This is a genomic window from Actinomadura chibensis NBRC 106107 (assembly GCF_001552135.1).
Classification (GTDB): domain Bacteria; phylum Actinomycetota; class Actinomycetes; order Streptosporangiales; family Streptosporangiaceae; genus Spirillospora; species Spirillospora chibensis.
Genome location: NZ_BCQP01000084.1, coordinates 1 through 42,030, shown reverse-complemented (window position 1 = coordinate 42,030; position 42,030 = coordinate 1). Strand labels below are relative to the sequence as shown.

Here is a 42,030-nt window from a genome sequence, read left to right as displayed (position 1 = left end):
CCCCCCGCCGCTGGCTCGCCGCGGTGGCCCCGCGGCTGGACGCGCCCGTCGCCGCCGCGGCCGACCGGGTGACCGGGGACGACCTCGCCCGGCTCCGCCGCCTCCGCGACGCGCTGCGCCGGCTCGCGGCCGAGCTGACGGGCGACCCGCGCGCGGCGGCCGCGTCCGCGATCGGGGAGCTGGAGACGGCCGTCCGGACGGTCAACGAGCACGTGTACTCGGCGCGGTCCACCCCCATCCTCGAACTGACCGGGGACGGCGGCGTCGTCGAGGAATTCCGGACGACGGGCCCGCCGGGCGAGCTGGTCATCGGCGCGATGGCCGCCGAGGCCGTCCATTTCTTCGGCCGGTGGCGGGACCTCGACCTGCGCGCCTGCCTCGCCCCCGGCTGCGTGCTGTACTTCATCAAGAACCATCCGCGCAGGGAATGGTGCTCGACGGCCTGCGGCAACCGCGCCCGCGCCGCGCGCCATTACGCCCGCCACGGCAAACCGCCCACCACGAGGTAGACGCCCCCGATAAAGGCTCCACCCCGCGTGGGCGGTGGCTTCCCGTGACTACTCGGTGGGGGTGAGCAGGACGGGATAACGCGTGCCGGTGCCATTGGCGGTCTTAGTGGCGAGGCCGACGATGTCGCCGTGGTTGTTGATCCCGGTGGCCGTGAGGATGTGGAAACCGGTGCCCGCCGGGATGAGCGTGCTGAGGTCGGTCGCGACGCCGTTCTGGTAGACGAATCCGGTGGCGACGGCTTGGCCGACGATCGTCCCGTCGTCGTTGACGGCATTGGCGACGGTGTCGCCGCGTCCGGTGCCGGGGACGTTCAGGTCGGTCACGTCGCCGCCGCTGAAGACGACGGCATGAGAAAGGCCGAGTTCCTTGCCGGTCGTGACCGTGGACTGGCCGACCGCCACGCCGGAGGAATTGACGGCCCTCGCCTCGGCGTAGGTGCCGCCGGGCAATATCCCGAGGCTCCGGATCTGGCCGTTCACCCACTCGACGGCGGGAATGGTGGCCTTGTCGGCGGCGATGGCCGCCCCCACGACCACTCCATTGTCGTTGACGCCGTTCGCGCGGGCCTCCGTCCCGCCGGGCAGGGGCGGCAGGCGGGTGATCGTCGTCCCGTTCACCGTCCAGGCGTCGGTGTGATCGTCCGCCTGGAGGGTCTTGCCGACGATCAGGCCGCTGTCGTTGATGCCGGTAGCCCTGACGTCGAAGAACGACCTGTCCGGATCGACGCCGAGGTCCACGCCGGTCGCGCCGGGCCCGTCCCAGCGGGTCGGGCGGTGGACGTTGAGGACCGGCCCCGTGGTGGGCGTCAGATAGGTGTCCCCGACCGTGACGCCGTTGTTGTTGATGGCCAGCGGCTCCGTGTATTGCCGGGTATTGCCGGGGTCGCTCGGCGTGGACAGGAATTGCGGCGTGCTCGTCCCCGCCTTGATGACGAACGCCTGCCCGTTCTGCGCGCCCGGCTGCTGGCCGACGCCGATGATGTCGCCCCGGTCGTTGATATCGGTGTAGCGCTGCGCCGCGGCGGGGCCGACCGTCAGCGTGTAATGCGGAACCGCCGCACGCGCCGGGGCCACCGCGCCCGTCCCGGCGACGGCGAGCGCCGCCGTTCCGGCGACGACGGCCGCCCGGGCCCTGAACGTCTTGCGAGTCATCAGCCACCTCGTGATCACGGCCGTCGTACCGGCCGCCCGATGAAATGGAGGACCTCGACGCCTCCCCATTGAGATAGGCGACGAGGTTTCACCGCATCGGCCGACCGGCTCAGGCGCGCGGGGCGTACATGATGACCGCGACGCCGACGAGGCAGATCAGGGCCCCGGCGATATCCCAGCGGTCGGGACGGAACCCGTCCGCGACCATTCCCCAGGCCAGCGAACCCGCGACGAAGACACCGCCATAGGCGGCCAGGATGCGGCCGAAATTCGCGTCGGGCTGCAGGGTGGCCACGAACCCGTAGAGGCCGAGCGCGATGACGCCCGCCCCTGCCCACACCCACCCGCGATGCTCGCGAACACCCTGCCAGACCAGCCAGGCCCCACCGATCTCAGCGAACGCGGCCAGCACGAACAGGGCGATGGACCGGACGACGGCCGTCATGAGCCCGGCCCCTTCACGGTCGGCACCCGCACCCCGCGCCGGTGGCCGCCAGGTCGGCGAAGGGAAGCGGGCAGTTCTCCTCGGCGGCGCAGGCGACCAGGTCGTCGCATCCGGCGTCCACCGCCCGGCGGAGCGTGTCCGCGATGACCTGGAGGTCGGTGATCTTGGCTTCGACCTCGGCGAGCTTGGCGCGGGCGCCGTCCCGCAGCCCGGCGTCCGCGCGACGGCGGGTACCGGCCTCCAGCAGTTCGGCGACCTCGTCCAGGGTGAAGCCCAGCCGCTGCGCGGTCTTGATCACCCGCAGCAGCGTCACGGCCTCGGCCGGGTACAGGCGGTGCCCGCCCGGCGTCCGGTCGGGCTCGTGCAGCAGGCCGCGCCGCTCGTAGTAGCGGAGCGTCTGCTGGTTCACCCCGGCGGCGGCCGCGACCTGGCCGCTGCGCAACCGGCCGTCCGCGCCGCCGGTCACGGCCGCGTCCCCGGATCCCCGCCGCTCAGCTCGCGTGCGCGGGCGGCCAGCGCGTCCAGCACCCCGGTGTGCCGTTCGTCGACACCGGCCTGGAGGGCGAGCGCGCCTCCGGTGGCGGTCAGCGTGAAGGTGAAGAACGAGCAGCACCCGGTCTCACGCGCCGCGAGCTCGGCGGCGCGTCCGGCCACCTCCGGGTCGGGACGCAGCACCAGCCGCACCCGGCCCGGCCCGGCGGGCTCCACGGCGGTCACCGCCTCGGCGAACAGCGCGTCGAACTCGGCCACCCGCAGCGGCCGCTCGACGGTCGGCAGCGCGCACCCCTCCGGCGCCCACCCGAGGTCGCCCCGCACTTGCTGTAGTTCCATACCTCGAAGGTAAGCCTGTACCCCGGTACCAATTGCAACCCCTACCCGAAGGCACCTCACCCGAGCCCCAGGTCGCGCTGGACGGACGGCAGCGCGACGTTCACCACCGACACGTCCAGAACCACCATGAACTGCGCCGCGCACGCCAGCGCGAGCACTGCCCGCGCGTCCTGAACGCCGCACGCGTCCCGCCTGCCACCGATGCCGAGGAGACGGCCGTGGCGCTCGTCGCGCTCGCGGAGGGCCTCGCCTACCACGTGCTCATCGGCGTCCACCCGGCCGAGTCGGCCCGCCCCCCGTACTCCGCGCCATCGCGGCCATCTACACGTGACGCCGCGCCGCGAAAGGCGCCGGGAAATCGTCGCGGTCAGGTGTCGTATCGGGGACGCGGCCGTTCAACGCCAACGCCGCGGCGGGTGGGTTCAGAGGTGGGTGGGGAGGTCGCGTTTTGAGGTTATGCCTAGTTTGGCGTAGGTGTTGCGCAGGTGGTATTCGACGGCCTTTTCGCTGACGAAGAGTTCGGCGGCGATCTCCTTGTTCGAGCGGCCGCGGACGGCGAGGGTGACGACGTCCTGTTCGCGGGGCGTGAGGTCGAGGGGCGAGCGGCGGCGGGACGGGCGTGACAGGCCCGCGTCGGTCAGTTCGGCGTCGACGCGGTCCAGGTAGGGGCGGGCGCCGAGGTTCTCGTAGATCGTGCGGGCCTCGGCGAGCGCGGTGATCGCGTCGTGGCGGCGGCCGCGGGCCCGCAGGAGCCGTCCGCGGGCCAGGTGGATCCCGGCGGCGATGAGGACGGGCGTGTCCGCGGTGATCGCGTCGGCGGCGGCGGCGAGGTGCCGGTCGGCCGCCGCCGGGTCGCCGCGCCGGGCGGCGGCGCGGCCGCGCAGGTCCGCCACCTGGGCGGACACGTCGACGCGGCGGCGCTCGGCGGCGGCGGCGAGGCGGTCGGCCAGCCGGACGGCGACGTCGAGATCGCCCGCCTCGATGTGCGCGGACGCGCCGGGGTGGTACACCGACAGCGTCGACAGGACGGGCGGCGCCACGGCGTCGGCCGTCGAGACCAGCGCCGCGATCTCGGCGTGCGCTCCGCGCGCCCGCGCGACGGCGAAGGCGGCGAGGCGGGCGGCGAGGGCGAGTTCCGGGGTGCCGAACGTCGCGGCGAGCCGCCGTGCCGCGGCGAGGTGGACGGCCGCCGCGTGCCAGTCGCCCCGTCCGGCTGCGATCCCGGCCAGCACCTGGTGGGCGACGCCCGCGTCGCGCTCGCCGTCGGACAGTTCCAGGACGAGCCGCGCGTGCACCGTCGCCTCGTCCCAGCGGCCGAGGACGTACTGGCACTGCGCCACGTCGAGCTGCGCGCGGCCGCGCCGTTCCAGCGTGGTCGCCGGTCGCGCCAGGACGGCGGCGAGGTCGTCGAGGGCGGCCGTGGGACGCAGGGCGAACCAGCCGAGGAGCCCGCGGAGGGCGAGGAGCCCGCTCTCCGCCGGTGCGCACTCGTCCGGGCGGGACGGCAGAAGGTCGCGCAGGACCTCCAGCCCCGCGACCGCCCCGTCGCGGGAGGCGACGCCGAGGGCGCGGCTCGCCCAGGCCCGCAGCCGCGTCCGCTCGTCGGACGGCCCGCGGTCCAGCGCGTCGGACGCCGCGTCGACCGCCGCCTGCCCGTGGCCGAGGACGACGAACGCGTCCGCCAGCCGGACCAGCGCCTCGACGGCGACGTCGGCGCCGGTCGCGGCGCGCCGCAGCCGGTCGATCGCCTCGCCCGAGTCGCCGGCCCGCCAGGCGGCCGTGCCGAGGACGAGGTCGCGCGCCGGGCCGTCCGCGCAGGCGGCGACGGCCGGGACCAGGTCGTCCAGCGCCGGGTCGGCGGCGTCGGCGGCCAGCCGGGCGGCGGCGAGGAGGCGCCGCTCGCGGGCCGCGCGCTCCGGCGTCAGGTCGGCGGCCCAGCGCAGCATCCGCGCGGCGGCTCCGGCGTCGGCGGGTGCGGACGCCGAACCGGCCTCCGCTTCGAGTTCGGCGGCCAGCGCCTCGTCGACGCGGTCGGCCGCCGCGACGCGGTGGGCGAGTTCGCCGCGCCGGTCGCTGACGCGCGCCGCGGCGAGGTGCAGGCGGCGGCGGACGTCCAACGGCAGGGTGTCGTAGACGGCCTGGCGGATCAGCGGGTGGACGAACGCGAGCCGCACCGGGCCCGTCCCGCCCGGTAGCCAGTCCACCCAGCGCGTCGCGAGCAGGCGGTCGACGGCCGCCGCCGGGTCCGCGCGGTCGGCCACCTCCGCGACCTGCGGCAGCGGCGCCGGACGGGCCAGCACGGCGAGCGCGCCCAGCAGCGCCGCCGGGGCGGCGTCCAGCCCGGCGAACCTCGCGGCGACCACCGCCGACAGGCCGGCCGGTACGGGCAGCTCCTCGCCCGGACGATTGAGCGCCTCCGCCGGCACGTCGGCCAGGAGCGTCGTGACGTAGAGGGCGTTCCCGCCGGTGTGCTCGGTGAGCCGCCGCGCCGCGACGGAGGTCAGCGGCGTGCCGCGCCGGGCGGCGAGCGCGGCGACGTCGGCGGCGGTGAGCCCGCCGACGCGGCACCGGACGCAGCGGCCCGCGTCGTCGCGCAGCCGCGCCCAGCCGTCGTCGGCGCCGCCGTGCTCCGGACGCGCCGTGGCGACGATCGCCACCGTCTCGTGTTCGAGCCGTCGGGCGGCGATGGCCAGCGCCCGGCGGGACGCCGGGTCGACCCAGTGGAGGTCGTCGACGAGCACCACCAGGAGTCCGGCGTCGGCCAGCTCCGCCAGGCGGCCGATCACCAGGCGGGCCGCCTCGACCGCCGTCGTCCCGGACGGGACGTCGACCAGCGGCCCGAGCGCGCCGAACGGGACCGCCGCGGTCAGCTCGTCCCCGGTCAGGACGACGGCGCGGTGTGCGACGTCGAGGTCGGCGAGCGACCGTCTGGCCAGGGCCGTCTTGCCCGCGCCGCCGTCCCCCTCGATCGACACGACCCGCGGACGGCCGTCCGCCGCGTCCGCGAACGCCGCCGCGACGGCGCTCAGTTCGCGCCGCCGACCGACCAGCTCGGCGTCCACCCCGGCTCTCTCCCCCGACCGCGTGCGCTGCCGCCGATACTACGAGGGACACCGCCCGGCGCGGGGTCAGGAGCCGGTGAGTCCGACGTGACCGTCGAGGAAGTCGAAGAAGCGCTGCGCGGCGAGGGCCCGTGCCATCGGCTCGCAGTGCCCGGCCGCCCCTTCGGCCTCGGTGAAGCGGACGAGCGCCTTCTCACCGCGCACCATCTCGTACAGGCGTTCGGGCTGACCGGTGAAGTACCGCTCGTCGTCGGGGTCGGCGATCAGCATCGGCGTGGTGATCCGCGCGGCGAGCTCCGGCGTGATCCGGTAGCGCTCGACCTCGCGGTAGGTGTCGTAGACGGTCGGACAGCCGTACGGCTTGGCGCGCCAGGCGATGACCCGCTTGAGGTCGGCCGGGACGAGGTCGATCGCCGCGTTGAACTTGTCGCGCTCCCCGTTGTCGAGCATCGCTTTCAGCTCGGGCGACAGGAGGGCGCCCCACGCCGCGGACACGTCGACCACCCCGCCGTCTATGACCGCCGCCGCGAACCGGTGCTCGAACGCCAGCGCGCGCGGGCCCCAGTAGCCGCCCTGGCTGACGGCATAGAGGACGAGTCGGCCCGGGTCGACGTCCGGGCGGCGCAGCGCCTCGTCGACGACCGGCCGGACGACGTGCTCCCAGTCGGGACGGAACGGGATGCCCCGTTCGAACAGCATGCGCTGCTGGCCCGGACCGTCGAACAGCAGGACGTTGTAGCCGCGCACCGCCGCCTGGGAGCCGTGGCCGGGCCACAGGAAGCTGAGCGCGCCGTCCGCGCCGTTGACCGCGACCAGCGTCGGCTTCGGGCCGTCGCCGGGCGCGGCGAAGAACCAGCCGGGCATCGTCGTGCCCTCGTACGGGACGTCGAGGCGCTCGGGCGGGTCGGCCAGCAGGCCGAGGTACCGCTCCCAGCACCGGCGGTGGGCGGCGAACGTCCGCGCCCTGACGGTCTCGGGCTCCGCGCACCCGTCGGCCGTCACCACGCACGCCGTGTAGTACGTCGCGGCGCGCAGCAGGGCGTCGCGGCCGCTGACCGGGTGGCCGCGGCGCAGGCAGTCGGCGCCGATCGCGGCGACGCGGTCGGCCGTCGCCTCCCATTCGCGCGCCCACGACGCGGCGTCGCCGTCAGTGACGCGGTCGAACGTCGCCAGCGCCTCGCCGGCGTCCGCCGCGCCGGTATGGACGCGTCCGAGCATCGCCCGCGCCATCGAGTTCATCCCCGGATCGGTGAAGAAGTCAGATCGCCTGGTATTCACGGAAACCCTTTCGCTCGAAGGACTCCCATCGTCGGTCCGCGGCTCCGCGATGTCCCTAGGGCCGACCCCTAGGCGAACCCCGAGGAACCGCCCGCGTCCTTTTCCGAGCAATCGCACGGATGGGGATCTATGGCGAGATCAAGCGCCCGTGCGGACGTGGTGGACATATGGCATTGTGCTGCTCATGTCGTTTCCCTGGACGAACCTCATCACGGCCGGGTCGACGCTGCTCGGCGCGTTCGGGGGCGCTTCGCTCACCGCGTTCACGGCAAGCCGGGCGGATAGGCGGAAGCTCGCTCACGAGCGCGGCATGAGCCGGATGCGAGAGCGCACGGACGCCTACTCCCATTTCCTGGACATCGCCTATTCCGACGCCCGCTTCCTGGCGATATCGGCCATCCGGTTCTCGCACGGCATTCCGGCGGGAGACGAGGCGGTCAACATGATCAATGAGGCCAACGAGCTGGTCACGGCGTTCAACCAGGCGCACGCGAGGGTCGAGATCGTCGGCTCGGAGGAGGCCATCGCGGCCGCGAAACAGGTCTCGGAGCTGACCCGGCGGATCAGCGCCCGGCTGCGGGAGGCGTTCCTCGCTGGCGTTCCGCTGAGCCCCGCGCCCGCGGCGGAGCAGGAGCCGCTGAATCGCGCCATCGACGCCTTCGCCGCCCACTCCCGCCGTGAACTCGCCCCGGACTGATCGAGCGGCGTCCGTTCAGAGGACGCGCTCCAGCCAGTCGCCGATGTCGTGGTGGACGACGGACAGCGCGTCCACCTGGCAATGCGTGCACCCCGGTTGGCCCGAGGGGTAGATGATGAGCCGCTTGTCGTCGTGGGGGACCTCGCGGTGCAGGCGGCGGGCGTCCTCCAGCGGGATGAGCGTGTCGGACTCGCCGTGCAGGATGAGGATCGGGCAGCCGATGCGCTCGGCCACCCCTTCCAGGGTGAACGGCGCGACCCGTTTTTTGACCTCTTCCAGGGTCTCCCCGCCGAAGATGGCCTTTTCGTGTTCGAGGCGGTGGGTGAACGTCGGGTCGTCCGGCGGGACCGCGTCCGGCATCGGGACGGCATAGCACGCGCCCCAGACGACGCACGCCTTCAACCGGGGGTCGAAGGCGGCGGCGCGCGGCGCGTAGTAGCCGCCGAGGCTCTGCCCGACCACACCGATCCGCTCCGGGTCGACGCCCGGACGCGCTTGCAGCCAGTCCACGGCGGCGCCCACCGGGACCTCGGTGTCGTGCCGGGCGAGCATGCCGCGCCGCAGCGCCTCGCCCTGGCCCGGCCCGTCGATCGCGAGGACGGTGAACCCCCGCTCGGTCAGCGCCCTGCCGAGGAAGATGTACATCTCCTCGGCCACCGCGTCCGCGCCGCCGAAGATCACCAGCGCGGGCGTCGGGCGCGGCACGTCGGCGGACGGCGCGAACCGGTAGCCCGGCAGGGTCTCGTCGCCGTACGGCACTTCGACCCGCTCGATCTCGTGGTCGGCGTGTTCCGCGTACGCGAGGAAACAGCGCCGCCGGGCCTCGATCGCCGCCGCGTGCCGCGGGTCGGGGACGGGATAGAAGAACGCGCCCGCGCGGTAGTAATTGCTCGCGCGCAGCCAACTGTCCCGGGCCGACACCGGATGGCCTTCGGCCGCCTCGCGCTCCGCCCGCCGCTCAAGGTCGGTGGCCAGCGCGGTGAAACGTGCGTGCCAGGTGTCCACATCACCGGCTTGGACGTCCCGGACGGCGAGATAGCACTCGGTGAAGTCCGCGCCTCCCGCATACGCCTGGCCCGCGAGGCGGAGGAACTGGAAAGACCAGAAAACGTTGTCCGGCCACAGGGCGAATCCGCCGAGGTCCTTCGACAGTTCGGCGGTCGTCGGCTGTCCCATCCGTCCTCCCCTTTTTCGCCGAAGTCTAGGGCCTGCGCGGATTGAGTACCCGCCCGTCCTCGACGGCCCGTGCGGGGTGTCCGCGGGTTTCGTGAACATTCATGGGGCGATCACGCTGCGTCAACTATGGGCCGTGGTGATCGTTCTAGCGTCGTGGGGCTGATCGGGAAATATGGAGGTTCCGATGTCCGTGCGCCATGCGCTGACGAGACTGACGTGTGTGTCCGCTCTGGCCCTTGGGGCGACGGCGGTCGCGCCGGTCGCCGCCTTCGCGGCGGGGCCCGGGGGTGCCGGGGTGCCGCCGCAGAAGACCCATTTCGACCTGCAAGCCCACCGTGGCGGGCTCGGGCTGACCACCGAGGAATCGCTGGAGGGGTTCGGGAAGGCCATGCGCCTGGGCGTCACCACCCTGGAGCTGGACACGCACGTCACCAAGGACCAGAAGGTCGTCGTCAACCACGACCGGCAGATAAGCGCGCAGAAATGCCGCGACACCGGGCCGGTCAAGGCCGGTGACCCTCTGTATGACATATGTCGGGAAGTACATCAAGGACCTGACGCTGGCCCAGATCAAGACCATGGACTGCGGTTATCAGCAACTGCCCGGTTTCCCCGAGCAGGAAGTCGTCCACGGTTTCCGGATGGTCGAGCTCAAGGACGTCCTGAATCTCGTCAAGCGCTACCGCGCCAAGCAGATCAAGCTGAATATCGAGACCAAGGTCGAGGCGGGCGCGCCCGAGCAGACCGCGCCGCGCGAACTGTTCGTCCGCCGGGTGTTCGAGGAGATCCGCGCGTCCGGCATCGAGCGCCAGGTCACCATCCAGTCGTTCGACTGGGGCGCGCTGAAGGCCATGCACCGGCTCGCGCCGCGTTGGCCGCTGGTGGCGCTGACGAACTACGACTTCCTCCAGGTCGGCAAGCCCGGCGCGTCGCTGTGGCTCGGCGGTCTGGACGCCGACGACTTCGGCGGCGACTTCGTGCGGACGGCCGCCGCCGTTCCGGGCGTCACCGCGCTCTCCCCCAACTACGGCTTCCCGCAGAACGGGAAGATCGGCGACCCGGGATTCCGCTTCTACCCCGACCGGACCATGGTGGCCGAGGCGCACCGCCGGGGCCTGAAGGTCATTCCCTGGACCTGCGACGACCCCGCCACCGTCGAGGCCCTCATGGACCTCGGCGTGGACGGCGTCATCACCGACTATCCGGACCGCGTGCGCCGGATCATGGCCGAGCGCGGCATGCGGCTGCCGAAGGCGTACCGGCTCCGGTCGGAGTGAGGGCGGGGTGTCGCCGGGCAGACTGGCACGCATGACTCTGACTGTGAACCTGCCCGGCGGCACCGCGCTCCCGTCGATCGGTTTCGGGACGTGGCAACTGAGTTCCAAGGCGGCGTACGAATCGGTGCGAGCGGCCCTGGACATCGGTTACCGGCATATCGACACGGCGACGCTCTACCGGAACGAGGCGGACGTCGGCAGGGCCGTGAAGGACAGCGGCCTGGGCCGCGAGCAGGTCTTCGTCACCACGAAACTGCGCCCGCAGGACGCGCGGCACGCCCGCCGCACCCTGGAGTCGAGCCTTCGCCTGCTCGACACCGAATACGTCGACCTGTGGCTGATCCATTGGCCGACCGGGCGGGACGAGCTCGTTCCGACCTGGCGGGAACTGCTGGCGGCGAAGGACGCGGGACTGGTCCGCAATGTGGGGGTGAGCAATTACAGCCCCGAGTTGATCGACCGGTTGACCGAGGAGACCGGACGGCAGCCCGCGGTCAACCAGATCCCGTGGAGCCCGGCGCAGCACGATCCGGCACTGCTGGACGAGCACCGGCGCCGGGGAATCGCCGTCGAGGGCTACAGCGGCCTGAAGAACACCGATCTGCGCGATCCCGCCATCACCGGGATCGCCCGGCGGCACGGCGTCACTCCCGCCCAGGTCGTCCTCCGCTGGCATCTCGAACACGACATCGTGATCCTGCCCCGGTCGTCGCGCCGGGAGCACATCGCGAGCAATTTCGACCTCGCGGGCTTCGATCTCACGAAGGAGGACGTCGCCGCGATCGACGCCCTCTCCCGGGTCGGCTGACGCCGTTCAGCGCGCCTTCCGGCCCTCACGCTCCCCGGCGGGGCCGCTCTCGTCGGCCGGGGCGAGGAGGTCCCAGATCTCGGCGAGGCAGCGCAGGTGGTCGTCGTCGAGCCGGGCGAAGAAGAGTTCCCGCAGGTCGTTGTGGTGCTGGCGGCGTGCGCGGCGGATCAGCGTGCGGCCGTCGGCGGTCAGGGTCGCCTCGAAGCCGCGGCCGTCGGCGGCCGACCGCCGCCGCTCGATCAGCCCGCGGTTCTGGAGGCGGTCGGCGAGCCGGGTGAAGCCGCCGGTCGACATGAGGCGGCGCCGCGCGAGGTCGGACATGCGCATGCCGTCCGGGCCCGCCTCGTAGAGCAGGGACAGCACGCTGTACTCGGCCATGCTCACGTTCAGCGGCGCGAGCCCCGCCTCCAGCGCGCGCCAGAGCCGGTCGTGCGCCAGCAGGAACCCGCGCCACGCGTCCTGTTCGAGGTCCCGCAGACCTTCGGTCGCCATGGCCGCACGGTATCCGGACGCCACCTCGCCGAACAACCCGGAATATCTGCCTGCGCAGGCAAGTTGTTCGGGTCGGGACGGCGGCCCCGCCGAGGCGCCGCCGGCGGTTGAGAGGACCGGGAAATGGCATTCGAGATCGGCGTCATGACATTCGGGGAGATCACCGAGGATCCCGTGACGGGAGCGGCGCCGTCGCCGCGGCGGCGCGTCCGCGAAACGATCGAACAGGCGAAGGTCGCCGACGAGGTCGGCCTCGACGTGTTCGGCGTCGGCGAGCACCACCGCGGCGACTTCGTCGGTTCGGCGCCGTCCGTTCTGCTGGCGGCGGCGGCCGAGCGCACCGAGCGCATCCGGCTGACGAGTTCGGTCACCGTCCTCAGTTCGGAGGACCCGGTGCGCGTCTGGGAGCAGTTCGCGACGATCGACCTGCTGTCGGGCGGCCGGGCCGAGATCATCGCGGGCCGCGGCTCCTACACCGAGTCGTTCCCGCTCTTCGGCTACGACCTGCGCGACTACGGCGACCTTTTCCGCGAGAAGCTCGACCTGCTGCTCAGAATTCGCGAGCGGAACCCGGTCAGTTGGCAGGGGCGTTTCCGCGCGCCCCTGGTCGACGCCGATATCGCGCCGCGCGCCGACGGCGGCACGCTGCCGATCTGGGTCGGGGTCGGCGGGTCGCCCGCGTCCGCCGTCAGCACCGGACGGCTCGGCCTGCCCATGGCGCTCGCCCTGCTCCTCGGGCCGCTGTCGTCGCACGAGCAGACCGTCGACCTGTACCGGCGGTCGGCCGCGGACGCCGGACACGACGCCGGCGCGCTGCCGATCAGCATCAACACGCACGGATACGTCGGACGCACCAGCCAGGAGGCGAGGGACGTCATGTATCCCTATTTCGCGAAAGGCATGGCGGAGAACAACCACCAGCGCGGGAAGGGTCTCCTCCTGCCCCGGGCGGCGTTCGACGCGCAGTCGTCGCCGCGCTCGGGACTTCTGGTGGGCAGCCCGCAGGAGGTCATCGACAAACTGCTCGCCTATCACGAGCTGTACGGGGTGAACCGCGCCATCATCCAGATGGGATTCGGCGGGATGCCGCAGAAAGAGCACCTTGAGGCGATCGAGCGGCTCGGCACGGAGGTGGCTCCGGTGGTGCGCCGCGAGGTCGCCGCGCTCGAGAAGAGGGCGGCATGACCGGCGCGCCGCCCGTTCTCCGGGTCGTGGTCGTCAATGGCAGCCCGAGTCAGCCGTCCAAGACGATGGGCCTCGTGGACGTCGTGCTCGACACGTTGAAAGAAGTGCTGCCCATCGAGACGTCCCGGATCGACGTGTACCGGCTCGGGCCGGGATTCACCGGGGCGATCGAGCGCGACGGCGTCCCGCCCGAGGTCGAGGCCGCGCTGCGGCTCGCCGAGCGGGCCGATCTGCTGATCGCGGCGGTTCCCGTGTTTCGCGGCTCCTATCCCGGCATGTTCAAGCATTTCTTCGACCTGATCGAGCAGTACGCGCTCGCGAACAAGCCCGTCCTGCTCGCCGCGACGGGCGGGGGCGACCACCACGCGCTCGTCCTGGAGCACGCGCTACGGCCGCTGTTCGGGTTCTTCCAGGCGCTGACCGTGCCGGTCGCGGTGTTCGCGTCCGCCGGGGACTTCGACGGCACGGTGCTGCTCAACCCCCGCGTCTACGGCCGCATCGAGACGGGCCTCGCCGACGTGGCGGACCTTCTCCGGGCCCGCGCGACCGGGATCCCCGCCGCCGCGCACGCCTGACGGCCCGCGGCCGCGGGCCAGCGCGCCCGCGGCCGCACGGGGCACCCCGACGATTTTCTCACAATCCTACATGTAATAATCGTGCTCCACCGAGAGGAGAGCACCATGGCGGCTTCGGAGATCTACATCGCCTCGACCGACACCGATCCGGCGGTCCGGGCGCGGGCGGCGCTCGCGCGCGTCCAGCAGGGGCTGCTCGACCGGCTGGCCGAGTCGGCCGCGCCCCGCCCCGACGCGGACACCGCGCGCGGCGAACTGATCGACCTCTGCACCGGCGAGCTGCGCGGCTATCTGGCCGCCTCCTACCAGACCCTCTACGCGGCGGCGTCGGGCGCGGCCGAGACCAGGCTGCTCGTCCGCGCGCTGCGGGAGACCGCCAGTGCGATCACCGCGCGCATCGACGCGCTGGCCGCCGGGAACCCGTCCCCGGCGGCCGTCGAGGCGCTGTTCGCCGCCCATGTCGACGTGGAGCGGAACGTCCTGCTGCCCGCGCTCGGCGAGCTGCCCGGCGCCGACCTGCCCGCCCTCGTCGCCGACTTCGAGACGCTGCTCGGCGGCGGCCGGCTGGACGCGCCCGACGTCATCGACGTCCGCGAGATCCCGCACGGCCGGCGGCATCCGCAGATCTTCACCCGGTTCTCCCGGCTGGCGCCCGGCGAGGCGTTCATCCTGGTCAACAACCACGACCCGAAGCCGCTGCGCCGCGAGTTCCAGGCCACCCACCCCGACGCGTTCACCTGGGACTACGTGGAGTCGGGGCCCGAGCAGTGGCAGGTCCGCATCGGACGGCCGGACCGGGCCGATGGCTGAGGCGGTCCTCCCGCGCGTCCTGTGCGACGTCCGGGAACTGATCGCGACGCCGCCCGAACCCGCGCGGGTGTCGTGGAAACTGGCGGAGGCCGGACGCCAGCTCGACGCGAATCTGGTGCAACTGCCGCCGGACGAGCGAATCGACCCGCACGCCGAAGCCAATCTGGACGTCATGCTGCTCGTCGTCGCCGGGAACGGCACCGCCGGTCTCGGCGTCGCGGACGAATCCGAACCCCTGACCGAGGGGACGCTTCTCTGGCTGCCGCACGGATCGACCCGCAGCATCACCGCCGGACCGGAGGGGCTGTCCTATCTGACCGTTCACCGCCGCCGTCCCGGAATGCAGATCCGCGGGACGAAGAATCCCTCACCCGGCGGCCCGGTCGAATAGGCGGGAGATGCGGTGCTCGGCCGTTCTGGCGGTCGGCGCGCCGGGACGGCCGGAAAGGACGGCGAGCTGGGCCCGGGCGAGGATCCGCCAGATCGGCTCCATCTGCGGAATGGTCGGCATCGGGACGCCGAGGACGCAGAGCCGCTGGTACTCCTCGATTCCCGGGTCCTCAAGCGTCATCTTCGCCTGGACGGCGACCGGGCACGCGATGGTCTTCGACAGCGCCTCGGCCACGCGCGGCTGGGTGAGGTAGTCGGCGAACAGGTCGTGGGCGATGACCTTGTTCTTGCCCTGCCTCGCCATGAGGAGCCCGTGGACGAGCGTGAAAGAGGTCGCGGGCCTCCCGCCCGCGAAAGGCGGGACGGGAGAGACCGCGTAGGGGATTCCCGAATCCCGGACGTGCAGCATTCCGTCCGTGGTGGTGACGAAGAAGGGCGACCTCCGGGACGTGAAGGCGGCGACCGCCTCGGTGAATCCGACCGACCGCCGGATCAGTCCGGCGCCGCCTTCGCCGAGCGACCGGAGCAGTTCGAAGGCGGCGATGGAGTCGTCCGTGGCGATCCTGATACGGCCCGGGTCCCAGCCGCCCTCCCGGGTCCAGGGGAAAAGCTCGCCTCCCGCGCTGGTGAAGAGCGGCCAGAGCTGGAAGGGATCGCCCTGCTCCCCGACGCGGACCGAGAACACCTCGGAGACGAGCCCGTCGCGGCGCAGTTTCTCGCCGGTCTCGATCAGTTCGTCAAAGGTCGAGGGCGCGTCGGGAACCAGGTCGGTATTGCGGATCAACGCCATGGTGTCGATCGTCATCGGAATGCCGTGCAGCCGCCCGTCGAGCGTGAGCGCGTCCAGCGCCCATTTGGGGAACGCCTGCCGGTACTGCGCGGGCAGCACGGTCGGTTCGATGATGCCGCGCCGCGCCAGGTCGCCGATCCAGTCGTGCGGCGCGATCAGGGCGTCGGTGACGTCGGCCCCGGCCGCCTCCTCGGTGAATTCGACCTGGGAGATGTAGTCCGGATACACCGCGTAGGAGATGTGGACGCCGTAGGTCGCGAGGAAGTCGTCGCCGAACTGCGAGAAAGTGTCGGCGCGCAACTGCTCGGTCTTGATACGGAGGGTGGTTCCGAGTTCGGTCAACTGGCCGTAGGCGTTGCGCATCCAGCGGACGCCGCCCGCGTCGGTGAAGCAGAACTGGACGCGGCGCGGGCCGCCCGCCTCGGTCGAGACGGGAAAGAACCTGGCCTTGTCACCGGGCGGCAGGACCTGCGTCTGGATCTTCGCGCTGGGCGTCCGTCCGTCGATGCCGAGGACCGTCAGATGCGCCTGATACACCGGGGCGTTGGAGGCGTTGCGGATGAACGCGCCCGCCCCGCGCGGGGATTCCGCGGAGTTCCACCAGGCGGAGACCAGGGCCGCCTGGGCGCGGCGGGCGAACTTCTCCTGCTCGCGGCGGGCGGCCTCGTTGACCTGGTCCCGGGCGGATTCGATGAGGAAGCTGCGGCGCGACACCACCAGCGCGGCAGCCGCGAACACGAGCGCGAAGAGCGTCGAGACGGCCGAGACCCACGCGGGGACATTGCCCCAGTCGACCTTTGCCGCGAGTACTAATGGAACCGCGAGCGCTAATGGAACAGGGCCACCCATGGCTTCAGCCTAAAACGGCGCTTTCCGCGCGATGTGCCGCCTGACACAAACGGACGATCAGCCGGTTCGGAGCCACACCGCGGAATCGGCCGGTAGCCGTCCGTCGACCAGTTCACCGCTGGCCAGCAGGACCTTTCGATGGGACGGCAGCGCCACCGGCTCGGACGAGAAATTGACCGCGCAGGCGAAGCCCGGTCCGCGGGCGAAGGCGAGCACTCCGTCCGGGGCGGGAAGCCAGGTCAGCTCGTCCCCGAGCAGTGCCGTCTCCGCGCGCCGGATCCGGAGGGCGTCCCGGTAGAGGGACAGATGCGAGCCGGGGTCGGCGGCCTGTTCCGCGACGGCGAGGGACGCCCATTCGGCGGGCTGCGGCAGCCATGGCGTATCGGCCGACGAGAATCCGAGGGACGGTTCGCCGGCCGTCCACGGCAGCGGAACGCGGGAGCCGTCCCGGCCCAGGTCCGTGCCGCCGGAACGGGTCAGGGTCGGGTCCTGGCGGAGGTCGTCGGGAATGTCCTCGACCTCCCAGAGGCCAAGCTCGTCCCCCTGGTAGATGTAGACGCTTCCCGGAAGCGCACAGGTCAGCATCGCGGCGGCCCGCGCCCGGCGCCTGCCGAGTTCCAGGTCGACGGGAAGGCCGAAATGGCGTTCGTCGGGATAGGCCGTCATGCTGCGGCCGTACCGCGTCACATGGCGGGTGACGTCGTGATTGGACAGCACCCATGAGGCCGGGGCCCCGATTTCTCCGTGGGCGGCGAGCGACCCGTCGATGACCGAGCGCATGTCCGCCGCGTCCCAGGCCGCCCGGAGCATGTCGAAATTGAAGGCCATGTGCAGCTCGTCGGAACGCACGTATCGCGCGAACCGCTCGCGGTCCTTCACCCAGACCTCGCCGACGAACGCCCGGTCGCCGGGATAGGAGTCGAGGATCCGCCGCCAGGAACGGTAGATCTCGTGCACTCCCGGCTGGTCCCGGTCGGGCGGGTGGTCGGAGTCGTCCCAGGTGGCGAGGTCGGGGAGGGCGGGATCCTTCATGAGCAGGTCGGCGACGTCGACGCGGAATCCGTCCGTCCCGCGATCGAGCCAGAACCGCAGAATGGACTCGAATTCCGCCCGGACATCGGAGTGGTCCCAGTTGAAGTCCGGCTGGGACGGGTCGAACAGATGGAGGTACCACTCGTCGGCGCCGCCGTCCGGCCGCCGCAGCCGCGTCCACGCGCTTCCGCCGAACGTCGACCGCCAGTCGTTCGGCGGCAACTCGCCCTCGGGGCCCCGCCCCGGACGGAACCAGAACCGCTCCCGTTCCGGCGACCCGGGAGGCGCCGCGACGGCGGCCCGGAACCACGGGTGCAGCGTCGAGCAATGGTTAGGAACCAGATCGACGATCACTTTCAGGCCCGTCGCATGCGCCGCCTCGATGACGTCCTCGGCCTCCTTGAGAGTGCCGAACAGCGGGTCGATATCGCGGTAGTCGGCGATGTCGTAACCGCCGTCCACCATGGGCGACACGTACCAGGGAGTGATCCACAGGGCGTCGACATTCAGGTCGCGGAGATAGGGCAGCCGCTCCCGCAAACCGCGCAGGTCGCCGATCCCGTCGCCGTTTCCGTCGGCGAAACTCCGGATGTAGACCTGGTAGACCGACGCGTTCCGCCACCAATGCCCGGCAGGCCCGGCAGCCCCAGCGGCCATGGATCACACCACCCCAATCCGGATGCCTCGGAGAGCTTCCACCGCCCGTGCAGGAGAGCACGAACGCCGAAGCCCGGTCAAGGGCGCGGCGAATCGGCTGGTTACGGCCGTACCAGGGCCTTGAGGGCGGTGCGGTCGTTCATCGCGCGGAAGCCTTCCGAGATGTCGTCGAGGGGAACGGTCAGGTCGAACACGTCGCCCGGCGTGATCGTCCCGTCCAGCACTTCGGACAGCAGTTCCGGAATGTACTGCCGGGCCGGGGCAACGCCGCCGGTAATGGTGATGTTGCGCATGAAGACGTCGAAATCGAGGCGCGCCCGCGCGTACTGCGGGACGCCGACCCGGCTGATCGTCCCGCCGTCGCGGACGCCGCCGAGCGCCGTCTCGAACGCCTCGCCGTTGCCGACGCACTCCAGCACGTGGGGCGCGCCGTCGCCGCCGGTCAGCTCGCGGACGGCGGCGACCGCCTCCGCGCCCCGGGCGGGTACGACGTCGGTCGCGCCGAAGCGGCGGCCGAGGTCGGTGCGGGCCCGGTGGCGGCCGAGCAGCACGATCCGCTCCGCGCCGAGCCGCGCCGCCGACAGCACGGCGCACAGCCCGACCGCGCCGTCCCCGATCACGGCGACGGTGGAGCCCTTGCCGACCCCGGCGGTGAACGCGGCGTGGTGGCCGGTCGGCAGCACGTCCGACAGCGCCATGATCGAGGGGACCAGCGGGTCGTCGGCGCCGACCGGCAGCTTGATCAGGGTGCCGTCCGCCTGCGGGACGCGGGCCGCCTCGCCCTGGCCGCCGTCGAGGCCGTTCACCGCCCACCGGCCGCCGTTGCGGCAGGAGCCGTGCAGGCCGTCCCGGCAGAACTCGCAGGTGTTGTCCGCCCAGAGGAACGGGACGAGCACGACGTCGCCGCGCTTCACCCCCCGGACGTCGGCGCCGGTGTCCTCGACGACGCCCATGAACTCGTGGCCGATGCGCAGCCCCTCCTCCACCGGGTCCATGCCGCGGTACCGGTGCAGGTCGCTGCCGCAGACGCAGGCGCGGGTCACCCGGACGACCGCGTCCGTCGGCTCCACGATGGCGGGGTCGGGGACGTCCTCCACGCGGACGTCGCCCCGGCCGTAGATGAGGGTGGCTCGCATGTGGTGATCACTCCTTCGGACCGACGATCGTGGCGTCGATCAGTTCGCGTACCGGACGGCGGTCGAGGTCGAGCACGACCGCGATGAACCGCTCCAGCCGTCCGGCCGGGAGCGGCAGTTCGGCGGACATGGCGCGCAGCCGGCCCGCGGCCTCCTCGCGGCCCCAGTTGAAGGTGCTCGCGTCGGGGACGAACTCGCTGGTCAGCGTCCCGTTCGAGCGGGTGCGGACGGTGATGCGGCAGCCGCCTGGCAGCCGCGCGTCGGGGGCGACGGTGACGCGGCGGGTCAGGTCCGCCAGGGCGGGGTCCTCGAAGGCGTACAGGTCGTCCAGGTCGATCCCGCCTTTCCGGAGTGCGACCGCGAGGCAGTACGGGAGGCTCATCAGCGTTCCGCCGACGTCGTGGAACGGGCCGTGGGCGTCGATGCCAGGGTAGGCGGCGTCGTCCGGCGGCAGTTCCACGGTGATGGTCTCCACGTCGTCCGCGCTGATGCCCTCCATTCCGGTCAGGACGGTGACCGGAATCTGGTTGATCGCGCAGACCGGATACGGCTTGTAGGTGACGCGGCGGATCCGCCATTCGCCGTCCATTTCCGGGAGTTCCCCGCCGGGCTCCGCTCCGGCGAAGGCGCGGAAATGCCCGGCGGTCCCGTCGAGCGCGTCCGGCGCCCCGGTCGCGCCGCGCGCCGCGAGCAGCGCGGCGACCATTCCGTTCCGGCTCGCCGCGCCCACCTGGTAGCGCCATTCCTGGGTGCCCGCGACCCAGGTCTGGTTGGTGCCGCCGCCGAACGCGGCGGCGAGGCCCAGCGCGGACACGGTCTGCCCGGCCGTCAGCCCGAGCAGCCGCGCCGACGCGGCGGCCGCGGCGAACGGCCCGTAGACGCTCGACGCGCGGAACCCCCGCGCGGTGGAGCGCGCCGCGTGCCGCTCCGCGATCGCGGACGCCGCCTCGTACCCGGCGATCATCGCGGTGAGGACGTCGCGGCCGGACGCGTCCGCCCGGTCGGCGAGGGCGAGGAGCGCGGGCAGGGTCGTCGCGCCGAGGTGGGTGGACACGGCGATCTGCGTGTCGTCCTGCGTCCGCGCGTGCACGAGCGCGCCCGTGGCCAGCGCGAACGCCTCGACCGTCACCGGCGTCCCGTCGACCAGGAGGCGGGCGCCGCGCGCCGGGTCGCAGCCGCCGTGCTCCTTCGCGAACGCGTAGCCGGTCGCGGCGAGGCGGTGCCCGGCGAGCCCGACGCCGAGGTCGTGCAGCAGCGTGACCTTGGCCTTCTCCACGACGTCGGGCGGGACGGCGGCGAGGTCGAGCCCGGCGGTGAACTCGGCCACCCGCTCGGTGAGCGTGCCGACTCCGGCGGTGGTCATGGCGCGCCGCCCCCGTCCGGGTCGATCCGGGCGATGACCTGGCCGACGACGACGTCGGCGTCCTGCGGGACGAGCACCTCGACGACCGTCCCGCCGACCGGGGAGACGATCTCGGCGGTGGCCTTGTCGGTCTCCATCTCCGCGATCGGCTCGTCCTCGGCGACGCGGTCGCCGACGCCCTTCAGCCATTGGACGATCGTCGCCTCGTCCATGGTCGCGCCCCACTTGGGCACCACGACGTCCGTCATGCACGGGTCCTTTCGATCGTGTCGAGCGCCGCCGCCACCACGTCCGCGGCCCGCGGGTAGTAGGCGCGCTCCAGGTCGGGCGCGAACGGCACGGGCGCGAACGGCGGGCGGACCTGCGCGGCGGGGGCGCGCAGGTCCGCGAAGCCGTCGGTGGCGGCGATCCGGACGACCTCCGAGCCGACGCTGCACGGGCCCTGCGCGTCCTGGACGACGACGATCCGCCCCGTCTTGTGCAGCGACCGCAGGATCAGCGCCTCGTCGAGCGGGCTCAGGGTCCGCAGGTCGAGCACCTCGGCGTCGACGTCCCGGGCGGCGAGCGACTCGGCGGCGTCGAGGGCGGCGGGGACGGTGTCGCCCCAGCACACGAGCGTCACGTCCGTGCCGGGACGGCGGATCAGCCCGGCGCCGATCGGCACCGTGTGGTCGGGGTCGTCGGGGACGTCGCCGCGCCGCGTCCACAGGCTCAGGCTCTCGATCACGACGACCGGGTCGTCGTCCCGGATCGCGGCCTTGAGCAGGCCCTTCGCGTCGGACGGCGTGCCGCCCCACACCACCTTCAGGCCTGGGACGGCGGCGAGCCAGCCCTCCAGGCTCTGCGAGTGCTGCGGGCCCGAGCCGCGGTGGCCGCCGCAGAGCGTCCGGATCGTGAGCGGCACCGCGAAGGCGCCGTCCGACATGTAGGACATCTTGGCGGCCTGGTTGACGAGCTGGTCCATGGCGAGCGTGATGAAGTCGAAGTACATGACCTCCGCGACCGGACGCAGCCCGGCCATCGCGGCGCCGACCGCCATTCCGGTGAACGTCGACTCGCTGATCGGGGTGTCCCGGACGCGCCATTCCCCGAACCGCTCGCGCAGCCCGCGCGTCGCGGCGAACGGCCCGCCGGGGGCGCCGACGTCCTCGCCGAAGACATGGACGGTCTCGTCCCGCTCCAGTTCCTCGTGCAGGGCCGAATTGACCGCCTGCCAGTACTTCACCGTGCTCATTCCGGAACACCTCCGCGCACCGGGCGGACCGGACGCCGGTAGACGTGCGCGGTGACCGAATCGGCCGCCGCGAGGGGCTCCGCCTCGGCGGCGGCGACGGCGTCCGCCATCTCCTTGCGCGCCTCGCCGTCGATGTCCGTGGTGTCGAATGCGGTGGCCGTCTCCACGGATTCCGCGAGCCGTTTCAGCGGGTCGGCCGCTTTCCATTCGGCGACCTCGGCGGGGTCGCGGTAGCGCTGCGGGTCGCCCTCGAAATGGCCGTGCCAGCGGTAGGTCTCGCATTCCAGCAGGGTCGGTCCGCCGCCCCCGCGTGCCCGCTCGACGGCCTCACCTGCGGCGCGGCGGACGGCGAACACGTCGTTGCCGTCCACGCGGGCGCTCGGGATTCCATAGGGGGCGGCGTGGTCGGCGACGTGCTTCGCGGCCAGGTGCACCGACACCGGAGTCAACTCGACATAGCGGTTGTTCTCGCAGACGAAGACCATCGGCAACTGCCACAGGGCCGCGATGTTCAGGGACTCGTGGAAGACGCCCTGGGCGACCGCGCCCTCCCCGAAGAAGGCGACCGCGACGCCGCCACGGCCCTGCCGGGCGGCGGCGAACGCGCCGCCGAGCGCGATCGGAATGCCCGCCCCGACGATCGCGTTCGCGCCCAGGATTCCGGCGGACGGGTCGGCGATGTGCATCGAGCCCGACCGTCCGCCGCAGTATCCGGACGCGCGGCCGAGCAGTTCCGCCATCATCGCCTTCGGCTCGCCGCCTTTGGCGAGGCAATGGCCGTGGCCCCGGTGGGTGGTGGTGATGTGGTCGTCACGGCGCAGGACGTCACAAACGCCCGCCGCCACCGCCTCCTGGCCAATGGAGACGTGGAGTGTGCCGGGCAGTTTTCCGGTCGCCATGAGTTTGGAGGCCGCGATCTCGAATTGCCGGATCCGGGCCATCGTCCGGTAGAGCCGCAGCGCCGTGTCCGGCGCGCGTGTGGCCACGGTCATCGTCGGACGTCCTCTCCGTCGCCCTCGGGCGACCGTCTCGGAAGCTCAAGCAGGGCGGTGCCGGGGGCGCACAGCACGCCGTCCGCGTTGTGCTCCTCCAGCGCGCATTCGACGAGTCCGGCGCCGGAGGCGTCCACGCGGCAGCCGGTCACCACGCCGGTGCAGGTGAGGGTGTCGCCGGGGACGGCGATGCCGCGGTTGCGCCAGCCGAACCGGCGGAGCCGCGCCCCCGGCCCCGCCCAGCCGAGCGCCGCGCGCAGCAGGAAGCAGCCGTGCAGATGGGACTGGACGAGCACGCCCGGATATCCCTCGTGCTCGGCGTAGCGGACGTCGTAATGGATGCGGTGCGCGTTCCAGGTCGCCGCGCTGAAACGGAACAACTGCGTCGGCGTGGGCCGGACGGTCAGCGGCTCCAGTTTCGTGCCCGGGGACACGTCCTCGAAGAACCTCATGAGCCCGCCTCCGGTCGTGCGATGAAGTTCTCCCGGCTGGTCAGGAAAGGCGTTCCCGACTCGTCCCGGAATTCGCGCAGGATGGTGACGATGAGGAATGGCCCCGAACGGCCCTCCTTGAGGGTCACGTCCTCGACCGACGTCTCGCGCACGAGCCGGACGCCGTCGTACACGGGGACGTGCACCTCGATGTCCTGACCCGCGCCCATGAGCCGGAGCCCGGCCAGCGGGAGCCCGGCCGCGTCGCCTTCGGCGGCGCCGTCCGGACGCAGGTCGGCGTCCGCGTCCCCGGCGCCCCAGCCGAGGACGCTGCTCAGGAACAATGGCGGCGCGATCGCCCCGGGATATCCGGCGGCCCGCGCTGCGTCGTCATCGAAGTACACCGGGTCGGTCTCTCCGGCGGCGACCGCGAAGCGCTGGAACTCCGTCGCCGAGATCCGGCCGAGGCTTTCGCGGGAGACCGTCCCGACCCTTTCGCGGACGCGCTCGCACACGTCGTCGAGCACGCTCATTCCGCGTCCTCCTGGGAAAGTCGCCGCCTGAGCAGTTTCTTCTCCACCTTCCCGATCGACGTCTTGGGCAGTTCCGGGACGAGGTGAATACGCGTCGGCACCTTGAAACCCGCGAGCCGCGACCGGCAGTGCCCGGCGATGTCGTCGGGCGTCGGCGACGCACCCGGAGCCGGGACGACGAACGCCACGACCTCCTCGTCCCGCACCGGATCGCGTCCGGCGACGACGGCCGCCTCCGCGATTCCCGGATGGGCCAGCAGGGCGAACTCCACCTCGCTCGCGGAGACGTTCTCGCCCGCGCGCTTGATGACGTCCTTCTTCCGGTCGAAGAAGTAGACGTAGCCCTTTTCGTCGAGATAGCCGTTGTCGCCGGTGTGGAGCCAGCCGTCCCGCATGACGGCGGCGGTGGCGTCCGGGTCCTTGAAATAGCCCTTCATCAGCGTCCGGCCGGGGACGCCCGACACGAGGATCTCGCCGACCTCGCCCCGCGGGACGTCACGCCCGTCCCCGTCCACGATCCGGATCCGGCGGTCGTAGTTGGGCAGCCCGATCGACGGCCAGCGGCGGTCGCCGAACACCGGGGACATCGTGACGACCGTCCCGCCCTCCGACAGCCCGTAGCCGTTGATCAGCTCGACGCCGAAGCGGCGCTCGAACTCGTCCTTCTCCCGGTCGGTGACGTTGATCGCGTAGATGACGCGGCGCAGGTTGTGGGCGGTGTCGTCCGGCGCGGGCGGCTGCGCGAGCAGGGTCCTGACCTGCATGGCGACCAGGCTGACGCAGGTCGCGCGGTGGTGCCGAAGCCGCGCCCAGAACCCGCTGGCGTGGTAGTCCTCCAGCAGGACGGCCGCGCCGCCCACGGTCAGCGCCGCGAGGACGGTGATCTCCTGCGCGTTGATGTGGAACAGCGGCAGCGCGGTCAGCAGCCGGTCGCCGCCGTCGAGCGCGGCGCCGCGCGACACCCGCTCGCCGCCCCACAGGCAGTTCGCGTGCGTGATCATCACGGCCTTCGGACGCGCCGTGGTGCCCGAGGTGAACAGCATTTCCACGACGTCCTCGGAATGGACGTCGGCGGGCCCCGCCGCCGCCCCGCCCGCCACGTCGGCGAAGGAGACGAACCCTTCCGGGACTTCGTCCCCACCCCGCGCCAGAATCCGGTGGACGACCTTTCCGGCGTCCTTCAACACCTCGGCGAACAAGGGAAGATGGTCGGGTTCGGTGAGCACCCCCACCGCCTCCGAATGCTCGATGAGGTAACGGACCTCGGCCGCCGAATTCGCGACGTTGGACGGCACCATCACCGCCCCGAGCCAGGCCAGCCCGAACCACGCGAACACGAATTCGGCGCAGTTGCGGAGCTGGAACACGACCGCGTCGCCCCGGCCGATCCCGAGGGCGGCGAACCCCCCGGCCGTGCGGCGGACGGCGTCGAGCACCTCCCGGTAGGTGTACTCGGTGACGGCGCCCGTCCGGTCCTCGACGACGAGGCACGGCCGGTCCGGATGCCGCTCGGACCGCTCGACCAGCAGGTCGGCGAGGGTGCGGTTTCCGATCAGGTCCACGACGGCTCCCCCGCGCTCAGTCCCGCGAGGACAGGCCGAGCATGTTCCGGGCGATCATCCAGCGGTGGATCTCGGACGATCCGTGCCCGATCCGCCACACCCGCACCTGCCGGAAGAAGCTCTGGATCGGCAGTTCCTTGCTGTAGCCGAGGCCGCCGAAGATCTGGAGGCAGCGGTCGGTGACGCGCTGGGCCATCTCCGTCGCGTACAGCTTGGCCATGAACGCCTCGTTGCGGATCGGCTTGCCCTCGTCCGCCATCCACGCGGCCCGGTAGACGAGGAAGCGCGCCGCGTCCAGCTCGACCGCCGAGTCGGCGAGCATCCACTGCACCGCCTGCCGCGTCGCGATCGGCTTGCCCCAGGTCACGCGCTGCTTCGCCCACTCGACCGCCATGTCCAGGCAGCGCTGGGCGATGCCGAGCTGGTAGGCGGCGATCCGCAGCCGGCCGTGCGTGAGCTGGTCGGACGCCAGCTCCCAGCCGCCGCCGACCGGGCCGAGCCGCGCGGAGTCCGGGACGACGCAGTCGGTGAACGACAGCTCGTACGGCTCCCAGTCGTCCCCCATGGTCGGGATCGGGCGGGACGCCTCGAACCCCGGCGTGCCCATGTCGACCAGGAAGCAGGTGATGCCGCGCCCGCCCGCCTCGGGGTCGGTGCTGGCGAACAGGATGCAGAAGTCGGCCCGGTCCACCTCGGAGATGAAGATCTTCGTCCCGTTGATCACCCAGTCGGCGCCGCTGCGCACCGCCGTCGTGGTGATCCGCGCGAAGTCCGAGCCGGTGCCGGGCTCGGTGAAGGCGTAGCAGCTCCGCCGCTCGCCCGCGATCACCGGGTACAGGTAGCGCTTCTTCTGCTCCTCGTCCCCCCGGTAGAGGACGGGCTCCGGGCTGCCGCCGAAGTCGAACATCGCCGGATGCTTGTACAGCTCCTCGGCGACCAGGCAGGCGGCGAGCGTGCCCATGCCCTGGCCGCCGTACTCCTCGGGGACGTCCAGGGCCCAGAGCCCCTGCTCCCTCGCCTTCTCCTGGAGTTCGCGGCGCTCCTGCGGGGAGAGCCTGCCTTCCGCGAGGAACCGCTGCTCAAGCGGCATCAGCTCGCGTTCGCGGAACCGGCGTACCGAGTCGAGGAACATCTCCAGCTCGGCCGGGATGCCGAAGTCCATTCGCCGTCACACCCTTCACTCGACCGACCAGTCGGTCGGCTTCGACTTTTCCATGCCCCCGGCCGGGCGTCAAGGGGGCGGCCCGCGCGGGATCAATGGGCGGGGAGCGCTCCGCACGCGTTATGCCAAGGCGGTATTGAAATGGGTTCGACCACTCGCTCTTTTGGATGGAACAACGGCCTGTGAAGGGTTGTCAATCCCCGCCGAGATGGGGGTTGACGGTCCCGCGGCGGCGGTGTTACTTTGAGGCTCCCGACCGGTCGGTCGGGAGCGACCGCACCGGCCTTGAGCTGCCCTTTCATCCGGTCCTTGATCGAGAAACGCACCCTCCGAGTCCGGCGAGAAATCTGGTCCAACCATTTCCGCCGTCGGCTGCGACGGAATAGATATCCCCACTTCGAATTCTCAGGAGGACGGATGGCCGGCGATCTCGACAATGCGCCGACGGCGGCCGAACTCGTCGCCGCCTACGCCGCCGGGACCCTTTCCCCGGTGGAGGCGACCGCGGCCGCGCTCGGCGCGATCCAGGACCGCGACGCGGACTACAACGCCTTCGTCCTGGTCGATCCGGAGCGCGCCCTCGCCGACGCCCGCGCGGCCGAGCGGCGCTGGCGCGCCGGGGCGCCCGCGGGCCCGCTCGACGGCGTGCCGATGTCGATCAAGGACCTGTTCCTCACCCGGGGCTGGCCGACGCTGCGCGGCTCACGCCGCGTCGACCCCGCGCAGCCCTGGGACGTCGACAGCCCCGTCGCGGCCCGGCTCCGCGAGGGCGGCCTCGTGCCGGTCGGGAAGACGAGCACGCCCGAGATGGGGTGGAAGGGCGTGTGCGACAACCCGCTGACCGGCGTGACGCGCAACCCGTGGGACACCTCCCGCACGTCCGGCGGGTCCAGCGGCGGCAGCGCGGTCGCCGTCGCGGCGGGCATGGGCCCGCTGTCGGTCGGCACCGACGGCGGCGGCTCGATCCGCATCCCGGCGGCGTTCTGCGGCGTCGTCGGGTTCAAGCCGACGCACGGCCGCGTCTCGCAGTACCCGCTCAGCGCGCTCGCGGTGCTGGCGCACGCGGGGCCGATGGCGCGGACCGTCCAGGACGTGGCGCTCCTGCTGGACGCGCTCGCGCCGCCCGACCACCGCGACCCGTACGCGCTCGCCCCGCACGACGGCCCCTACGCGCGGGCGCTCGACCTGGACGTCCGCGGTGTGACCGCCGCCTTCTCCGCGGACTTCGGGTACGTGGACGTCCATCCCGAGGTCGCCGCCGCCGTCGCGGCCGCCGTGGCCGCCCTGGAAGGCGAGGGCGTGCGCGTCGAGGCCGCCGACCCCGGCTTCCCCGACCCGCTGCCCGCGTTCACCGTGCTGTGGTGCACGGGCGCGGCGAAGTGGCGGGACGCGCTCGGCACGCTGGACGGCGTCGACCCCGGCCTGCGCGCCGTGATCGAGCGGGGCCTCGGCCACTCGGCGGGCGACTACCTGGCGGCGGAGGCGGAGCGGCTCGCGCTGAGCGTCCGGATGGGCGAGTTCCACACCCGGCACGACGTGCTGATCACGCCGACCGTCCCGATCCCGGCGTTCGAGGCGGGGCACGACGTGCCGCCGGGCAGCGGCCTGTCCGACTGGGCCGAGTGGACGCCGTTCACCTACCCGTTCAACATGACGCACCAACCGGCGATCAGCGTCCCGGTCGGCTTCACCTCGGACGGCCTGCCGATCGGCCTCCAGATCGTGGGGCCGCGCCATGCGGAGCCGCTCGTCCTGGCCGTGGCCCACGCGGTCGAGCGGACACGTCCGGCGGAGGCGCGGGTCTCCGCCCGGCCGAAGCCGGCCGCCGCCGCCCAGTGACGCGGACTGGCCGGTCCGGCCGGAGGGACTAGCCCAGGGGTTCGATGAATGTGGCGAGGTCGTCGAGGGCGCGGAGCGCGTCCGCCTCCGGGACGGTCGGCAGCGCCAGCCCGACGCGCTCCACCCCGGCGTCGGCCAGCGCCGCGACCGCCCCGGCGTCGGCCTCCAGCCCGCAGAGCGTGATCGGGACGTCCGGCCGCCCCCGGTCGGCGAGCAGCGCGGACACGCGGCGGATCTCCTCCGGCGGGGTCGCGGCGCGCGGCAGCCAGCCGTCCCCGTACCGGACGAGCCGGTCCAGCGCGGCGGGGGACTCGCCGCCGACGTAGATCGGCGGATGCGGCTCGCGCACCGGCTTCGGCCACAGGTGGATCGGGTCGAAGTCGACGTGGTCGCCGTGGAACTCCGGCTCGTCCTCGGTCCAGATGGCCTTGATCGCGGCGAGCTGCTCGTTGAGGCGCGCGCCGCGCGTGCGGGGATCGATGCCGTGGTTGCGCATCTCCTCCCGGTTCCAGCCGGCGCCGACGCCGAGGAGGGCGCGCCCACCGGAGATCACGTCCAGGGTCGCGACCTCCTTGGCGGTGTGGATCGTGTCCCGCTGCGGGATCAGCGCGACCGCCGTGCCGAGCAGCAGGGTCGAGCTCGCCACGGCCGCCGCGGCGAGCGCGGGGAACGGGGCGAGGGTGCGGTAATAGGCGTCCGGCAGTTCGGCGCGGCCCTGCCAGAGGGTCTCGCGCTTCACCGGAATATGCGAGTGCTCGGCGATGAACAGGGAGTCGAAACCGCGTTCCTCCGCCGCTCGGGCCAATACGTCGGGTCGGACGCTGGTCGCGGTCAATAGCGTGTAGATGCCGAACTTCATGCGCTCACCGGCCTTGTCGTCGTCATCCCTTAATTACCCGGAACCGAACCGGATTCGCCCCGGTGCGAGATCACCGATTTCGTCCGATCGGCTCCTGCGAGCCTAGGCGCGCGGACCTCGCGCGGCAACATTGGAAAGGCCCGGAAATCGCGCGGTGAAGGGTTGACACCTCCCCGCTGAGCTGGGATCGTACTCTCACGACCGACCGGTCGGTCGTGAGAGAGTCGAAGTCGAGGTGGCCGCCGCCGATGCCGTCGCGGCCGAACCTCAAAGCGCTGCCCGGGGGCGCCAGCGCGGACCTGCGCCGAGGCGGGAAATCGATCGGCCGGGCCTTTCCGAGTCCCGGGTGACGACGTTTTCCACGCCATGCGGCAAGTGGTCGCGCGACCGTCGGAACGGCGGTCCGCCACGTCGTAGGAAAGGAAACGCGGATGGTCTCGGAAAAGGCACCCGCGAAGGGCGGGCTCAGCAAGGGCACCGCGAAGATCGCCGCCGCAGCGCTGGCGGCGTCCAGCATCGAGAACTACGACTTCTTCATCTACGGGACCGCCGCCGCGCTGGTCTTCCCCGACCTGTTCTTCCCGGGGCAGAGCCCGCTCGCCGGGGCGCTGCTGTCCTTCTCGACGTTCGCGGTCGGGTTCCTCGCGCGGCCGCTCGGCGCGGTGATCTTCGGGCATCTCGGGGACGTCCACGGGCGCAAGCGGTCCCTCGTCATGGTGCTGCTGACGATGGGCCTCGGCACCACGCTCATCGGCGTCCTGCCCACCTACGACGACATCGGCCCGGCGGCGCCGCTGCTGCTCGTGCTGCTGCGGCTCGTCCAGGGGATCGCGCTCGGCGGCCAGACCGGCGGGGTGATCCTGCTCGCGATGGAGAACGCGCCGCCGCGCCGGCGCGGCTTCCTGTCCAGCTTCGCGCTCGCGGGCGGGCCCGCCGGGATCCTCGTCGGCAACCTCGCGTTCCTGCTCACCGACCTCGTCACCACCTCGGACGGGTTCGACTCGTGGGGCTGGCGGCTGCCGTTCCTCGCGAGCGTCGCCCTCCTCGCGCTGACCGTCTACATCCAGCTGCGGATCGAGGAGACGAAGGCGTTCAAGCGCCTCCAGGCGGACGCCGCGCCCGCGGACCGGCCGGTCGAGGCGGCGCCGAGGCGGGGGCGGTCGCCGGTGCTGGAGGCGCTGAGCCGGTACCCGCGGAAGATCGTCCTCATCGGCGGCGCCTACGTCGGCATCAACGTCACCTACTACCTCTTCATGACGTTCGCCGTCGCCTACGGGACGAACGACGACATCCTCGACATGCCGAAGAGCCGGATCCTGCTGGGCGTGCTGGTCGGGGCCGCCGTCCAGCTCGTGATGCTGCCCGTCGCGGGCGCGCTGTCGGACCGGGTCGGCCGCCGGACGATGATGATCGCCGGTTCGCTGCTGCTCGGCGGGTGGGCGTTCGCGTTCTGGCCGCTGCTGAACACCGAGTCGCCCGTCGTCATCGCGTTCGCGTTCATCGTCGGGCTGGGGCTGGTGCACACCACGATGTACGCGCCGCAGGGCGCGTTCTTCGCCGAGACGTTCCCGACCGCGACGCGCTACTCGGCGATGTCGCTCAGCATCCAGGTGGCGTCGGTGATCGGCGGGGCGCTGGCGCCGCTCATCGCGACGTCCCTGTACGCCTGGACGGGGACGTGGCTGTCCATCGCCGCCTACATGGCCGGGGTGTGCCTGGTCACCGTCGTCTCGGTGCTGCTCCTGCCGGAGACCTACCGGAACGACACCGAGTCGCCCGCGCTGGAGCCGACCGAGGAGGACACCCCGCCGCCGCCCGGACCGGGCGACGCGGTCCCCACCGCCTGAGCCGAGACGCGGCCTGATGCCCTCCGATCCGTCAGGGCATCAGGCCGCGGTAGGCGTAGTCCCAGAAGGCGTCGGCGATCTCGTCATGGGTGAATCGGCCGTCCGAGTGGTACCACTGGTAGGCCCAGTTGCTCATCCCGAATATCGCGAGGCTGAACAGCTTGGTGTCGACCTGGCGGAACGTGCCGGCGGCGATGCCGTCGCGGATGACCTCCTCGATCATCGCCTCGTACCGGACGCGTTTCTCGGTCGCGACGGCGAGATCGGCGTCGGGAAGCTCGCGGTGGTTCTCGAAGAAGACCCGGCACTGCCCGCGCCGGGTGGCGATGTTGAGCAGGAAGTCGTGGATCACGCCGCGCAGCAGTTCCTCCGGCGCCACCCCCTGCTCGACGCGGGCCCGATGCGATTCGATCAGGCCGTCGATCAGCTCTTCGTGCATGTACCACAGCAGTTCCGACTTGCTCCGGAAGTAGTGGTACAGAGTCGGCTTTCCGATTCCGACCGCGGCGGCGATGTCGTCCATGGAGGCGCCGGAGTACCCCAATTTCTCGAACAGGTCGGCGGCGGTCTGGATGATCTCCGCCCGCCGCTCGTCCTTTGACATCTGCCGCCGCCTCGACCGGCGCGCCGATTCAGCTTCCGACATCCGCGTACACTCCGCTCACTGGAAAGTATCAAGGGGGTCGGCCGACCTTGTGAGCCGGAGCGGAACTCCCCCATGATCGCTTTGGTCCTGGAGTATACCAGGATGTTCGCAATTACCTCCGCCCAACGCGACCACCCCGGCCGAAAAAGACATCCCGCGTTGCACGGGATCGAGCGCACATTCGCGCGCCCACTTTTAATCGTCTTTCGTGAAGATCCGGGCGCGGATCGAGTTGGCCACCGTCTTCGGCCTTGAGAAATGGCGCCGGACACCGCGTCCGGCGACACCGCATTTCGGCATCGCGGCACAGCTCTTCGCAACGGTCGGCGAGAACGGCGCCCTGGAGCGGAATGGCCGCCGTGGCAGGAGACTTTGACGCCGCGCGCGACCCGCGGGCGGTCCGGGTGGTGCGCGAGTTGCGGGGAGACGGCGGCTCATGGGCGGATCACCGTGATCGGCCGCTTCGCCGCCGTCCGGGCCGACGGGCGCCCCGGGATCGATGACATACCTGGTCGGGGGGCGGGCAGAAGTGATCGGTGACGTCGGCGCGTGGTCCGCGGCCCTGGCGGCGTGCGCCGGCCGGCCGGTCCGGCGGGGACCGCCGGGCCCGCGTCGTCGTGCTCCTCGCCTGCGTGCTCGCGCTCAACGCGGCCGACACCGGGGTGATCGGCGCGATCGTCCACGAGCTGCGGCACTCGCTGCACATCGGCAACACGAAGGTGGGGGTGCTCACCGCGGCTCCGGCGGCGGTCGGCGCGGTCGCGACGCTCCCGGTCGGGTACCTGACGGACCGCGTGCCGCGGGTGCCGCTGCTCGCCGGGAGCGTGGTGCTGTGGAGCCTCGCGATGATCGTCGGCGGGGTGGCCACCTCGTTCGAGTGGCTGCTGTGCTCCAGGATCGCGCTCGGCGCGGTCACCGCCACCGCGGGTCCGACGGTCGCGTCGCTGATCGGCGACTACTTCCCGACCGCGGAGCGGGCCGGGATGTACGGGCGCGTCCTCGCGGGCGAGCTGGTCGGGGTCGGGTTCGGGCTGCTCGTCGGCGGCAACATCGCCGCACTGCTGAGCTGGCGCGTCTCGTTCTGGTTCGTCGCGCTGCTCGGGCTCGGCCTGGCGGCGGGGCTGTGGTGGGGGCTCGCGGAGCCGGCGCGCGGCGCGCAGGGCGGCGGCGGCGCGCGCGGGCCGGACGCGGAGCCCGCGCAGGAGCAGGTGGCGCGGCGGCGGGTCCCGCCGCGGCCGGAGAACGTCCTGCGCACCGACCCGGCGCGGATGACGCTCGCCCAGGCCGCCGCGCACGTCCTCCGGATCCGGACGAACGTGATCATCATCGTCGCGTCCGCGTTCGGCTACTTCTTCTTCGCCGGGCTCCGGACGTTCGCGCTCGTGTTCGTCCAGGAGCGGTACGGGATCGGGCGGGGCGAGCTGTCGGGGTTCCTGCCGGTGATCGGCGCGGCGGCGATGGGCGGCGTGCTCGTCGGCGGGCGGCTCGCGGACCGGCTCGTCCGGCGCGGCCGGGTCAGCGCGCGGGTGACCGTCCCCGGCGCGGCGTTCACGGCGTCGGCGGCGCTGTTCCTGCCCGCCCTGTTCACCCGCGACGCGCTGGTCGCGCTGCCGCTGTTCACGCTGGCCGCGGCCGCGCTCGCGGCCGCGAACCCGCCGCTGGACGCGGTGCGGCTGGACGTCGTCCACTTCCGGCTGTGGGGGCGCGCGGAGAGCATCCGGACGATCGTCCGGATGACCGCCGAGGCGATCGCGCCGGTCCTGTTCGGCTGGATGTCCGGCCTGCTCGACACCGGCGGCGGGACGGCGGTCGGCCTGAACCGCGTGTTCCTGCTGGCCCTGCTGCCGCTGCTCGCCAACGGCCTGCTGCTGACGCGGGCGCGGCGCGACTACCCGCGCGACGTGGCGTCCGCGCTGGAGTCCGAACGCCGCTACCCGGCGAACGGGTAGCCGGTCGCTAGCGGTCGTCGTCCGGCGGGGCGGGCTCGTTCAGGGCGCGGTAGCGGTCGAGGATGCGCTCCAGCTCGCGGCGGTCGCGCTTGGTGGGACGGCCCGCGCCGCGGTCCCGGCGGCCGACCGGGACGAGCGCCTCCGACGGCGGCGGGGGCGGGCTCTTGTCGATCAGGCACTCCTGCGCGACGGGCGCGCCGACCCGCTTGCGGACGATCTTCCGCACCACGACGATCCGCTCGCGCCCGCCGTGCCGGAGCCGGACCTCGTCGCCCGGCTTCACCGTCGTGGACGGCTTCGCGCGCTCGTCGTTCACCCGCACATGGCCCGCGCGGCACGCGGTCGTCGCCATCGAGCGGGTCTTCAGCAGGCGGACGGACCAGATCCACAGATCGACCCGCACCGACCCCTCGTCGCCCATGCGTCCCATGATGGCACCGGCGGGTGACATCCGATCCCCGGCGGGCTCCGGCCCCGGTCAGTCGCGGGCGCCGGTCCGCAGGCCGTGGCCGTAGGGGAACAGCGGCCGGTAGTCCCGGTCGCCGACGTTGACCGGCTCCTGGTCCTCGGTCCGCGGCCACGACACCGGCAGGCGGCCGGTGAACGGGCGCCTGCCGAACAGGACGTCGGCGACGCCCGCGCCCTCGCCGCCCGGCAGCCAGGACATGACGAACGCGTCGGCCTTCGCGAGCCGGTCGGTGACGATCTGCGGGCGTCCCGCGACGTCGAGCACGACGCACGTCCTGACCGCGCCGCACACCGTGTCGATGTTCGCCTTGTCCGCGCCGGACAGGTTCAGGGTGTGGCCGTTGCCGACGTCGCCGACGCCCTCCGCGTACGGCGTTTCACCGACCACGACGATGCCGACGTCGCTGCCGGACGTGGGCGCCGACGCGTCCGCGCTGTAGGTGACGTTGGACGAGTTCTGCCGGATCCCGTCCAGGATGGTCGTGCCGGGGATGATGGGGCCGGACAACCCCTGCCAGGTGACCGTCCAGCCGCCCGCCTGGTTGCCGATGTCGTCGGCGTTCACGCCCGCGACGTAGATTCGCGCGTTGCGTTTCAGCGGCAGCGCGTTCGCGGAGTTCTTCAGCAGCACCTGCGACTCGGCGACGGCCCGGCGGGCGACCGCGCGGTGCTCGGGGGAGCCGATCGTCCCGGCGAGGCGGCGGTCGGTGTAGGGGTGCTCGAACAGCCCCAGCTCGAACTTCGCCGTGAGGATGCGCGCGACGGCGTCGTCGACGCGGGACGCGGCGACCCGTCCGGCCCTGACCTCGGCGAGCAGCGTCTCCACGAACCGGGGCGCGCTGTAGGGCTCCATGAACATGTCCATACCGGCGTTGACGGCTGTCCGGACCTGGGCGGCGTAGTCGCCGGGGAGCTGGTGGACGGCCTCCCAGTCGCTGACGAGGAAGCCGTCGAACCCGATCCTTCGCTTGAGGACGTCGGTCAGCAGCTCCTTGTGCGCGCTCATCTTCAAGGGGTCGCCGACGCCGTCGTCCGTCCAGTCGACGCTGGAGAACGACGGCATGATGCTCCCGACCCGGTACTTCCGCACGGCCGGCACGTACGGGGCCAGGTCGATCCGGTCGAACGTGCGGCGGTGGGTGACCGTGACGCCCTGGTCGATCGTGTACGTCCCGGTCCTGGACGACCCGAACACCGTGTCCCCGTCGCCCGCGAAGTGCTTCGCCGTCGCGAGGACGCGCTCCGGGCCCGCCATGTCGCGCTTGTTGCGTCCTTGGAGACCTTCGATCCCGGTCTCCATGTCGGCGACGAGCCGCGGGTCCTCGCCGAAGCTCTCGTAGGCGCGTCCCCAGCGCAGGTCGCGGACGACGCACACGCACGGCGCGAACACCCACTGCGGGCCGGTCGCCCTCGTCTCGATCGCCGTGATCCGCCCCTCCTCCCGGACGAGGTCCGGGTCCCGGGTGGCGCCCATGGCGAGGTTGTGCGGGAAGACGGTGGCGCCGACCAGGTTGTTGTGGCCGTGCACCGAGTCCACGCCGTAGAGGAGCGGGATCTTCAGGCGGGTGGCGAGGGCCTTGGACTGGTAGGCGTCCACCATGTCCGCCCAGCCCTTCGGCGTGTTCTCGGCGGGCGCCGACCCGCCGCCGGACAGCACCGAGCCGAGGCCGAGCATCGTGATCTTGTCGCGGTCGCCATCCACGGCGCCGCGCTCGGCCTGCGCCATCTGGCCGACCTTCTCTTCCAGGGTCATGCGGCCGAGGAGGTCCTGGACGCGCTTCGCCACCGGCAGGCGCGCGTCCAGGTACGGGGCGGGGGCGGCCGACGCGGGGAGCGCCGCCGCGACCGGCGGGAGCACGGCGACGGTCGCCAGCGCGACCAGTGATCGCCCGATCCGGGTGGCGATGACACGTGTGCGGGGGTGTCGCAAGTCGTCCCTCCTGGGAGTGGTGCCGAGCACGCCGCGCGGCCCGGCGGACCGCGTGCCGGAGCCGCGGGGCCGTGGCACGCCCGGATCGGCCACGCCCCTGCTTCCGGTGGCGTTCGACTTGGAACCTCCCCCGCACCCGTCCCACTGTCAAGAATCCTGACTACGGGGCGGGGGCGGTGCGGCGGAAACCGTCGCGGAGGGCTTGACGGGAGGCGGGATTCGCAGGCGGCCGCTGGAAACCGGCGGTTCCCGGCCGGACCAGGACGAACAATCAGCTGTCCGGCCCCGGCGGACCGGGCGGCGCGCACGCGGCAGCCCGCGACCCGACCGTCGGCCAATTGTGGTCACGGGCAACAAATAGGACGGGCGCCCGGCGGGCCGGCGGGTGAGTACGACCGGCCGGGCGCTCCGTCATCCAGGATGGCGCGGGTTGCCCCGGATCGAACGGGATCAGCGGTTCGGGCCGCCGCGCCCGCCCTCCGGGCCTCGCTCCCGGCCGGGCTCCCGGTCGGGGAAGGACGTGTCGTCGCGGGTGACCTCGATGCGCTCGCGGCGCAGCTCGCCGCGGATCGTCTGCTCGTCCTGCACCTGCTCGGTGTGCAGCCGGACGCGCTCGACCGGCACCGTCTCCTTCGCGATCACCGGACGCTCCTCGTAGAGGATGAAGTCCAGGTCGTCGGAGGTGATGGACACGTCGGGGGCTGGCCTGCCGTCCTTGATCGGCTCCCGGTCGACCTTCAGCTCGTCGTGCGAGACGGGGACGGTCCGCTCGACCGTCTCGGTCTCGACCCACTTGCGGACGTGCACGTGCCCCGCCTCGTGCCGCTCGGTGCCGACGCGCAGCCGCTCCTCCGAGCGGGTGATCTCGGTCATCGGGGTCTCCGCGCCCGCGCGCGGCGACTGCGCGGGCATCCCCCGGCCGCCCCGGTCCCGCTCGGGGTGGACGGCCATCCCGGCGGCGCCCGGCCGCGGCGAGCCGCGCGTCCCGGCGAGGTCGTCCGTGCCGGAGGTGCGCTCGGTGCCGGTGTCCGCGCCGGTCCCGCCGGTTCCGCCGGTTCCGCCGCCCTCGGACGTCCGGCCCGCGGCCACGCGGCCCTCGGGCGACAGGGCCTCGGACCCCCGGCCCTCGGTCGTCCGGCTCTCGGGCTCGGCCGTCCGGCGCTCCCCGGTCCGCTCCCCCGCGTCGCCGCCCCGCTCCTCGCCGGTGCGCCCGCCGCCCGGCGGGCGGACGCCGTAGTGCCGGTAGAGGTCGACGATCTGGGCGTGCGACAGGTGCTCGTCCGCGTCCACGTTCGGGGCGCCCTTGATGGTCTCCTTGTCGTACGGAACCTGCAGCATGTCCTTCGCCTTGCGCGACCCGGACAACGGCACGAAGCTCTCCCGCATCCCGAACCATCCGGTGTGCACGGTGACCCACTCCGGCGCCCCGGAGTCGTCGTTCAGGTACACCTGCTTGATCGTGCCGACCTTCGTCCCGTTGGTGTCGGTCACGCCCATGCCCATCAGTTCCCGCACCTGTGTCTGCGTCTGCACGTTGAACACCTCTGCTTCCGTAACGCTGCCGGACTGCGGGGGGTGGGGAGGCGGCGCCCGCTGCTCGGTAGCCGTGTTGATCCCGAGTTGCCGGATTACTCCCTGCTTTTCCGGACGTGCCGGAGATAAACGCGTTTACCAGATTATTGAGAACGATTTGCCAAAGACTTGCCGGACGGCCGCCGGGCGGCGCCGCGGCGATTCGCGCGACAAATGACCCGTGCCGCATTTATACGAATGCCGCCATTCCCAAGATGGTGATCATTTTAGTCGGCGGCGGTTTCCCTTTCCCCGGCCCGGCGCAAGAGTTCGAAGGGACCTTCCCACACATCGGAGAACTGGTTATGCACGCATTCTCACGCGCGGCACTCGCGGTGGCGCTGCCCGCCGCCGCCGCGCTCGCCGCCGCGGCGACCGCCGCCGCGCCCGCCGCCGGGGCGGGCCGCGCCCCCGCCTGGTGCAAGCCCGGCGGGACGCTCTCCGCCCGCGCGATGCCGCAGCGGGTCAGGATCGCCGACTGCGACCTGCGCGGCCGGACGGTGCGCGGCGAGAACGGGCTCACCGCCGTCGTCCCCGCCGACGGGACCTCGCTCATCGCGTACTCGACCCGCACCGGCGGCGGCACCGAGCTGAGCGTCGCCGTCGACGGCCGGGCCCGCGCGGTCACGATCCTCAGCCGGGGCGGACGGGTGCCGGAGGGCAGGCCCCGCGCGTCCCGCGCCCCGCTCGACCCGTGCCAGGACACCACTTACCGCACCGAGCCCGCCCGGTGGCCGAAGGGCTCGACCGTCGAATGGCGCTACCACCCGGGGACGGACGGCCGCCGCCGCGACCCCGTCGCGCGGGGCGTCGCGAACATGGCGGGCGCGAACACCGACTGCACGGCCGGCCGCCGCTACGCGCCGCCGCCGGACGTCCGCCAGCGCTACGCCGGGGACTCGTCCACCGGTCCGAACATCACCGCCGACGCCGCCTGCGGCGCCCGGGACGGGGCGAACACGTTCGGCTGGCGGTCCATGACGGGCGCGGAGGGCGACGTCCTCGCGGCGACGTGCGTCTGGTACCGCGGGTCGACCACCGTCGAGACGGACATGGCGCTCCAGGAACAGGGCAAGCGCTGGTGGACGGGCGGGGCCTGCGCGCCCGGAAGCTACTCGGTCGAGTCCGTCGTGACGCACGAGTCGGGCCACGTCTTCGGCCTCGCCCACGTCGACGGCCCGGACCACTCCAGGCTGACGATGGCGCCCTCGGTCGGGTCCTGCGACGACTTCATGTCCACGCTCGGGAGGGGCGACTACGAGGGGCTGATCTCCCTGTACGGCGGACGCTGAGCGCCGTCGCCGCCGCTCAGCGTCCGTCCCCGTCAGGGGCGCGCCGCGCCGGTCAGCGCTTGCGCGAGGTGTGCGAGAGCTTGCCGACGACCACGAGGCGGTGCCGGTCCGACCCCTTCGGGGTGCAGGTGATCAGCGTGATCCACTGGCCGTGCGGGGCGCTGCGCGCCTTGAACGGCACCGGCTCCAGCGCCCGCCGGTCCATCGGGTCGATGACGCGCTTCAGCCGCGCCCGGTAGGTGTAGGTCGTGCGCCCGTAGCGCAGGACGATCCGGTCGCCGCCGCGCATCAGGTCGAGCCGGTTGAACGGGTGGCGCCACGTCGTCCGGTGGCCGAGCAGGACGGTGTTGCCGTCCCGTCCCGGCAGGCCCGTCCAGGGGTAGTGGCCGGGGCCGAGCCGCAGCACCCGCTGGCTGACGCCCTCCCAGACGCCCGTCTTCAGGCCCATCCGCGGGATCCAGATCTTCCCGATCAGCGCTCCCCGCTTCGGCTGCGCCGGGCGCGCCGCCGGGGCCGGGCGCGCCGCGTGCGCCCGAGCCGCGGCGACCGGTCCCGCCGACGCCTCCGCCGCGGCCCGCGCCTGCGGCAGGCCCAGCACCGACACGCTGCAGTACACGGCGACACCCGCCGCGAGCAGGGACTTCCGGTCGAACATGCTTCATCTCCATCGATCAGGGGGCGGTCGAGCCGAGCCGCGAAGGGAAGGGGGCGGCACGTCTGCCGCCCCCTCTCCGCTGTCGAACCGGCGGCGGATCGTCACCCTCCGCCGGTCTACCTCCCGGTCAGCGCGTCACCGGGGTGCCGAGCTTCACCGGCACGGCGCCCTTCGAGGGCAGCTTCGGACCGAGCTTGCCGGGCTTGACGTTCACGCCGGGGAGCCGGACGGCCCGCTTCAGCGAGTTCACGAACCGCTGCACCCCGCCGACCTGCTTGGCCGACTTCGGGCGGGTCCGCGTGCCCGCCATCCGCGCGTTGGTCGCGGGCCGGTCGTTGCTCGCCGACGGCACGATCCGCGACGCGCGGCCGTCGCCGGACCCGAGGCTCGCCTTGCTGCGCTGCAGGAGCGACTTGCCCCGCTCCATCTCGGCCTTGCCCTTCTCCATCTCCGCCCCGCCGCGCAGGTTCGACGGCAGCTTCTTGTGCTTGGCGGCGGGACGGTGCTTCGACGGCTTGTAGGGCTTCGGCTTGTGCGGCTTGTGGTGGTGCTTCGGCTTCTTCCCCGGCTTCTCGCCGACGGACGCGCCGCCCTTGCACTGCGCCAGCGCCAGGCCGATGACCGCGACGGCGTTGCCGCACACGTTCACCGGAATGCTGATCGGCGCGTACACCTGGTTGCCGCCCAGCACGCTGAAGTTCCCCGACGTCTTCATCTTCGGGTCGCCCGCCCGGCGCTGCACCGACGCGCCGCCCTTGCACTTGGCCTTCGCCAGGCCGATGACGGAGACGGCGTTGCCGCACACGTTCACCGGGACGCTGATCGGCGCGTACACCTGGTTGCCGCCCGCGATGCTGAAGTTGCCGGACGTCTGCATGCCCTTGCCGCCGCCCTTGCCGCCGCCCCAGCGGGCGCCGTCGTCGGCGGAGCCGGTGGCCGTCCGGTAGCCGGACGCCTCCCGCCAGCCGTGGTGGTGCTTCTTCTTGCCGGACGTGACGCTCGCCCCGCCCTTGCACTTGGCCTTCGCCAGCCCGATGATCGCGATCGCGTTTCCGCACACGTCGATCGGGATGCTGATCGGGAGCACGACCTGGTTGCCGCCCAGCACGCTGAAGTTGCCGGACGTCTTCAGGCCGCCGCCCCCGCCGCCGCCGTGCCGGGCGTTGGAGACGTGGGCGCCGCCCTTCGACTGGCCCTGCGCCGCGCCGACCGCGCCGACGGCGTTCCCGCTGGCCTCGATCGGCGCGGAGATCGGGGCGTGCACCTGGTTGCCGCCCGCGACGCTGAAGTCGCCGGACGTCGTGTCCGCCGTCGCGGGCAGCCCGGAGCCGAACGCGGCTCCGACCGCGACGGCGCCCGCGGCCACAAGGGCGGCGCGGCCGATGTTGCTTGTCCTCGTGCGCATTGTTGCTCCTGTCTTGTCGCGCGATTTCGGTGAATCTGTGGTGATCGCTGCGCGGGGACCGTCCGGGTGGACCCGTCGGGTGGGCGCAGCCGCGCCGGCCGGACACGGCCGTCGCGTCGAGGAAAGATCGTTGGATCGGGACGGAGGGACTGGGACGGAGGGACCGGGGACGGACGGACGGCGGGCGCGGCGCGGCCGGGCATGGGCGGCCGAGCGGGCGCGGTCCGTCCGCGGGAAGGGGCTCTAGTCAGGGACGACGGAGGGGCCGCCCGGCGCGGACACGTCGGTCAGCGCCGTGCGGTGGAACGTGCTCGGGTCGACGGCGGTCGGCGCGGCCGGGTGGCCGGCGCCGCGCAGGTCGGCGACCGGGGTGAGCTGGTGGCCGCCGGCCGGGGCGTTGCCCGGGTCCTCGGGGCCGGGGGCGGGGACGGGCGCGTGCCGCCCGCCGCCGCAGTCGTGGTGGCGCGCGCAGCCGCCCGCGCCGCGGTCCGGCGCGCGGCCGGACCGCGCTCCGTTCACCGCGCCGTGCGCGGTCCGCGCGGCGCCGTCACCGGGCCGCGCGTGCTTCGCGCGCTCGCGCGTCGCGGTGTCGGCACCGGTCGCGCCTTCGTCGCCGTCCGCCGCCCGCTCGTGGACGGGGGGCAGGAGCCGCCCGTCCAGGACGGGGCGCGGGTTCGCGACCCCGGCGGTGAGGCCGTTCACGATCGGCGCGTGCCGGACGTCCGGCAACTGCGGCAGGCCCGCCGCCGCGACGAGTTCGCGCAGCTGGCGGATGGCGCGGTCGTCGGCGTCGAACGCGTCGCGCCCCCACGCCCGCAGGTACTCGATCGGGCGGTCCCCGATCTCCCGGACGTTCCTCGGAACGGCGGACACGCCGTCCCGCACCTGCCCGCCCACCCGAACCACGGCCGCGCGAACGCCACCCGCGTGAGCAACAGGCGCACGGCCCGCGGACACCCGAACCACCGGCGCGTGAAACGCAGCCGCATGACCTGCGGGCGCCCGGTGAGCGGGCGCGTGAGCCGCGGGCGCGTGGACGGCAGCCGCGTAAAGCGCAGGCACTCGATGTGCGGGCGCGTGAGGCGCGGGCGCTTGGCCTGCGGGCGCTCGGTGTGCGGGCGCGTGGACGGCAGCCGCGTG

The 42,030-nt window shown here is 72.6% G+C and carries 41 protein-coding genes and 1 pseudogene; 14 read left to right on the top strand and 28 right to left on the bottom strand.

Annotation, left to right across the window (positions count from 1 at the left end):
- Window positions 1-509, top strand: a 509-nt coding sequence (locus tag ACH01S_RS46425) for a CGNR zinc finger domain-containing protein (RefSeq protein ID WP_157406359.1), incomplete at its 5' end; no start/stop codon positions are given.
- A gap of 48 nt (window positions 510-557) precedes the next feature.
- On the opposite strand, the gene ACH01S_RS38855 is transcribed toward ACH01S_RS46425, so the two are convergent.
- The 7 genes from ACH01S_RS38855 to ACH01S_RS38825 form a co-directional block, all read right to left on the bottom strand.
- Window positions 558-1,661 (bottom strand): hypothetical protein, encoded by a 1,104-nt coding sequence (locus ACH01S_RS38855; RefSeq protein WP_148344130.1) that lies wholly within the window; start codon window positions 1,659-1,661, stop codon window positions 558-560.
- A gap of 109 nt (window positions 1,662-1,770) precedes the next feature.
- Window positions 1,771-2,106, bottom strand: a complete 336-nt coding sequence (locus ACH01S_RS38850; RefSeq protein WP_067904553.1) for a YnfA family protein — start codon at window positions 2,104-2,106, stop codon at window positions 1,771-1,773.
- A gap of 13 nt (window positions 2,107-2,119) precedes the next feature.
- Window positions 2,120-2,572 (bottom strand): MerR family transcriptional regulator, encoded by a 453-nt coding sequence (locus ACH01S_RS38845; RefSeq protein ID WP_067904551.1) that lies wholly within the window; start codon window positions 2,570-2,572, stop codon window positions 2,120-2,122.
- Complete coding sequence (locus tag ACH01S_RS38840; RefSeq protein WP_067904549.1) at window positions 2,569-2,937, bottom strand: hypothetical protein; 369 nt, start codon at window positions 2,935-2,937, stop codon at window positions 2,569-2,571. The genes ACH01S_RS38845 and ACH01S_RS38840 overlap by 4 nt, the downstream gene beginning before the upstream one ends.
- A gap of 56 nt (window positions 2,938-2,993) precedes the next feature.
- The gene (locus tag ACH01S_RS44965) at window positions 2,994-3,212 is read right to left on the bottom strand and encodes a hypothetical protein (protein ID WP_067904547.1); all 219 of its coding nucleotides are present in this window, start codon (window positions 3,210-3,212) and stop codon (window positions 2,994-2,996) included.
- 147 nt (window positions 3,213-3,359) lie between these two features.
- A complete protein-coding gene (locus ACH01S_RS38830) occupies window positions 3,360-5,999 on the bottom strand; it encodes a helix-turn-helix transcriptional regulator (RefSeq protein WP_067904545.1) in 2,640 nt (879 codons plus the stop codon).
- 66 nt (window positions 6,000-6,065) lie between these two features.
- The gene (locus tag ACH01S_RS38825) at window positions 6,066-7,277 is read right to left on the bottom strand and encodes an alpha/beta hydrolase family protein (RefSeq protein WP_148344131.1); all 1,212 of its coding nucleotides are present in this window, start codon (window positions 7,275-7,277) and stop codon (window positions 6,066-6,068) included.
- Between the two features lie 184 nt (window positions 7,278-7,461).
- Here ACH01S_RS38825 and ACH01S_RS38820 point away from each other — a divergent pair, with 184 nt between their 5' ends.
- Window positions 7,462-7,974: a hypothetical protein gene (locus ACH01S_RS38820; protein ID WP_148344132.1), complete on the top strand. Its 513-nt coding sequence runs from the start codon at window positions 7,462-7,464 to the stop codon at window positions 7,972-7,974.
- Between the two features lie 15 nt (window positions 7,975-7,989).
- Here ACH01S_RS38820 and ACH01S_RS38815 read toward each other — a convergent pair whose 3' ends face one another.
- The gene (locus tag ACH01S_RS38815) at window positions 7,990-9,150 is read right to left on the bottom strand and encodes an alpha/beta hydrolase family protein (protein WP_067904537.1); all 1,161 of its coding nucleotides are present in this window, start codon (window positions 9,148-9,150) and stop codon (window positions 7,990-7,992) included.
- 172 nt (window positions 9,151-9,322) lie between these two features.
- Between ACH01S_RS38815 and ACH01S_RS46700 the strand changes: the two are divergent.
- The 3 genes and pseudogenes from ACH01S_RS46700 to ACH01S_RS38805 all read left to right on the top strand — a co-directional run.
- Window positions 9,323-9,562, top strand: a pseudogene (locus ACH01S_RS46700) (glycerophosphodiester phosphodiesterase); the annotation flags it as partial.
- Window positions 9,563-9,674: 112 nt separating this feature from the next.
- Window positions 9,675-10,427 (top strand): glycerophosphodiester phosphodiesterase family protein, encoded by a 753-nt coding sequence (locus tag ACH01S_RS38810; RefSeq protein WP_246236475.1) that lies wholly within the window; start codon window positions 9,675-9,677, stop codon window positions 10,425-10,427.
- 31 nt (window positions 10,428-10,458) lie between these two features.
- Window positions 10,459-11,235 (top strand): aldo/keto reductase, encoded by a 777-nt coding sequence (locus tag ACH01S_RS38805; RefSeq protein ID WP_067904534.1) that lies wholly within the window; start codon window positions 10,459-10,461, stop codon window positions 11,233-11,235.
- Between the two features lie 6 nt (window positions 11,236-11,241).
- Here the strand turns inward: ACH01S_RS38805 and ACH01S_RS38800 are convergent, their stop codons facing one another.
- Window positions 11,242-11,727, bottom strand: coding sequence for a MarR family winged helix-turn-helix transcriptional regulator (locus tag ACH01S_RS38800; RefSeq protein ID WP_067904561.1), 486 nt, complete (start codon window positions 11,725-11,727; stop codon window positions 11,242-11,244).
- Between the two features lie 123 nt (window positions 11,728-11,850).
- On the opposite strand from ACH01S_RS38800, the gene ACH01S_RS38795 reads away from it, so the two are divergent.
- From ACH01S_RS38795 to ACH01S_RS38780, 4 genes are all read left to right on the top strand, one after another.
- Entirely contained in the window at window positions 11,851-12,912 is a 1,062-nt protein-coding gene (locus tag ACH01S_RS38795) for an LLM class flavin-dependent oxidoreductase (RefSeq protein WP_067904531.1), read from the top strand.
- Window positions 12,909-13,487, top strand: coding sequence for an NAD(P)H-dependent oxidoreductase (locus ACH01S_RS38790; protein ID WP_067904526.1), 579 nt, complete (start codon window positions 12,909-12,911; stop codon window positions 13,485-13,487). Before ACH01S_RS38795 ends, ACH01S_RS38790 begins: the two co-directional genes overlap by 4 nt.
- Window positions 13,488-13,592: 105 nt before the next feature.
- Entirely contained in the window at window positions 13,593-14,297 is a 705-nt protein-coding gene (locus tag ACH01S_RS38785) for a DUF2249 domain-containing protein (RefSeq protein ID WP_067904524.1), read from the top strand.
- Window positions 14,290-14,688 (top strand): cupin domain-containing protein, encoded by a 399-nt coding sequence (locus ACH01S_RS38780; RefSeq protein WP_067904522.1) that lies wholly within the window; start codon window positions 14,290-14,292, stop codon window positions 14,686-14,688. The genes ACH01S_RS38785 and ACH01S_RS38780 overlap by 8 nt, the downstream gene beginning before the upstream one ends.
- Here ACH01S_RS38780 and ACH01S_RS38775 read toward each other — a convergent pair.
- The 11 genes from ACH01S_RS38775 to ACH01S_RS38725 all read right to left on the bottom strand — a co-directional run bounded on the left by ACH01S_RS38775 (window position 14,665) and on the right by ACH01S_RS38725 (window position 26,428).
- The gene (locus tag ACH01S_RS38775) at window positions 14,665-16,326 is read right to left on the bottom strand and encodes a sugar ABC transporter substrate-binding protein (RefSeq protein ID WP_083981637.1); all 1,662 of its coding nucleotides are present in this window, start codon (window positions 16,324-16,326) and stop codon (window positions 14,665-14,667) included. The genes ACH01S_RS38780 and ACH01S_RS38775 overlap by 24 nt on opposite strands.
- Window positions 16,327-16,383: 57 nt before the next feature.
- The gene (locus ACH01S_RS38770) at window positions 16,384-18,015 is read right to left on the bottom strand and encodes a glycoside hydrolase family 13 protein (RefSeq protein ID WP_067904518.1); all 1,632 of its coding nucleotides are present in this window, start codon (window positions 18,013-18,015) and stop codon (window positions 16,384-16,386) included.
- Between the two features lie 101 nt (window positions 18,016-18,116).
- Window positions 18,117-19,151, bottom strand: a complete 1,035-nt coding sequence (locus tag ACH01S_RS38765; protein ID WP_067904517.1) for a zinc-binding dehydrogenase — start codon at window positions 19,149-19,151, stop codon at window positions 18,117-18,119.
- 7 nt (window positions 19,152-19,158) lie between these two features.
- Window positions 19,159-20,514, bottom strand: a complete 1,356-nt coding sequence (locus ACH01S_RS38760) for an MmgE/PrpD family protein (RefSeq protein WP_067904516.1) — start codon at window positions 20,512-20,514, stop codon at window positions 19,159-19,161.
- Window positions 20,511-20,762: a biotin/lipoyl-containing protein gene (locus tag ACH01S_RS38755; protein ID WP_067904507.1), complete on the bottom strand. Its 252-nt coding sequence runs from the start codon at window positions 20,760-20,762 to the stop codon at window positions 20,511-20,513. Before ACH01S_RS38755 ends, ACH01S_RS38760 begins: the two co-directional genes overlap by 4 nt.
- Window positions 20,759-21,748, bottom strand: a complete 990-nt coding sequence (locus tag ACH01S_RS44760; RefSeq protein WP_067904504.1) for an alpha-ketoacid dehydrogenase subunit beta — start codon at window positions 21,746-21,748, stop codon at window positions 20,759-20,761. The genes ACH01S_RS38755 and ACH01S_RS44760 overlap by 4 nt, the downstream gene beginning before the upstream one ends.
- Window positions 21,745-22,740 (bottom strand): thiamine pyrophosphate-dependent dehydrogenase E1 component subunit alpha, encoded by a 996-nt coding sequence (locus ACH01S_RS44755; RefSeq protein ID WP_067904500.1) that lies wholly within the window; start codon window positions 22,738-22,740, stop codon window positions 21,745-21,747. Before ACH01S_RS44755 ends, ACH01S_RS44760 begins: the two co-directional genes overlap by 4 nt.
- Window positions 22,737-23,192 (bottom strand): hotdog family protein, encoded by a 456-nt coding sequence (locus ACH01S_RS38740; RefSeq protein WP_067904497.1) that lies wholly within the window; start codon window positions 23,190-23,192, stop codon window positions 22,737-22,739. The genes ACH01S_RS44755 and ACH01S_RS38740 overlap by 4 nt, the downstream gene beginning before the upstream one ends.
- Window positions 23,189-23,704, bottom strand: coding sequence for an FAS1-like dehydratase domain-containing protein (locus ACH01S_RS38735; RefSeq protein WP_067904478.1), 516 nt, complete (start codon window positions 23,702-23,704; stop codon window positions 23,189-23,191). The genes ACH01S_RS38740 and ACH01S_RS38735 overlap by 4 nt, the downstream gene beginning before the upstream one ends.
- A complete protein-coding gene (locus ACH01S_RS38730) occupies window positions 23,701-25,266 on the bottom strand; it encodes an AMP-binding protein (protein ID WP_067904475.1) in 1,566 nt (521 codons plus the stop codon). Before ACH01S_RS38730 ends, ACH01S_RS38735 begins: the two co-directional genes overlap by 4 nt.
- Window positions 25,267-25,282: 16 nt before the next feature.
- On the bottom strand, window positions 25,283-26,428 hold the full coding sequence (locus tag ACH01S_RS38725; RefSeq protein ID WP_067904472.1) for an acyl-CoA dehydrogenase family protein: 1,146 nt from the start codon (window positions 26,426-26,428) through the stop codon (window positions 25,283-25,285).
- Between the two features lie 417 nt (window positions 26,429-26,845).
- Here ACH01S_RS38725 and ACH01S_RS38720 point away from each other — a divergent pair, with 417 nt between their 5' ends.
- The gene (locus ACH01S_RS38720) at window positions 26,846-28,267 is read left to right on the top strand and encodes an amidase (RefSeq protein ID WP_067904470.1); all 1,422 of its coding nucleotides are present in this window, start codon (window positions 26,846-26,848) and stop codon (window positions 28,265-28,267) included.
- 28 nt (window positions 28,268-28,295) lie between these two features.
- Here ACH01S_RS38720 and ACH01S_RS38715 read toward each other — a convergent pair whose 3' ends face one another.
- Window positions 28,296-29,126 (bottom strand): LLM class F420-dependent oxidoreductase, encoded by an 831-nt coding sequence (locus ACH01S_RS38715; RefSeq protein ID WP_067904468.1) that lies wholly within the window; start codon window positions 29,124-29,126, stop codon window positions 28,296-28,298.
- A gap of 431 nt (window positions 29,127-29,557) precedes the next feature.
- Between ACH01S_RS38715 and ACH01S_RS38710 the strand changes: the two genes are divergently transcribed.
- Window positions 29,558-30,973 (top strand): MFS transporter, encoded by a 1,416-nt coding sequence (locus tag ACH01S_RS38710; protein WP_067904465.1) that lies wholly within the window; start codon window positions 29,558-29,560, stop codon window positions 30,971-30,973.
- A gap of 31 nt (window positions 30,974-31,004) precedes the next feature.
- On the opposite strand, the gene ACH01S_RS38705 is transcribed toward ACH01S_RS38710, so the two are convergent.
- A complete protein-coding gene (locus tag ACH01S_RS38705; RefSeq protein ID WP_218010545.1) occupies window positions 31,005-31,577 on the bottom strand; it encodes a TetR/AcrR family transcriptional regulator in 573 nt (190 codons plus the stop codon).
- Window positions 31,578-31,827: 250 nt separating this feature from the next.
- Here ACH01S_RS38705 and ACH01S_RS44175 point away from each other — a divergent pair, with 250 nt between their 5' ends.
- Window positions 31,828-31,995: a hypothetical protein gene (locus ACH01S_RS44175; RefSeq protein ID WP_157406358.1), complete on the top strand. Its 168-nt coding sequence runs from the start codon at window positions 31,828-31,830 to the stop codon at window positions 31,993-31,995.
- A gap of 160 nt (window positions 31,996-32,155) precedes the next feature.
- Window positions 32,156-33,568 (top strand): MFS transporter, encoded by a 1,413-nt coding sequence (locus ACH01S_RS38700; RefSeq protein WP_067904459.1) that lies wholly within the window; start codon window positions 32,156-32,158, stop codon window positions 33,566-33,568.
- A gap of 7 nt (window positions 33,569-33,575) precedes the next feature.
- Here ACH01S_RS38700 and ACH01S_RS38695 read toward each other — a convergent pair whose 3' ends face one another.
- From ACH01S_RS38695 to ACH01S_RS38685, 3 genes are all read right to left on the bottom strand, one after another.
- A complete protein-coding gene (locus ACH01S_RS38695; RefSeq protein WP_067904457.1) occupies window positions 33,576-33,989 on the bottom strand; it encodes an RNA-binding S4 domain-containing protein in 414 nt (137 codons plus the stop codon).
- A gap of 57 nt (window positions 33,990-34,046) precedes the next feature.
- Window positions 34,047-35,966 carry a glycoside hydrolase family 3 protein gene (locus ACH01S_RS38690; protein WP_067904557.1) on the bottom strand — a complete coding sequence of 640 codons (1,920 nt, stop codon included), beginning with the start codon at window positions 35,964-35,966 and terminating at the stop codon, window positions 34,047-34,049.
- 450 nt (window positions 35,967-36,416) lie between these two features.
- Window positions 36,417-37,499, bottom strand: coding sequence for a PRC and DUF2382 domain-containing protein (locus ACH01S_RS38685; protein ID WP_148344133.1), 1,083 nt, complete (start codon window positions 37,497-37,499; stop codon window positions 36,417-36,419).
- 344 nt (window positions 37,500-37,843) lie between these two features.
- Here ACH01S_RS38685 and ACH01S_RS38680 point away from each other — a divergent pair, with 344 nt between their 5' ends.
- On the top strand, window positions 37,844-38,830 hold the full coding sequence (locus tag ACH01S_RS38680) for a matrixin family metalloprotease (RefSeq protein WP_067904454.1): 987 nt from the start codon (window positions 37,844-37,846) through the stop codon (window positions 38,828-38,830).
- Window positions 38,831-38,882: 52 nt separating this feature from the next.
- On the opposite strand, the gene ACH01S_RS38675 is transcribed toward ACH01S_RS38680, so the two are convergent.
- From ACH01S_RS38675 to ACH01S_RS38665, 3 genes are all read right to left on the bottom strand, one after another.
- Window positions 38,883-39,485: a class E sortase gene (locus tag ACH01S_RS38675; RefSeq protein ID WP_067904452.1), complete on the bottom strand. Its 603-nt coding sequence runs from the start codon at window positions 39,483-39,485 to the stop codon at window positions 38,883-38,885.
- Between the two features lie 127 nt (window positions 39,486-39,612).
- Window positions 39,613-40,890, bottom strand: a complete 1,278-nt coding sequence (locus tag ACH01S_RS46420; protein ID WP_083981635.1) for a chaplin — start codon at window positions 40,888-40,890, stop codon at window positions 39,613-39,615.
- A 243-nt stretch (window positions 40,891-41,133) separates the two neighbouring features.
- The gene (locus ACH01S_RS38665; RefSeq protein WP_148344134.1) at window positions 41,134-41,763 is read right to left on the bottom strand and encodes a hypothetical protein; all 630 of its coding nucleotides are present in this window, start codon (window positions 41,761-41,763) and stop codon (window positions 41,134-41,136) included.
- Window positions 41,764-42,030 lie beyond the last annotated feature (267 nt).

Bases quoted from the DNA above. Each gene is read 5' to 3' on its own strand.
- ACH01S_RS38855 (WP_148344130.1), bottom strand. From the start codon at position 1,661: ATGACTCGCAAGACGTTCAGGGCCCGGGCGGCCGTCGTCGCCGGAACG.
- ACH01S_RS38850 (WP_067904553.1), bottom strand. From the start codon at position 2,106: ATGACGGCCGTCGTCCGGTCCATCGCCCTGTTCGTGCTGGCCGCGTTC.
- ACH01S_RS38840 (WP_067904549.1), bottom strand. From the start codon at position 2,937: ATGGAACTACAGCAAGTGCGGGGCGACCTCGGGTGGGCGCCGGAGGGG.
- ACH01S_RS38820 (WP_148344132.1), top strand. From the start codon at position 7,462: ATGTCGTTTCCCTGGACGAACCTCATCACGGCCGGGTCGACGCTGCTC.
- ACH01S_RS38815 (WP_067904537.1), bottom strand. From the start codon at position 9,150: ATGGGACAGCCGACGACCGCCGAACTGTCGAAGGACCTCGGCGGATTC.
- ACH01S_RS38810 (WP_246236475.1), top strand. From the start codon at position 9,675: ATGACATATGTCGGGAAGTACATCAAGGACCTGACGCTGGCCCAGATC.
- ACH01S_RS38805 (WP_067904534.1), top strand. From the start codon at position 10,459: ATGACTCTGACTGTGAACCTGCCCGGCGGCACCGCGCTCCCGTCGATC.
- ACH01S_RS38800 (WP_067904561.1), bottom strand. From the start codon at position 11,727: ATGGCGACCGAAGGTCTGCGGGACCTCGAACAGGACGCGTGGCGCGGG.
- ACH01S_RS38795 (WP_067904531.1), top strand. From the start codon at position 11,851: ATGGCATTCGAGATCGGCGTCATGACATTCGGGGAGATCACCGAGGAT.
- ACH01S_RS38790 (WP_067904526.1), top strand. From the start codon at position 12,909: ATGACCGGCGCGCCGCCCGTTCTCCGGGTCGTGGTCGTCAATGGCAGC.
- ACH01S_RS38785 (WP_067904524.1), top strand. From the start codon at position 13,593: ATGGCGGCTTCGGAGATCTACATCGCCTCGACCGACACCGATCCGGCG.
- ACH01S_RS38780 (WP_067904522.1), top strand. From the start codon at position 14,290: ATGGCTGAGGCGGTCCTCCCGCGCGTCCTGTGCGACGTCCGGGAACTG.
- ACH01S_RS38775 (WP_083981637.1), bottom strand. From the start codon at position 16,326: ATGGGTGGCCCTGTTCCATTAGCGCTCGCGGTTCCATTAGTACTCGCG.
- ACH01S_RS38770 (WP_067904518.1), bottom strand. From the start codon at position 18,015: ATGGCCGCTGGGGCTGCCGGGCCTGCCGGGCATTGGTGGCGGAACGCG.
- ACH01S_RS38765 (WP_067904517.1), bottom strand. From the start codon at position 19,151: ATGCGAGCCACCCTCATCTACGGCCGGGGCGACGTCCGCGTGGAGGAC.
- ACH01S_RS38760 (WP_067904516.1), bottom strand. From the start codon at position 20,514: ATGACCACCGCCGGAGTCGGCACGCTCACCGAGCGGGTGGCCGAGTTC.
- ACH01S_RS38755 (WP_067904507.1), bottom strand. From the start codon at position 20,762: ATGACGGACGTCGTGGTGCCCAAGTGGGGCGCGACCATGGACGAGGCG.
- ACH01S_RS44760 (WP_067904504.1), bottom strand. From the start codon at position 21,748: ATGAGCACGGTGAAGTACTGGCAGGCGGTCAATTCGGCCCTGCACGAG.
- ACH01S_RS44755 (WP_067904500.1), bottom strand. From the start codon at position 22,740: ATGACCGTGGCCACACGCGCGCCGGACACGGCGCTGCGGCTCTACCGG.
- ACH01S_RS38740 (WP_067904497.1), bottom strand. From the start codon at position 23,192: ATGAGGTTCTTCGAGGACGTGTCCCCGGGCACGAAACTGGAGCCGCTG.
- ACH01S_RS38735 (WP_067904478.1), bottom strand. From the start codon at position 23,704: ATGAGCGTGCTCGACGACGTGTGCGAGCGCGTCCGCGAAAGGGTCGGG.
- ACH01S_RS38725 (WP_067904472.1), bottom strand. From the start codon at position 26,428: ATGGACTTCGGCATCCCGGCCGAGCTGGAGATGTTCCTCGACTCGGTA.
- ACH01S_RS38720 (WP_067904470.1), top strand. From the start codon at position 26,846: ATGGCCGGCGATCTCGACAATGCGCCGACGGCGGCCGAACTCGTCGCC.
- ACH01S_RS38715 (WP_067904468.1), bottom strand. From the start codon at position 29,126: ATGAAGTTCGGCATCTACACGCTATTGACCGCGACCAGCGTCCGACCC.
- ACH01S_RS38710 (WP_067904465.1), top strand. From the start codon at position 29,558: ATGGTCTCGGAAAAGGCACCCGCGAAGGGCGGGCTCAGCAAGGGCACC.
- ACH01S_RS38705 (WP_218010545.1), bottom strand. From the start codon at position 31,577: ATGTCAAAGGACGAGCGGCGGGCGGAGATCATCCAGACCGCCGCCGAC.
- ACH01S_RS38695 (WP_067904457.1), bottom strand. From the start codon at position 33,989: ATGGGCGACGAGGGGTCGGTGCGGGTCGATCTGTGGATCTGGTCCGTC.
- ACH01S_RS38680 (WP_067904454.1), top strand. From the start codon at position 37,844: ATGCACGCATTCTCACGCGCGGCACTCGCGGTGGCGCTGCCCGCCGCC.
- ACH01S_RS38675 (WP_067904452.1), bottom strand. From the start codon at position 39,485: ATGTTCGACCGGAAGTCCCTGCTCGCGGCGGGTGTCGCCGTGTACTGC.
- ACH01S_RS46420 (WP_083981635.1), bottom strand. From the start codon at position 40,890: ATGCGCACGAGGACAAGCAACATCGGCCGCGCCGCCCTTGTGGCCGCG.